Genomic DNA, 44,737 nt, shown 5'->3' with positions numbered 1-44,737 from the left:
ATCGATGAAAACGTGGCGATGGTCGAACGCCGCGACCAGGCGGATATGTTCGGAAAGGAGCATGCCATTGCCGAAGACGTCACCGCTCATATCCCCGACACCCACCACGGTGAAGTCCTGGGTCTGGGTGTCGACGCCAATCTCCCGGAAATGGCGTTTGACCGACTCCCATGCCCCGCGTGCGGTGATGCCCATAGCTTTATGGTCATAGCCGGCCGACCCGCCGGACGCGAAAGCATCGCCCAACCAGAAACCATAAAGGGCGGCAACAGAATTCGCGGTGTCGGAGAATCGTGCGGTTCCCTTGTCCGCCGCGACCACCAGGTAGGTATCGTCGCCATCGCGCCGTACCACCGATGGCGCCGGGAGTACGTCGCCGGTACGTCGATCGATATTGTCGGTCACCGACAATAGCGCGGCGATGAACTCTCGATAGCAGACAACGCCCTCGGGCGCCTGGGCCGCACCGCGCGGGCGCTTGACGACGAATCCACCTTTCGCGCCAACCGGCACGATGACGGCGTTTTTCACCGCTTGCGCTTTGACCAGACCTAGGATTTCGGTGCGGAAGTCCGCGGGTCGGTCCGACCAGCGGAGGCCACCACGCGCGACCGCACCGAATCGAAGGTGCACCCCCTCAACGCGCGGCGAGTAGACGAAGATCTCGTGCTCGGGCCGCGGCTGCGGTGTCTGTGGAATCTCCCTCGGACGCAACTTAAATGCGAGGGCACGACCGAGCGCGTCGGGATCGTCCGGCGCGTCTTCGACATAGAAGTTTGTGCGCGATGTCGCGGTCATCACCGACAACAGCGCGGAGATCACCCGGTCGGCGTCCAGGCTGATGACCTCGCGCAAAGCATCACGCACCGAGGACAGAACCTGTTGACGCAGTTCATCATTGGCCTCACCGGGCCGGAACGAAGCTTTGAAAAGATCACCGAGCAAGCCGGTGATCGCCGGATGTTCACCGAGCACGGTGGCGACATACGCTGCGCCATAGGCGAATCCACATTGCCGCAGATAGGCATGATAGGCCCGCAACATGCTCACGCCGCGCCAATTCAGTCCGCACTGCAGCACCAGTGCGTTGAATGGATCAACGCCGGCGTCACCGCGCCAGATCGCCTCGAAAGCGTCGGTAAACCGTTGGCGCACATCGTCGCTATTACGTTCGCCGATGGTCACGCCCGGCGCGAGAGTCACGCCGAATTCGTATGCCCAACACTCCTCACCATCGGGACGCACGATGTGATACGGATATTCATCGTCAACGTCGAAACCCATGCTTCCCAGCACCGGCAGCATGTCGGTGAGGCTGGCCGACTGCCCGCAGAGGTAGAGGATGAACGTCCATTGATCGTCTTCGGCGTCGGGTTCCTCCAATTCGACGGCGATATCTCCGGGCGTCAACCCCACTACATGCGCGTAGTCTTTGATCGCCTCGGTTGGCGTTCGCTGTTCTTTGTAACTTTCCGGCAGTCCCGCAAGCCACGGTTCCGGGTCGATGCGGCTCGGGACCAATTCCGCGACGCGATCGTCCCAGGTGCGCACCGCCTCCGTGAGTCGATCCTGTAGGTCACGCTGCGCTGGCTCACCGGTGGCGTATACATCCTGGTCGGCGTCACTATTCGCGCGAATCATCACCTGCAGGGCCGCAAGCGGTGACCGGGTCACCAGACCGATGTATTCCATGTCGGTGCCGGCGAATTCGTCGACGATGATTTGCTGCACCCGCAGGCGTAGCGCCGTCGTGTAGCGATCACGCGGGAGGTAGACCATCGCCGACACCATCTGCGCTGGACGATCGGCGCGTACGAATACACGCAACGAGCGCGTGGCGACGGCATCCAAGAGTCCCGCTACCCGACGCGACAGTTCGTCGGCGGGCGTCGCGAACAGTTCATCGAGGGGGTAGGTCTCCAGATGCCCCTCCATGCTGTGCCCGACATAGGAATCCAGGTCGACGCCTGCCTTGTCGAGTACCGCCGCGCCGCGACGTCGAAGTACCGGAATGTCGACCAGCGGCTGGTGCCGCGCGAAAGTCGTCAGGATGCCGACGAAACGATGTTCGCCACTGGCCAGAGCCGTCTCGGCGCCGTCTGATTGTGACCCGATCACCGGAATACGTACGAGGATCACATAATTGGAGCGTTGAATGCCGGTGTGCAGGAAGACCGTCGACACCTGGGGAAACTCCTGGTCGGCGTGTTCTGCCGCACACCGACGGGTGTACTCGCGCAGGTGATCTACCGCCTCGGTGCACCATATTCCGGAGCCGGTTCCCACCTCGTTGCCGTCCGCGTCCACTTCCAGGTGGCCCAGCGGCACGAAATTTCCATCGACAAGCCAATTGACCAGCGCGGCCGCCTCGGTACGCGCAGCATGATCGTCGCCGACACCGCGAACATCACCGCTGCCACAGCCGTCCGCCAGGTCGGCCAGCGTGGCGATGATCTGTGGAGTGTCACGGTGTACGTCGGCGACGCGGCGCACCACGGTGTCGAGTTCGTCGACGAGTTGTGTTTCCGAAAGGTTGGTCCCGCCGCGTGTGACGAGCAGCGAAATCCACGATTCGGGAGTGCCCTCATCGGAATCTGACGTCAGTACCTCCGTCAAGTCGCCGTCGGAGTCGCGTACGACATTGAGTATCGGATGGTCCACGCGAGTGACTGTCAGCCCAAGTGATTCGACGGTGGCGAGCACGGCTTCCACCAACAACGGCATGTCGTCGTTCACCAAGAAGATGCTTAGCGGTCCCCCCGGTGCGTCAACGGCGACCAAATGTTCACCCGGCACTCGCGACTGGCCAACCTCGACATGCCGGCGTACGCGCTCGACATCGGCCGGCAATTGACCGGCCGAGTCGCCGGAAATATCAACCAAGGGTGAGAAATATTTCGAAATCACCTGTGGCACAATAGAAGTCAAACCTGACACCGCCAATCACCTCGTTGTGTAGACAGCACAGACCATTAGCGGTCATCCTACGCAGCGATGGTAGTGATTACCCGTCGGTAACGAATCTTTAGCGGCGGGGTCGGCGGGTCACTCAGGGCGCGGTTGTCATCTGTCGAACATTGGACGCGGGTCGAAGGTGACCCGCACCGCGGTGATCAGGCCGTTCTCAACGTGGGTCCAGTTGGCAACCTGCATCGGCTGTTTGTCGGCGATCTGGAGTTCGGACCACGTCACGACATCGGTGTCGTCGGCTAGCCGGAGGCGCACCTCGTTGCTCGTGGTGGCAGCGAACATTCCGCCCAGCCCGTCGAGGAATTCATCGGGTCCACGCGTCGACCCCAATGCGCCGTCAAAGGTGACGTCGGGGGCAAGGTAGGGGCGCAGCGGTTCGGGATCCCCGTTTGCCCAGCTGGCGAAGTAGAGTTCGGCGATCTCGCTGGGCGCCCGGAAGGTGTTGGTTGTGTTTGTCATAACTCCATGGTCGACGTCACCGAACCATAAGTCCAACAGCTAGTTCTGATCACAGGTATCATTTTCGGTTATGGAACTGCATCAGCTCAGATACGCCCTGGAGGTCAGCCGACGCGGCTCGTTCACCGCCGCGGCCGATGCGATACATGTGAGCCAGCCAGGTGTTTCTGCCCAGGTTGCGAAGCTCGAGCGCGAGTTGGGGCTGCGACTTTTCGAGCGCGGCTCACGCACTGCGACCTTGACGTCGGAAGGGGGCGTGCTGGTGCCGCATATCGCGACGGCCCTCGCGGCCGTAGACCGGATTCGCGTGGTCGCCGACGACCTCGTCGGCATCGCCCGCGGCGAGGTCCGAATCGGAACGATCATTGGCTGCACAATCCCGGGCTACCTCGCCGCGTTCGCCGAATTTCGTCAGGCTCATCCGGGCGTCGTCGTGACAGCCAGCGAAGGCAATTCGGTAGACCTCATCGCGGCACTCGGCTCTGGATCGCTCGACGTTGCGCTGGTGGCCCACACCGAATCGCTACCGGAAGCCTTCGACGTGCACACCGTCGTCGACGAGCCACTGGCTGTCGGGGTGCCTGCTGGCCATCCGTGGGCGACGCGAGGGTCGATCATGCCGCAGGAGTTGGTCGATCACCATGTGCTGACCCTTCCGTCGGGCACCGGCGTCCGTTCCGCCCTGGAAAAGACCTGCGCCGCAATAGGAGCCGAGTTGACGCCTGCTGTGCAGGTCTATTCGCCCGACGCCGCACTCGTCTTAGCCGCGCAGGGTGCGGGAGTCGTAGTCCTCTCCGCGTCGATGATCAGCTCGCCACTGGTGACGGTCGGAATCCGCGGGTCGGAGCATACCTGTCTATCGCTGGCCACGCGGGACGAACCCGGAGCCGCCGCACGCGCCTTTGCCAAGATTCTGCGCACCCGCCTGGATGATCCGCGGTGATGCGACGGCCGGCGAGGGACAAGTCCCCTCACCGCACCTCAAACCGCAGACTTCAGCCGCGCCCAGCGGCCAAGCACTTAGTCGCGGGTCAGCTTCCGGTGCGTTACGCGATGCGGACGCGCGGCATCGGCGCCCAGGCGCTCCACCTTGTTGGCCTCGTAGGCCTCGAAGTTGCCCTCGAACCAAAACCATTGCCCCTCTTCGACATTGCCTTCCCACGCGAGAATGTGGGTACAGGTTCGGTCGAGGAACCAACGGTCGTGGCTGATCACGACGGCGCAGCCCGGGAACTGTTCGAGTGCGTTCTCCAACGAACCGAGGGTTTCGACGTCGAGGTCGTTAGTCGGCTCATCAAGCAGGATCAGGTTGCCGCCCTCTTTCAGGGTTAGCGCCAGGTTCAGGCGGTTGCGCTCACCACCGGAAAGCACCTCCGACCGCTTCTGCTGATCCGGTCCCTTGAAGCCGAATGCGCTCACATATGCGCGCGAGGGCATCTCGTTCTGCCCGACCTCGATGTAGTCGAGTCCATCGGATACGACCTCCCACACCGTCTTCTTGGGATCGATGTTGGCGCGCGACTGATCGACGTAGCTGAGCTTCACCGTCTCGCCGACCTTCACCGTGCCCGAATCCGGTTCTTCCAGACCGACGATGGTCTTGAACAGGGTCGTCTTACCGACGCCGTTTGGTCCGATGACACCGACAATTCCGTTGCGCGGCAATGTGAATGACAGATCCTTGATGAGCACGCGACCGTCGAAGCCCTTGTCGAGATTGTGTACCTCGACAACCACATCCCCCAGGCGCGGCGGCGTAGGAATCTGGATTTCCTCGAAGTCGAGCTTGCGTGTCTTCTCCGCCTCGGTGACCATCTCGTCGTAGCGGGCCAGGCGAGCCTTGTTCTTGGTCTGGCGGGCCTTGGCACCCGACCGAACCCAGGCGAGTTCTTCCTTCAACCGCTTCTGCAGCTTCTGGTCCTTCTTGCCCTGGACTTCCAGGCGCTCAGCCTTCTTCTCCAGGTAGGTCGAGTAATTGCCCTCGTAGGGGTGCAGCTTGCCGCGGTCGACTTCACAGATCCAGCCGGCGACGTGATCGAGGAAGTACCGGTCGTGGGTGACAGCCAGGACCGCACCGGGGTAGCTGGCGAGGAATTGCTCCAGCCACAGGACCGACTCGGCGTCGAGGTGGTTGGTGGGCTCGTCGAGCAGCAGGAGGTCGGGCTTTTGCAGCAGCAGCTTGCATAGCGCGACTCGGCGGCGCTCGCCACCGGACAGATGAGTGACCGGCGAGTCACCGGGCGGACAGCGAAGCGCGTCCATCGCCTGCTCGAGTTGGGAGTCGAGATCCCACGCGTCGGCGTTGTCCAGGTCCTCCTGGAGCTTGCCCATCTCCTCCATGAGTTCGTCGGAGTAGTCAGTTGCCATCAACTCGGCAACCTCGTTATAGCGATCAAGTTTGACCTTGATCTCGCCCATTCCCTCTTCGACGTTCTGCTTGACCGTCTTCTCTTCGTTAAGGGGCGGCTCCTGGAGCAAAATGCCGACGGTCGCCTGGGGGTCGAGGAAGGCTTCGCCGTTAGACGGCTGGTCGATGCCGGCCATGATCTTGAGGATCGATGACTTACCCGCGCCGTTCGGGCCAACAACACCGATCTTGGCGCCCGGGTAGAAGGACATGGTGACATCGTCGAGAATCACCTTGTCGCCGTGCGCTTTTCGCACCTTCTTCATGGTGTAAATGAACTCAGCCATATTCGACCTTCCTAACTGTGGTGTCACGGCGTGTACTGACCGGCGGCACGCACAAGGGCCGCACCCGATCGCTGGTGTCTCTACTCTATCGGCACCTCATCAGCCCAGCGCGGCCGGTCAACGGTCGATCCGCGTCTCGCCGAAAATGCCGATTGGTACAAATCTTGACCTTCATCACAGTGGGCGTGCGGATTCAGGTTCAGATAAGGCAAAGCAATTACGGTAAAGAAAGCGGTCATTCCCGACCTCAACGACGAATCCGTCGTGGATGTCGCCGCTACCTGATCGAACTCCATTGCACAACAATCTGATTCGACCACTTGAGGGGACCATGGCGACCACATCATCGCACCAAGACACACCTGGGCACACCGAGCCCGGAACGTCGCGAGAAGATAACGAGCCAAATCGCGCGCTGCGCAGCATCTTTCGCTACGACCTACCAGCGTCGATCGTCGTCTTCCTGGTGGCCTTGCCACTATCGATCGGTATCGCGATCGCGTCGGGCGCGCCAGTCATGGCCGGACTTCTTGCCGCGATCGTCGGCGGCGTCGTTGTCGGTGCGATTGGCGGCTCCCCTCTGCAGGTCAGCGGCCCGGCCGCTGGGCTGACCGTAGTCGTGGCGACCTTGATCGACCAATTCGGTTGGCAGGTAACGTGTTTCATCACCGTCGCAGCGGGCGTCCTGCAGATCCTGTTCGGCCTCAGCAGAATTGCCCGCGCCGCACTAGCCATCGCTCCCGTCGTGGTCCACGCGATGCTGGCCGGTATCGGCATCACGATCGCCCTGCAGCAGGTTCACGTATTGCTTGGCGGTACTTCGCAGAGCACCGCGTGGGAGAACATCACCGCCGTACCTAGCCAACTGGCCAACCTCCACGTGAACGATCTCCTGATCGGTGCCGCTGTCATCGCCATCCTGCTGGGCTGGAAATACCTGCCGACGTCAGTGCGCCGGATTCCCGGGCCGCTGGCCGCGATCGTCATCGCAACGGCTGCTGCCGCACTATTCGGACTGTCGGTTGAGCGCATTACGCTCGACGGTTCGCTGCTCGACGCGGTCGCACTCCCCTCGCTGCCGCAGGGCGCATGGGGTGGCGTTGCCGTCGGCATCCTGACTGTCGCGTTGATCGCCAGCGTTGAGAGTCTGCTGTCCGCCGTCGCGGTCGACAAGCTTCATACCGGCCCCCGCAGCAACTTCGATCGTGAACTCATCGGCCAAGGATCGGCCAACGTCGTATCCGGGATGATCGGTGGCCTCCCGGTTACCGGCGTCATCGTGCGAAGCTCAACCAACGTCGCCAGTGGCGCGAAAAGCCGCGCGTCGGCCATTCTGCATGGCTTCTGGATCTTGGTCTTCTCGGTGGCGCTCGTCGGTCTGGTGCAGCAGATCCCGAAGTCGGCTCTCGCGGGCCTCTTGATCGTTATCGGCATCCAATTGGTCAAACTCGCACATATCAGGACCGCGCGTCGCACCGGCGACCTCTGGGTCTACGGAGTCACCGTGGCCGCAGTCGTGTTCCTCAATCTCCTCGAAGGCGTCCTCATCGGTCTGGCGCTCGCGGTGGCAATCCTGTTGTGGCGAATCGTTCGGGTCAACGTCGATGCCCGGAACGCCGGTACCGAATCGGAGCCGCGCTGGTTCATCTCCATCACCGGCTCCAGCTCATTCCTCGCGCTGCCGCGCCTCACCAGGGCATTCGGCGAAATTCCGACCGGCTCACCCGTACGCATCGAACTCGACGCCGATTATCTCGACCACGCGTTCTCCGAGGCGATCGAAGATTGGACGAGGCAGCACCGCGCAACCGGTGGGACGGTGGAAATCGTCGAATTGGGTTCGGCGCGCATCGATGCCTCTAAAGCGCAACCACCACGCCGCAGCGCTGCCTCAGCTCACCATCTGCGCGATGCGCTGGCTCCGTGGAACCGACGGCATCGGCCTGGCTCGCAAAGCCATCCGCCCGCGTTGCGACCGTTGCTGGATGGCGTCGACGACTTCCACTCGAATCACGCCGATCTTCTGCGCCCACATCTCACGCGGCTTGCCGACAGCCAGGATCCGGACTCGTTCTTCCTGACCTGCTCGGATTCTCGCGTGGTACCCAATGTGATCACCGCGAGCGGCCCGGGTGACCTATTCACGGTGCGCAACGTGGGGAACTTGGTTCCGGTCGACAACGATGTCTCGGTGGACTCAGCACTCGCATTCGCCATTGATGAGCTCAACGTCTCGTCGGTGATCATCTGCGGACATTCCGGGTGTGGAGCGATGAACGCGTTACTGTCCAATAGTGTTGCCGCGCAACCTATTCAAGAGTGGCTAGGCCACGCTGAGCCCTCACTGTCGGCATTTCGCGCGGGGCATCCCGTCGCCAGAGCCGCGGCCACCGAAGGCTTTAGCGAAGTCGACCAGCTCGCAATGGTCAACGTCGCGATCGGATTGCAGACGCTGCAGCGGCACGCGGTCGTCGGCCGAGCGCGAGCCGAAGGTCGGGTACGCATCGCCGGGCTATTCTTCGACATCGGCACCGCACGCGTCCTGGAGGTCACTACCAGCGGGATTCGGCATCTCGCCGACGACGCCGATCTTCCCGAGTCAGAATCGACGGTCGAGGCGGCAGGCAGCGGCGGGCACTAGTTGCCAGCGATACCGGCTGAACTCTGCAACTAAGCGTCACGCAAAGGGGATACTCCCCTCGCCGGCGACCACGCTGCAGAGTTCAGCCGCCCCCAACTGGAACCGCCGGAGCCTCCTCTCTCCGATCAGCTCACGCAGCCGCCCCCTGGTCGAGTCCATCGGCGCTGCCCGCGCCCACAACCGCAGCGGGAGACGAATTTTCTTCAGCCACCGGCGCTGGCTGGACGGACGGCTCGTAGACCGGCGTCCCACGATAGGTCACCACGCAACGACTTAGATCCAGTCCGACCGAAGCCGCCGACATTTCCAAATCCTGACGCTTGGTCCCGTCCGACGCGACGTACTCATTGGTCTTGATCTGACCGTGGGCGATCACCGGGCGCCCTTTGGCAATCGCGAGCCCGACGCCGGCGATCAGTCGCCGCCAGCAACTGATCGTCAGGTACAGCGTCGGCCCGTCCGACCAGACATTGTTCTGCTTGTCGTGGCGTCGGGAATTGCACGCGACGCGAAAGGAGATGACCTCCTCGCCCGCCACGGTGCGTCGACGCCGCGGATCTGAAATGACCGTCCCGATGACGGTGGTGTATGTCTCAAACATTGATCGACTCCTCCACTGTGACAACAGTTTTGCTGGCAACCACGCCGGCGTGGTCCGTCCAGCATCACCGGCGCCACCGACGAACAGAGCCTCAGCAACGCCCCGATCAAGCGCATCTGGGGATAACCGGCATTCTGTGGACGATGGCGAGGAATCCGAGGTATTCGCCCTCGATTCGCGTGGCGACGATCCACGCAACAGGGTACGGTTCCGAGCTCTCTGGGAAGAGAACGCGGTCTCACACGCTCGCTGCGTCAACGTCTGGGCGCAACTAACCTTTGCGGTTGAGCTGCTTAAGCATTTCGTTGTAGCTATCGAGGTCGGCGTCGTGATCGCGCTCGGCATTACGGTCAAATCGCTTGGCCTGCTTGTTATCCTGCCTGCTCCACTGCACCAGCAACGAAAGCATGACAATGACTAGTGGGATTTCCCCAGCGGCCCAAGCGATTCCGCCACCGAGGCGCTGATCGTCGAACAGGCTGTATGCCCACGGCAGATTCAAATTGCGATAGTAACTCTCAGCGATTACGTCGCTGCTCATCATCAACGCGACACCGAAGAAGGCGTGAAAGGGCAAGGTGCCGAGCACCATTGCTAGTTTCGCGATCGGCGACAACTGGCGCGGCGCGGGATCGATTCCGATGACCAGCCAGTAGAAGACATAGCCACTAATCAGGAAATGCGCGTTCATCGCCAGATGCGCTGCGTGATAATCCGCCGCGAGCGCGAACAAACCGCCGAGATACAGCACATAGAAGCTGCCGACGAAAAGGACAACTGCGACAATCGGATTGGCGGCGATCTTCGCGAACTTGCTATGGATCGCCGACTGGATCCATTCACGCGGTCCGGGTGGATTGCCGCGTCCCGCAACAGGAAGAGCGCGCAGCGCGAGCGTCACCGGACCACCCAATACCAGCAGAACTGGAATCAGCATCGACAAAATCATATGGCCGATCATGTGAATGCTGAACATCGCCGGGCCGTATACCCCTAGTCCCGACGATGACGCGAATAGCAGTGCCAGACAGCCCAATACCCATGCGACCGTCCGGCCGACCGGCCAGGCGTCACCGCGTCGCCGAAGCCGGTACACACCACGCAGGTATGTCAGGCACAGCACGATTGCGGCGGTGCCAAAGATGAGGTCGAAACGCCAGTCGCCGACGATGCGTCCGAACGTCGGCGGAGCGTCAATACGGTAGCCGATCACCGTCTCCGCTGGGGTCAACTGGGATGTGTCGATGGGCGGTGGCGGTGTCTTCGAGAGCCCCGCGGCGATGCCGAAAGTGACTGCGAAAACTAAAGATTCGACGAGCGCGAAGCGGACGAACAAACCACGCCGAGGGTCGGCGTCGTCGGAGTCGAGGGATGAGATCGTGCGGCGTCGGTGCCATGCGCCCAATGCACCGAGGACCACCAGCGCAACCACTTTCGCCAAGACGATCCGGCCGTATAGATCACTGAACAGATCACCCACCGGTACGCGGATTAGTGCGTTCACGACACCGCTGATACCGACGACGATGATGCACCAGAACGCGACTCGTGAGAATCGTCGGACGGCGAGCGCGCGCCAATGACCGCCTGCGAATGCGTAGGTCGCCACAGCGAACAGGCCACCCATCCAGACCGCCGCGCCGCCGATGTGCAGGATTAGGCTGTTAGTACCGAGGTCGTGATCGCCGCCCGCCGATGAGTGCCCGGCGAGAGCGACCGGCAACAGCGATGCGGACGCCAGAATCAGCACGGCGAACACCCATCCCCATCGCAGGGTGACGCGCGCGGCAATCGCGGTTAATACCGCGAGCACCGCCGTCCAGGCCCAAGTCCGGGCGTCGGCGACCTGGCCGTAGGCGGTGATCAAATTGTGCACGTGCAGCGTCTTCGACAGTGACTGCCCACTGACGTTGGAGATCGACAACGGAATCAACAAGACGGCGCAGACAGCCCAGATGATCGAGGCCATCGACGCGATCTTGACCGCGCGATAACCGCCGATGTCGAGCAGACCATCCCGCTGCGGCGGGACGAAGAATGCGGCGAAAACCGCTGAGCCAAGCGCGATCGACGCACTGAGCTGTCCTAACGCGGTAAGCGCGGGCAGGCCGTACGTGGTGATAGGACCGGGATCGGGAACGCCTGCCAGGGCAATCGCCGACGATGCCGATAACGCGGTGACCGCGACTGCGACAATCGCGCCAACCCACCCAAGTACCCAGGTCAGCGCACCTACGACGCCGCGTTGAGAATCCATCGCGTCGCGCACGGGTGCCTCGATCGTCATGAACCCCACTGTATTCGGCGGTAGGTGTGGCCTAACTGAGAGGCTCGCCGAGCCCGGCCGAGAACCACCTGCGACGCGTTGTCGTATACTCGCCTGGCCGTACCACGCCTCCGTAGCTCAGTTGGATAGAGCAAGGGCCTTCTAATCCCTAGGTCGCAGGTTCGATTCCTGCCGGGGGCACTCTTACGCTAGACGGAGCTCCAAGATCCTCGACCGACAAGAGAACTCCTAATACTGCGCTACTTGAGAGTGGAACCCAAGCAGCGGCTCAGACGGGCAACGTGAGGGTCGGTACGACCCGACAGGAGGTGTCTTCATGATCAAGGTCTTAGCGTTCGATACATTCGGCACCGTCACCGATTGGCACACCGGTGTGAGTAATGTTCTCGCACAAAAGTTCCCGACGATCGATGGCTCGCAACTCGCGCGCGATTGGCGACAAACGTATGCCCCGGCACTGGCAGAGGTCGAGTCAGGAGTTCGGGAGTGGGCACTGCTCGACGAACTCCACCGCGAAACGCTGGATCGTCTCCTCCGCGATTCGTACGGCGTCGTAGCAACCCCAACACAACTCGACGCCGCCGTTCACGCCTGGCATGTGATCCCTGGCTGGCCAGATGCGGCCGACAGCATCCGCAGGCTCAAGTCGAAGTTCATCGTCACCGCGCTCAGCAACGGCAACGTCGCGCTGCTGACCGAAATGGCGAAGCACAACGGATTCGAGTGGGACTTCATCGGCGGCGCCGACCTCTGGCACCACTACAAACCTGCCAGCGAGGTCTATCTCGGAATCGCCGAGCTCATGCGGGTTCGCCCCGACGAGGTACTGATGGTCGCCGCGCATAGCGCCGATCTCGCGGCAGCGCGGTCATGTGGACTGCAGACCGCATACATCGAGCGCCCATACGAATGGGGTCCCGAAGCCAAGGAGGAGCTTCCAAGTCCGCTTGACGCTTTCCGGGCGACGGGAATGGACGATCTCGCAGACCAATTGGGTTGCTAGTCAACTCAGATCCGTCACACGGACTTAAGGACATAACCAACATTCGGAGCTAGAGCCGGACGTCCCGGTGCAACGTTGATGCAACCTTCCGCTAAATAGTGTCTCCACTCACAGTTGGCTGGCGAAGTGCTACTGATCACTGCCACTGACACGTCCCGGTCACACGGCCGACACAGCCAAGTGACCGCGACGGGCTTTTCTTGACACGGATGCTGATCGCACCGTGCCACGCGCGCATCACGCGCCCTAGCCGAGGAGACCCGTGACCGAGATCCATCGCGGCGGTATCGACGAGACCGTCGAGTCCGACGACTACCTGGCCAAACGCACACTGAGATCAGGGTCGGCAGGGTGGGTCCTACTGGCCGGCCTCGGCGTGAGCTATGTGATTTCCGGCGACTACGCCGGCTGGAACAACGGGTTAACCGAAGGCGGCTTTGGCGGCCTGGGGATCGCCGCGATCATCATCGCGGGCATGTATTTGGCGATGGTGCTCGGTATGGCGGAGTTGTCGTCGGCTCTTCCCGCAGCCGGCGGCGGCTACACCTTTGCCCGACGCGCGCTCGGTCCGTGGGGCGGATTCGCAACTGGCACAGCCATTCTCATCGAATACGCCATCGCCCCGGCAGCCATCGCCACTTTCATCGGCGGCTACGTGGAATCCCTCAACCTCTTCGGCATCACCGACGGATGGTGGGTGTACCTGGCGGTCTACGCGATCTTCATCGGCATCCATCTGACAGGCGCCGGCGAAGCACTCAAGGCGATGTTTGTCATTACCGCCATCGCGCTCGTCGGGTTGGTGATCTTCGCGATCGCCGCCATCGGTCATTTCGACTGGTCCAACCTCACCAACATCGCCCCGACCGACGCTGTCGGGGCCGGCGATTGGCTCCCGCACGGCTACCTCGGCATCTGGGCCGCGATTCCCTTCGCCATCTGGTTCTTCCTCGCCATCGAGGGTGTGCCACTCGCCGCCGAAGAAGCTCGTGAACCCGAGAAAAACGTCCCGCGAGGCATCATCATCGCGATGATGATGTTGATCGTCACCGGCGCGGCGGTGTTCTGGCTTGCGACCGGAGCCCTCGGCGCCAACGAAACATCAACTGCCGCAGACCCTCTCGTGCAGGCACTTGGCGACTCCGGCGTCGCCAAAGTCGTCAACTACATCGGTCTGGCCGGTCTGGTCGCCAGCTTCTTCTCCATCATGTATGCCTATTCCCGACAAACTTTCGCATTGTCGCGCGCCGGATACCTGCCAAAGGGCTTGTCGGTCACCAATTCTCGCAAGGCTCCGACGTTGGCTCTCATCGTGCCCGGCGTGGTCGGCTTCATCCTGTCACTCACCGGCGAAGGCGCGATGTTGCTGAACATGGCTGTCTTCGGCGCAGCCCTGTCCTACGTGCTCATGATGATCAGCCACATCGTGCTTCGCGTTCGCGAGCCATCGATGCCCCGCCCGTACCGCACGCCCGGCGGTATTGTCACCACCGGCTTCGCCCTGCTCATCGCAGCGGTCGCGGTCATCGCCACCTTCCTCGTCTCCCCCACCGCGGCACTCTGGACGCTCGGCGCATTCGTGGTCTTCATGCTGTACTTCGCGCTGTACAGTCGGCATCACCTGGTGGCCAACTCTCCGGATGAGGAGTTCGCCGCACTCGCCGAGGCCGAAAAGGAACTCGAATGATCCGCACCCAGAGACTCGCGGGTGTCACCTACACGTTCTCGTCAATGGTCGACCTACTCGCCAAGGCCACCCCGGCGCGTTCGGGCGATGTGCTCGCCGGATGTGCGGCAGAGTCCGACGCCGAGCGAGCGGCGGCACAATGGGCACTCGCCGATGTTCCGCTCACCGCCTTTCTCGACGAACTCGTCGTGCCCTACGAGACCGACGAGGTAACTCGCCTCATCATCGACACCCACGATCGGACCGCATTCGCACCGCTTTCGGCACTGACTGTCGGTGGTCTACGCGATCACCTACTCGCGACCGTCACCCGACCCGACGCCGCCGCCCGATTCGCGGCGATGTCACCGGGTCTCACGCCCGAGATGGTCGCCGCGGTCAGTAAATTGATGCGCAACCAAGATCTCATCGCCGTCTCGCGAGCAATAGTGGTATACAGCGCATTTCGCACCACAATCGGACAACCAGGCACTCTTGCGACGCGGCTGCAACCCAACCATCCGACCGACGATCCACTGGGAATAGCAGCCGCGACGCTCGACGGGTTACTACTCGGCTGCGGCGATGCCGTAATTGGCATCAATCCGGCCACCGACTCGCCGCGCGCGACGTCGGACCTCCTGCATCTGCTCGACGACATCCGTACCCGCTACCAGATTCCCACCCAGTCGTGCGTGCTGAGCCATGTGACCACGACGGTCGGGCTCATCGAGGCCGGCGCACCGGTCGATCTGGTATTCCAGTCGATCGCCGGCACCGAAGGCGCCAATTCCGCTTTCGGCGTTGGAGTTTCACTTCTGGACGAGGCAAACGAAGCCGGCCGCTCGCTGAAGCGAGGCACCGTCGGCGACAATGTCATGTACCTGGAGACCGGCCAGGGATCGGCACTTTCATCCGGCACTCATCTGGGCACCGGCGGTGTACCCGTCGATCAACAGACGCTCGAAACGCGCGCCTACGGCTTGGCACGCCACCTAGAGCCATTGCTGGTCAATACCGTAGTGGGTTTCATCGGCCCCGAATATCTCTACGACGGCAAGCAAATCATCCGCGCCGGACTCGAGGATCACTTCTGCGGCAAGCTACTTGGGCTGCCGATGGGCGTCGACGTCTGCTACACCAATCACGCCGAAGCCGACCAAGATGACATGGACACCCTCCTTACTCTGCTCGGTACGGCCGGTGTCGCATTCGTCATCACCGTGCCCGGCGCCGACGATGTAATGCTCGGCTATCAGTCGTTGGCTTTCCACGACGCGCTCTATGCGCGGCGCACCCTCGGCCTGCGCCCCGCACCCGAATTCGATGCCTGGCTACGCGCGCAAGGCATGACTGACGAGACCGGAGCATTGCGAAACCTATCCCTCGACTCCTCGCCGCTGCGGGCGCTGACTGAAACGATCACTCGATGACGAGTCCCGACTTCTGGTCATCACTCCGACCCGCTACTCAAGCTCGAATCGGCTTGGGTAGAGCGGGTGATTCGCTACCAACCGAGCGGGTGATCGAGTTCGCCGCCGCCCACGCCGCGGCGCGCGACGCCGTACATCTCCCCCTCGATATCAATGAATTGACCAGCGCCCTAAGCGAATTGAATCTCGGCGCCCCGCGATCGGTAACCAGCCTCGCGACCGGTCGCGGCGAATATCTGCGACGACCCGATCTCGGTCGTCAGCCCGCCGATCTCGACGTTCTGTCCAACTCCCCCGGCTACGACGTCGCAATCATCCTGGCCGACGGCCTATCACCTCGTGCGGTCGGCACCCACGGGCCGGCGATGGTTGCGGCGCTCACCACCGAATTAGCACCGGATCTCACCATCGCACCGCCTGTCATCGCCACTCAGGCTCGAGTCGCGCTAGGCGATCACATCGCTGCCGCACTGGCCGCGACGACGGCGCTTGTGCTCATCGGCGAGCGGCCCGGACTCTCCGTCGCCGACAGTCTCGGCATCTATCTGACACACCGTCCACAGCCGGGTCGCAGTGACGCGGAACGTAATTGCATCTCGAATATCCATCCGCCCGATGGACTGGGTTACACCGAGGCGGCACGCGTCGTAGCGAGTCTAGTCATCGGCGCCCGGCGACTGGGCCGCTCGGGAGTCGACCTGAAGGATTCGTCCCGCGATGCCATCGAGACGGTGACGACAACGGCACTGAACTAACCGGCACTGAACTAGAGCGCCCGGCTTCTAACCAACGATCAACTCCCACAAGCCATCCGCACCGACCCGCTCGGCTTCTTGCGCGACCACGTCATCCCAATGCTGAGTCGAGCCGAACTCCGCACACCAACTCAGTGCCGGCATTGTGTAACGGTGCAGCCGGTGCTCAACCGTGGTGCCGATCGCGCCGAGAGTTTGATGGGCGTTACGAACAACCGTCGATGCCGCGTGACCCGCGCAAGAACGGGCAACCGCGACGTCGAACCGCAGGCGCTCCAGAGCGGTAGCCCCCGCCTCATAGGCATCGGCCGTCGCCACCGCGGCGTCGACGGTTGCCGCCGTCAGTGCGGTCTGCGCCGCCGAGTCGGCCAACACCTGTTGCAGGGCCTGGAATTTCGCCAGCGGCCGGCCGAACTGGGTCCGCGTCGTCACATGCTCGGTAGTGATGTTGTTGATCTCGGCGAGTGCACCGGCGACCTGAATAGAACGGCACAGCGCACCACGCAGCATGAATAACTCGCCGGTGTGCGCGTCGACCTCCGCGTCGCCCTGGTGGGCGGCACTCACTGTCCACTCTTCGCCCAATTTCGCCAGCGTCACAACACTTTCTGCTCCGTCTACCCGCTCGACCGCGATTTCGCGCCCAGCGTCGTCGATCAACCCAGCGCCACGCAGCACCGCGTCGTCGGAAAGACCGGCACGCCGCAGTAGCCAACCGGCCAGCACATCGCTTCCCACTATTCCAGTCGTAACCGATTGTCGTGCAGCGGTTTCCAGTACGACGGCAACTTCGCGCCAGCCAGCTTCACTGCCGCCCGACGACGCCGGAGCTAACAATCGGGCAAGGCCAATGTCATCGAGCTGCTGCCATCGGTCCACCGGTGACAGGTCCGCCGATGCGGCGAGGCGTGCGAAGACGTCGCGCACCGTCGATACGAAAACCGGATCCAGGTCGTTCATCGCAGCCCCAACTCCTTGGCGATGACACCGCGCAGCACCTCATTTGTGCCGCCCCGCAACGTGAATCCGGGGCGTTGTATCACTGCGTGGTCAGCCAGCTCACGTAACGGGGCGGGCCCGTCGCGGCCGACAATGCGATCCGCCAATTCGGCGATATCGCCCTCCGCCGACGTGCCGAGTACTTTCACCACCGCGGCCGCCGAAGAAACGGAGTCACCGCGCTGCAACGCGCCCGACACCGCCGACGACATCCGGTGCAGCCCGGCGAGTCTGGCGATATGCGACCCGATGTCGCTGTGCCGCGGCACGTCCCCCGACGACGCGGCGCCAACCAGCCCGGCGAGCAGCCGGTACGTCGACAGAAAACGTTCAGGTCCACTGCGTTCATAAGACAACTCCGACGTCACCTGTGTCCACCCCTCGCCGATCGTGCCGAGCACCATGTCGTCGGGAACGAACACGTCATCAAGATGTACCTCGTTGAAATGGTGTGCGCCATCCATCGACAGAATCGGCGAGATGGTGATGCCGTCACTATCGAGCGGAACGATGAACTGGCTAAGTCCCGCATGCCGATTCGCAGGGTCAACGGGCTCGGTGCGCGCGAGCAGAAAGAATGCGTGCGCCAGATGTGCTCCCGACGTCCACACCTTGGTGCCCGACACCCGCCACCCACCGTCGGCTCGAATACCCCGGGTCCGCACCGAAGCCAAGTCGGAACCGGCGTCGGGCTCACTCATACCGATCGCCCAAAAGAGCTTTCCCGCAGCGATTTCCGGCAGATACCGTCGCTTTTGCGGCTCGGTCCCGTACCGCAACAACGACGGTGCGGCCTGACGATCAGCGATCCAATGTGCCGCGACCGGCGCACCAGCCGCGAGCAGTTCCTCGGTGACCACGAATCGTTCGGTGAACGAGCGGCCGTGACCGCCGTACTCGACTGGAATAGTCATGCCCAGCCATCCACGACCGGCAAGCGCACGAGTGAATTCCTCATCCCATCCGCGAAGCCACGTGTCGACGCCGGGAGTGAACGCTCCAGCGGCCAATTGCTCGCTAATGAACTCGCGAACCTCACGTCGAAGCTCAACCAGCGCAGCACTTTCCGGTACATAGCCGGGAACGAGGGACATCTTAGTTACCCGTGTAGTTGCCGTCACGACGCTCGATGAAAGCGCTTACCGCTTCGCGATGATCCTCGGTATGATGTGCGATCGCCTGCATCGTCGCCGACATTTCCAAGAGTTGGTCCAGACTCTGGTGCTGCGCCTCACGGAGAAGCTTCTTGGCCATCCGCACCGCGATCGGCGGATTGACCGCGATTCGACGAGCCAATTCCGTTGCCTCGGAGAGCAATTCGTCTGGCGGCACAACTCGAGAGACGATGCCCCACTCCAACGCCGTCGCCGCGTCTACTCGATCACCGGTCAAAGCCATCTCGGCCGCACGCGCAGGTCCGACGATCCGCGGCAACAGCCAGGCGCCGCCGTCGCCCGGAATGATGCCCAGCTTGACGAAGCTCTCGGCAAAGAATGCCGACGTGGACGCGATGCGCAGATCGCACATCAGCGATAGGTCGCACCCGGCTCCCACCGCCGGACCGTTTACCGCTGCGACGATCGGGACTTCGCACGTATAGAACGCGCGGGGAATGCGCTGAATACCGTCGCGATAACCGACACGCTGCTGGTGCGATGCTCCGCCGAATAGGCCGACGCCCGCTGCCATGTCTTTGACATTGCCGCCCGCCGAGAATGCCGAACCAGCGCCGGTCAACACGATGACCCGCACCGACGTATCGCGGTTGACTCGCTCGATACCTGCGACCAGCGCGTCGATCATGTCGTCACCCGATATCGCGTTGCGCGTCTCCGGCGAGTTGAGCGTCCAGATCTCGATCGCGCCATCACGCGTAACCAGGAGCGGCGAGGTGGGCTCGGGTGTGGTGTCCGTCATACCTATACGTTTACCCGGCCACCGTATTCATACTCGCCGCGCCCCCACCACGGTCGGCCGATGCCACTCAGAGCAGTTCGAGAATGGTGGCATTGGCCATGCCACCGGCTTCGCACATCGTCTGCAGCCCATAGCGAATACCGTTGTCGCGCATGTGATGGACCAATCTTGTCATCAAGATCGCGCCCGATCCGCCCAGCGGGTGACCTACCGAGATCGCGCCACCGAGCGGGTTGAGCACATCGTCACTCGCACCCATTTCGGCCTGCCAGGCAAGTGGCACGGGCGCGAAGGCTTCGTTCACTTCGAACGCGCCGACGTCGCCGATCGATAGCCCAGAACGCTTGAGCGCCTTGGCAGTTGCCGCGATCGGCGCCGAAAGCATGATGACCGGGTCGTCACCGGCGAGCACGGCCGTGTGGATGCGAGCGATCGGCGTCCACCCGTTTTGCGCGGCGAGTTCACCGGTAGTGATCAGCAGCCCACCCGAACCATCGGAGATCTGGGAGGAGTTGCCCGCGGTAATCACCCCGTCTTCGGCGAATGCCGTCCGCAATCCGGCTAGTTTCTCGGCCGTCGTGCCGCGTCGCAAACCCTCATCCTGCGCGAGGCCACCCGCAAACGGCGCCAACTGCGCATCGAATGCCCCCGAATCGATTGCCGCAGCTGTTCGTTCATGCGACCGCGCAGAGTAGTCGTCAACCTGCGCACGACTCATCGCCCACTTCTTGGCCATCAGCTCCGCGCCCAGTCCTTGATTGAACCCGTCAACGCCGTAGCGGTCCAAAACCGAAGCGGGATATGGCTTTCCGTCGCCACGTGCGGACCCCATCGGCACCCGAGTCATCGATTCGACGCCGCCGGCGATCACGTAGTCGTAATGCCCGGCGATCACTCCGGCGGCCGCGAAATGGACGGCCTGTTGGGCAGATCCACACCTGCGGTCGACGACGGTGGCCGGCACCGATTCGGGCCAGCCGGCGGCAAGTACACCGACGCGGCCGATACTGCCCGCCTGGTCGCCGACCTGGCTCACGCAACCCCAGACGACGTCATCGATCATCGCCGGCTCAAAACCGACTCGTTGCTGTAGGGCGCTGAGCACGTGTGCGGTCATATCACCCGGATGTACGTCGGCAAGGGCGCCATTACGCTTTCCAATTGGCGTACGCACGGCGTCGACGATTACGGCATCCCGCATAGTTAACCTCCAGATCAGGGACCGACCGCGGCCAGACCACCAAGCAAGCATTTGGTTGTGATCCACCATACGCCCGGCTCATGTGGCCCGGAACACTCCCCTCACGTCTCGGCCACGTCCTGACTGAGCGCGAGTTGATCTGCCGGTAACACAGGGCTGCGCATCGAGAAACACGTTTCCCGAACCATCGAGGTATGGATTTCGCGACGGTGTGCGGCTACTGCGGCGTGGGCTGCGGTATGGATCTGCGCGTCGTCGACGGCCAGGTAACCAAGAGCGTCGGGACTGCGACGCATCCAGCCAACCGTGGACGGTTATGCACCAAAGGCGCGACAACCGCCGACATGCTCAACGCTGGCGGCCGTCAGGCATACGCACAGGTCCGCTCCGATCGCACCGAGGAGGCGGTGCCTACACCGCTCGACGACGCTATCTCGACCGCTGCCGCCCGGTTGCGCGGCATCTACGACGAGCACGGCCCAGACTCGATCGCGCTCTACGTGTCCGGCCAGATGAGTCTGGAAGCCCAGTACCTGTCCAACAAGTTGACGAAGGGCTATCTGCGCACCAACCAGATCGAGTCGAATTCGCGGCTATGCATGGCTAGCGCCGGCACCGGCTACAAACAATCCCTCGGCGCCGACGGACCGCCCGGCAGCTACGACGACCTCGATCATGCCGATGTCTTCTTTGTTATCGGCGCGAATATGGCCGACTGCCACCCGATCCTGTATTTGCGAATGATGGACCGCGTCAAACAGGGCGCCAAGCTCATCGTCGTCGACCCGCGGCGCACCGCTACCGCCGCCAAAGCCGATCTCTACCTGCCCATCGCACCCGGCACCGACCTCGCATTGCTCAACGGCCTACTCAAACTCATAGTTGACGCCGGACACACCGACGATGAGTTCATCGCCGAATTCACCGACGGCTTCGACGCGATGGACCCGATGCTCGCGGACTATCCGCTCGATGCGGTGGCGGGGATAACAGGTCTCGACACCGCCGACATCGTCGCCGCAGCCGAATTGATTGGCACCGCCGACAATTGGGTGAGCCTGTGGACGATGGGACTCAACCAATCGACCCACGGCACCTGGCAGACCAATGCGCTGTGCAATCTTCATCTCGCGACCGGCGCGATTTGCCGCACCGGATCGGGACCGTTCTCGCTGACCGGCCAGCCCAACGCGATGGGCGGTCGCGAGATGGGTTACATGGGCCCCGGGTTGCCGGGACAACGGTCCGCACTAAACCCGGCCGACCGCGCGTTCGTCGAAGACCAGTGGCAATTGCCACGTGACACGATCCGCCCCGATGCCGGGGCCGGCACTATCGACATGTTCGAGCGGATGGCAGTGGGCGAGATCAAGGCCGCATGGATCATCTGCACAAATCCCGTTGCCTCGGTAGCCAATCGGCAGACCGTGATTGACGCCTTGCGGGCCGCCGAGCTAGTGATCGTGCAGGACGCCTTCACCGGAACCGAAACGGGCGAGTACGCCGACATCACCTTGCCGGCCGCGCTATGGGCCGAAAGCGAAGGGGTGATGATCAATTCCGAACGGAATCTGACGCTCACGACTCCGGCACTGGCAGCCCCTGGCGACGCGTTACCCGACTGGGCCATCATCTGCCGCGTCGCCCAGGCGATGGGATTCGCCGACGGTTTCAATTTCTCCAGCGCCGCAGAGGTTTTCGACGAGATCACGCGATTCTGGAACCCCACCACAGGCTGGGACATCCGCGGTGTCGACTACGTGCGGCTGCGCCAGGGACCCGTGCAGTGGCCCGCGGCACCGGATGGCCCCGACCGCAATCCGATCCGCTACATCAACGACGGCGTCAGCGCATCGACCTACGTCGCCGACGACGGAGACGTTCCGCGCCTTGCCTTTCCGACGCCGACCCGCCGGGCTCAATTCCTGCCCCGGCCTTATCTGCCGCGCGCCGAGCTGCCCGACGACGACTTCCCACTGACGTTGACCACCGGACGCCTCGCCCACCAATGGCACACGATGACTAAGACCGGCAAGGTGAAGAAGCTCAATAAGCTCAATCCGTCGTCGTTCCTGCAGATCCATCCAGACGACGCCGGCCCGCTCGGCATAGTCGACGGTGATGACGTTCGAGTGGCGTCGCGGCGTGGCACCGCCGTGCTGCCGGCAGCGGTGAGCACCGACATCCGTCCCGGAACCTGTTTCGCGCCAATGCATTTCAATGACGCACAGGGTCCCGATCTGGCGATCAACGCCGTGACCAACGACGCCGTCGACGCCGACTCACTTCAGCCAGAGTTCAAAGCCTGCGCGGTATCGGTACAACCGGCACCGACCGCACGCAGTACCGAGCCGACCACCGCTGCCGCTCTCACCGTTTCACATCCAGGAGTTGACGCCTTGGCACCGCTCGATGTCCTCGCCACGACGATCGCAACTTCAGGACGATTTGCCGCAGCCGAATCCATTTTCGTTGAGGGAATGCTGGTCGGGTTACGTGCACTCCCCCCATCCGACGCCATCCCCGTCGTGCCGACAACGGCACCGCTCAGTACCGACAATCGGGCCTGGCTGGACGGTGTGTTGGCGGGCCTCTTCGCTCGCATACCGGTGATTGCTGACCAAACCAGTTCTCCCGCAAAATCACTCACCGAAGATGTCGCTCCGACGGTGTCGGCGACTGTTGTTTGGGCATCGCAGACCGGAACGGCGGAGGAATTCGCGGAGACGACTCGCGACGCCCTCGCCACTGCCGGGGTCGACGTCAGACTGCGCTGCGCCGACGAAATCACCGTCGCCGATCTCAGCGGCAACGTCCTATTCCTCACCAGTACCACCGGCGACGGCGACGCACCTGACAACGGTGTCGCGTTGTGGGATGCACTCGCCGGCCTCGAACCCGGCGATCTGCACGGCGTCGGCTACTCGGTGCTCGGATTCGGTGATTCGAGCTACGCGGACTTCTGTGGATTCGGACGCAAACTCGATGCGCGCCTTCATGATCTGGGTGCCCATCGTCTCGCCGAGCGAGTGTCATGCGAGCCCGACTACGAAGAGTCCGCTCACGGCTGGCTCGATCGAGTCATCGCACATATCGACGTCGAACCCAACACCGAGCCGCGCGACACAACTCCGGCTGCCGCCGCCACCCCGGTCGCTTACTCACGAAAGAACCCGCTCTCAACGACGGTGTCGGGAAACGCCAAACTCAGCGGCGACGGCTCCGACAAGGACGTCCGCAAGGTCTCGTTCACGTTGCCGCCCGATACCGTGACCTACTCCGTCGGCGACGCGCTCGGTGTGTGGCCTCGCAATGATCCTGCACTGGTGGCCGAATGGCTCAAACACACCGACTTGGTGGGCAATGAACCGGTCGAACTATCTGGCGGCGACATCGTTCCCTTCGGGGAGGCGCTGACTGATCGTCTTGAAATCGCCCGCATTACACCGGATTTCCTGCATTTCGTCTCCGCCCGAGCGGACAGCGGCGATACCGAACTGGACGAGGTGCTGGCCGAACCAGCCGGTGTCACCAACTGGGCATGGGGTAAACAATGTGCAGATGTGTTGGCCGGCAGGTCTATTCGCGCCACGCCGCAAGAATGGGTTCGAGCGCTGCGTCCCCTCGCCCCGCGGTTGTATTCCATTTCGTCGACGCCGCGCGAAGATCCGCACACCGTCGAGATCACGATGTCGACAGTTCGCTACACCGCAACTACGCCCGATCGTGATGTGATCCGGCATGGTGTCTGTTCATCTTTCCTCGCCGACCGGGCAACCCCCGGCGACACCCCCGTGCGAGTCTTCGTTCAGCCCAACAAGCACTTTCGTCCGCCGGACGACCCCGACGCGGCGGCAATCATGATCGGTCCCGGCACCGGCATCGCGCCATTTCGAGCCTTCCTCGCCGACCGCGCGGCGCAGGGAGCGACCGGAAAGAACTGGCTGTTCTTCGGCGAACGTCGCGAGGCCACCGACTTCTACTACCGCGACGAATTGACCCGTCTTCGCGACGACGGTCTACTTACTCGCCTCGATGTGGCCTTCTCCCGTGATCAAGACGAGAAGGTCTACGTCCAGGATCGGATGCGCGAGCACGCGGCCGAACTGTGGCAGTGGCTACGTGCCGGGGCGTACGTCTACGTGTGTGGAGATGCCGGGGCGATGGCCCGCGACGTCGACGACGCCTTGCGCCAAATCGTCGCCCAGCAGGGCAGGTTGGCGCCGCACAGCGCCGATTCGTTCGTATCCGCGTTGTCGGCCGAGAAGCGCTATGTGCGAGATGTCTACTGACCTGCGCTTCCGACCCCGCGATCGGCACATTACGGTTGTCACATGGCCTACCCGATGTTCGCGATCATCCTCGCAGGTGGACGCGGCAACCGTATGGGCGGCGTCGACAAACCGTCCCTGCGCGTCGGCGGTCGGGCACTCCTCGACGTCGCCCTCGACGCGGTTTCGGATTCCGAACGAATCGTCGTTGTGGGGCCACCGCGTGAACTCGATTCGACGATCCTCCAGGTTCGCGAAGACCCACCCGGCTCCGGACCCGCACCAGCGGTTGCGGCCGGATTGGCGGCACTCGACGCCGAATGTGTCATCGGCGACGATGAGATCGCAGTTCTCGCCGCGGATGTGCCCTTCCTATCCGCCCGCGACCTCGACAAGTTGTCGCGCGCCCGCCACGCGGCGCACGCTCCGGCCGCGTTCGCGCTGGATTCCTCTGGACGGATGCAATACCTGGTCGGCGTGTGGAGTGCATCCGCGCTCCGTGAATCCCTCTCCGGCGCAACCGGCCCCGCGATGCGCGCACTAGTCCCAGCCGGGACACTCGGCGTGACACTCGATGATCGAGCGGTCTCTGACGTCGACACCGCCGCCGATCTCGATATCGCACGCCACCGCGCTAAGGCCACCACCCGGCGGCTCACCCCACCGCGCGCCGCCGCGGTCCTTCGACAAGAACTCAGCCCGCTACCGGGACACTCGATGCCGCCTACCGACGCTCTGGGTGCGGCGCTCGCCGCCGACGTGCATGCCGCACAAGCGTTCCCCGCATTTGATACCTCGGCGATGGATGGCTATGCCGTCGCCGGCCCGGGACCGTGGAAACTGTTGGCTGCCAATGTTTCCGCGGGCACCGAGATCCATCCAACACTGCTGCCCGGTCAGGCGGTGCGTATTGCCACCGGCGCCATGCTCCCTCCGGGCGCACAGCGCGTCATTCGCGACGAAGAAGTCATCATCGACGAGACCACGCTTGTCGCAACGTCTCTCGATCGCGACGATACGCGGCGCCAAGGATCGGAATGGTCGACCGGCGACGTTCTCGTCCCAGCCGGCACGCGAGTCGATGACGCCGTCATCTCGGTGACCCGTTCCGCTGGAACCGAAACGGTCGACGTGCGTGGTCCGCTGCGCGTCCTCGTTCATACGACCGGCGACGAAATCGCTGACACCGCCGAACGTCCCGGTACCATCGTCGACACCGCATCGGACGCGGTCCGTAACATGTTGCGACGCAACGGATGCCACGTGAATTCGGGCGCACATCTGAGCGATAGTCGCGCGGCTTTCGTCGCAGCACTGAGCAATGACATCGCCGACCTAGTGGTGCTGATCGGCGCGACCGGCCGAGGAGTCGCCGACTATCTGCGCACCGCGCTCGATGACGTCGACGCGAGAATCATCGTCGATGGAATCGACATACGGCCTGGCGGATCACTGTTGGTCGCAGCGGTCCCGTCTGGGCCGGTGGTTGTCGGCCTCGGCGGAAACCCACTCGCGGCCGTCGCCGGCGCTACGCTGCTCGTCGGCCCGATCACCGATAGACTCCTTGGCGCGGTAGCCCGCCAGCCTGAACTCATCGCGGTCGAACACCTCGGCGCGGCGGCCCGACCCGGCGGCTGGCGGATGGTCCCGGTCACTCCAACGGGCACCGGGCGGTGGTCGGCGCCACGCTCAATACCGACCGCGCATCTTCACGCGCTGATTGGGACTCGGGGATTCGCACTTATTCCCCCCGGCGCCCACGACGATGACCTGGTCGAATACCTCCGATAGCGACTCTCACGGCGGCCGATTGTTGGCTGTGAGAACTACGTGACGACAAGGCAACGCGAGGCGACCTTGCCGCAACACCGTTTTCCTACCGTTGCTTACATGAGTACCGAGGATTTCACCGCCAACTCCGCCGCTGGCGCACAGCGCACCGTCGTCGTTGTCGGCCACGGCATGGTCGGCCACCGCTTCATCGAGGCTCTGCGCACCCGCGACGAACTTTCACAATGGCGGATCATCGTACTGGCCGAGGAATCCGACCGCGCTTACGACCGCGTTGGACTTTCCTCGTACGTCGGCGCGTGGGACCGCTCGCAATTGGCGCTACCCGGTAACGACTACGCGGGCGATGCGAACGTGGAGTTGCATCTCGACGCGCGCGTCACCGACATCGACCGCTCCGGCCACCGAGTAACGACGGCAGATGGTCGGCAATTCGACTACGACACACTCGTATTGGCCACTGGCTCATACGCTTTCGTTCCTCCGGTACCCGGCCACGACAGCAAGGGCTGCCACGTCTACCGCACCCTCGACGACCTCGACGATATCCGCGCCGACGCCGAAAAGGCTCTCAAGACCAACTCCGAAGCGACCGGCGTCGTAGTCGGCGGTGGTCTACTCGGCCTGGAGGCCGCCAACGCTCTGCGCAGTCTTGGACTGAAAGCCCATGTGGTGGAGGTCAATCCGCGCCTGATGCCTCAGCAGATCGACGAAGGCGGCGGTGAACACCTGGCTCGCATGATTGGCGCGCTCGGCATCGACATCTCACTGGCCTCGGGCACCACCTCGATCGAGCGGGACGGTGACGGGCTCAAGGTCACTCTCAAGGACGAAACGGTCATCGACGCCGCCTTGCTAGTGTTCTCCGCCGGCGTCCGCCCGCGCGACGAATTGGCTCGGGCCGCTGGCCTCGATCTCGCTGAGCGCGGCGGTGTCCTGACCGACATCAATTGCCGCACATCCGATCCCGATGTCTTCGCCATCGGCGAGGTCGCCGCGATCGAAGGACGCTGCTACGGTCTGGTCGGCCCCGGCTACGCGACCGCCGAGGTCGTCGTCGACCAAATACTCGATGGCGACGCCGTGTTTCCGGGTGCCGATATGTCTACCAAGCTCAAACTTCTCGGCGTCGATGTCGCGAGCTTCGGTGATGCGCTCGGCACCACCCCGGGCGCCCTCGACGTTGTCGTCAGTGACCCGATAAACGGTACGTACGCGAAACTCGTTCTCTCCGATGACGCTTCGACCCTGCTCGGCGGTGTGCTCGTCGGTGATGCCAGCTCCTACGGCATCCTTCGCCCGCTGGTCGGATCGACAATTCCCGGTGATCCGGTGTCGTTGATCGCCCCGTCGAGTTCGGATACTCCCGCACTCGGCATTGGAGCCCTGCCCGACGCCGCACAAGTGTGCTCCTGCAACGACGTCTCCAAAGGCACTCTGTGTGCGGCGATCGAGAACGGCGCATGCGATGTCGCCGCGCTCAAAGGATGTACCAACGCCGGAACATCGTGCGGCTCGTGTGTCCCGCTGCTCTCACAACTGCTCGCCGCGGAGGGCGTCGAAGTCTCCAAGTCACTGTGTGAACACTTCAGTCAATCGCGTGCCGAACTCTTCGAACTGGTACAGGCCAGCGGCATTCGCACCTTCACCGGCCTGATCGAGCGGTTCGGCACCGGCACCGGCTGCGACCTATGCAAACCGACGGTCGCCTCAATTCTGGCGTCGACGAGTTCTGATCACATCCACGACGGCGAGCAGGCGTCGCTGCAGGACAGCAACGATCACTTCCTCGCCAATATTCAGCGCAACGGCACCTACTCGGTGGTCCCCCGCGTTCCCGGCGGCGACATCACTCCCGAACATCTCATCCTGATCGGTGAAATCGCCCGGGACTATGGGCTTTACACCAAGATCACCGGTGGCCAACGCATCGATATGTTCGGTGCGACCGTCGATCAATTGCCCGAGATCTGGGGCCGTCTGGTAGCCGGTGGCATGGAATCCGGGCAGGCGTACGGCAAGTCATTGCGCACGGTGAAGAGTTGCGTGGGAACCGACTGGTGCCGGTACGGACAGCAGGATTCGGTGCAGATGGCGATCGACCTCGAACTGCGTTACCGCGGCCTGCGATCGCCGCACAAGATCAAGATGGGTGTCTCGGGCTGCGCACGCGAATGTGCGGAGGCTCGCGGCAAGGATGTCGGCGTAATCGCAACGGAAAAGGGGTGGAACCTGTACGTTGCCGGCAATGGCGGGATGACTCCCAAACACGCGCTGCTGCTCGCGTCGGATCTCGACGGCGAGACGCTCGTCCGCTACATCGACCGGTTCCTCATGTACTACATCCGCACCGCCGACCGGCTGCAACGTACCGCGCCGTGGCTGGAAAGCCTCGAGGGCGGTCTCGATCACCTGAAATCGGTTGTGGTGGACGACAGTTTGGGGCTGGCCGACGACTTCGAGGCGGCAATGGCCCGCCACGTCGACGGCTATGCGTGCGAATGGAAGGGCGTTCTCGATGATCCCGAGAAACTTTCTCGCTTCGTCTCCTTCGTCAACGCACCCGGTGCTCCGGACCCGACCGTCGAGTTCGGCGAGAAGAACGGCCGCAAGGTACCGGTGCTGATCGGTACGCCCGCATTCGGCCGCCCGTGAGTGTCACCCCACCGCACAACTGACTCCCGCACAGAAGGACCCGACACCCATGAGCATCAACTTCGATCTACACCGCTGGACCCGCGACTGGACGCCGGCCTGCCCGGCATCGCGCTTAGAACCGTTGCGAGGGGTAGCGGTTCTGCTGCCCGACGGCGCCCAGGTTGCCCTGTTTCGGCTAGCCGATGACAGCATCAAAGCTGTCGGCAACATCGACCCGATTGGTCGGGCAGCGGTGCTCTCGCGCGGCATCGTCGGCGACCGGGGCGGCTTTCCAGTAGTGCAATCGCCGCTGAAGAAGCAGGCCTTCAGCCTGCTCGACGGCCGGTGCCTCGATGCCGAAGGTGTGTCGATTCCGGTGTACGCCACCAGGATCGGACTCGACGGGACGGTATTCGTCGCGAATACGCCCGACATCCGGTTCGGCTACCGGCCGCGCTCGGGTGCGGTCGCCGGACTGGCACCGAAGAGCGCGTAGGCGTCTTGCCATGACCGACCTATCCCCCGCCACCCTCTTGGTGGCACACGGAACCCGCAATCCGCACGGCGTCGCGATGATCGGCGATTTGGCACAACAGGTTTCGGAAGTCCTGACTGAAGAGGTCCGCGTCGCATTCGTCGACGTACTGGGGCCGACTCCATCGGAGGTGCTGGCAACTCTCGGCGGTCGTTCAGTCACTCTGATTCCCGCGTTTCTGTCCAGCGGCTATCACGTCCGGGTCGATATTCCCGAACATGTTGCGGCCGCGGCACATCCGGATGTGCGCGTTACCGGCGCGCTGGGACCGTCCCCGCAACTGGCTCGAGTCATGCTGGACCGGCTCATCGACGCCGGCTGGCGGCCTGGTGACCGGGTAGTGCTTGCCGCCGCCGGTTCATCGGATCCGCGCGCGCAGGGTGAGATCCGTACGACGGCAACACTGTTGTCGTCGCTAGTCGGATCCAGGGTGCGGATCGGCTTCGCCGCGCCGCCGAGTTCGGGCGGATACCCGGCCGTTCACGAAGTGGTGTCATCGGTGCGTGAGGACTCCGGACGTCGGGTAGCCGTAGCGTCGTATCTGTTGGCCGACGGTCTCTTTCAGCATCGTCTCTACGACAGCGGAGCCGACGTAGTCAGCGAACCACTCGGACTGCATCCCAGTGTGGTCAAGCTGGTGTGCGCGCGGCATCGGGCCGCCGTTCTGGTTTGACGCTCCACACCAGATCAGTCGACCGCCAAGCGGTACCCTCGCTTCACCACTGTCGCCACAACCTCCTTCGCGCCCAGGCTCGCTCGCAATCGTGCGATGGCAGCCTCCACCGCGTGGGTGTCATCACCAGCCGCGGGCAGGACCGCCAAGAGCTCCTCGCGCGAGCAGACATCTCCGGGCTTGCGCGCCAACATCTTCAGCAATGACAGCGCCGAGGGCGAGAGGTCCCGGACCTCGCCGTCGATGACCGCGGCCGACGCACGTATACCGAGATCGTGACCGGCTACCCGCAGCGTCGGCCTGCGCCGCGGGAGATCGTCGGCGACCAGACGGGCGAGAGCGCCGAGTCGCATCCGTTCCGGCTCAACGCTTTCCACACCAATACGAGCCAGCGGACCGGCCGTAACCGGTCCAACACAGTACGGCACCACCGGGCCGGACAATGCGCGACGCACGCCTTCGAGCAGTCCCAATTCATCGGCGCGCATCAACGTCGAGGCCACTGCCGGCGCCGATGTGAACGTCACCGCGTCGACCTGAGCGAGTGCGAGCACCTCGATCAACGAATCGAAAGCCGTTGTGTCCGTTGGCGGTTCCCATCGGTAGACGGGCACACCGACCACCCCGGCCCCTCGCGCGGCGAGGTCGGCCAAGAAGCCCGGCACCGGGTCCCAATCGTCGGTCGCGCCATGTAGTTGCACGGCAACCCGTTTGCCGGCCAGATCCTGTTCGGTCAAATGGCTGAGCACTTCAACCGACGATTCCGATGCCGGCGACCATTCCTCGCGCAGACCAGCCGCACGCAGTGCACCGGTCGCCTTGGGACCACGGGAAATAACGCGACCGCTCCCGAGCGCATCGAGCAACGATTCGGCCAACCCCCATCCATCGGCGGCTTCGATCCAACCGCGAAAGCCGATGCCGGTAGTGGCGATTAGCAGGTCCGGTGGCGTAGCGATCAACTCGTCGGTGATCTCTCGCAGCCGATCGTCGTCGGCGAGTGGAACCATCGAAATCGCGGCGGCGGAGACCACCGAGGCCCCACGCCGCCGCAACAACGTTTCGAATTCGTCGGCGCGGCGCGCCGCGGTAAGTGCCACCGTGAACCCCGCCAGCGGAGTCTTCGAAGCCAGAATATCGCTTCGATCCGCCGCTGCGGAGGTTGTCGCGTCACCGGGCTCTGATCCGCCGCCCATCAACCCGCTTTCGTTCGATCTCTTATTCACACCGTTGACTTGATTGTCCCACGAGCGGGTTTGTCCGTGCCGACCGATTCCTCGGCGACTTTGTCGTCGATCGAGATATGCGGCACGGCAACGTACACGCGCCAGGTGATGATCGCGGCGATCACGTAGAAGACTCCGAAAACCCAGAACGCCGCGGTTGCGGTGCCCTGAGTGAGATATGACTGACGCAGAACCAGGTTGATTCCGACGCCGCCCAGACCGCCAATCGCTCCGGCGATTCCGATAACCGCCCCCGACATCGACCGCGAGTAATGCGCTCGAGTCGCCTCGTCGGCGTCGAGCGAGCGCGACGCGGCGTCGAAGATCGACGGAATCATCTTGTAGACCGAGCCATTTCCGGTGCCCGACAACAGGAACAGTGCGATGAATCCGACGATGTAGCCGGCCATCGCGGCTCCGCTCGCGGCGCCCGAACCCGTGCTGGTTGACGCCGCGATCAAGACGCCGGCGAAGAGCGCCATACCCACAAAGGTGCACAAGGTCACCTTGCCGCCACCGATTCGATCGGAGAGCTTGCCGCCGTAGACCCGGGCGATCGACCCGAGCAGCGGGCCGATGAACGCGATCTGAGCCGCGTGCAACGTCGCATCGGCGACCGACTGGCCGTTGGCCTTGAAGGTGATTTGCAGAACCTGGCCGAACGCGAAGGAGAACCCGATGAACGAACCGAAAGTGCCGATGTAGAGCAGCGAGATCACCCAGGTATTGCGATTACGCAGAGCTGCGCGCATCGCAGTCATGTCGACACTCGGCGTCGCGAGGTTGTCCATAAACAGCGCGGCACCAATGCCGGCGACTACCAGGAAGACGAGGTAGAGCGCGCAGACCCAATACGGCTCGCGGTTACCCGCGACGGCGATGACAAGTAGGCCGATCAACTGTACGGCGGGCACACCCAGATTGCCGCCGCCGGCGTTGAGTCCCAGTGCCCACCCTTTGAGCCGTTGCGGGTAGAAGGCGTTGATGTTGGTCATCGACGAAGCGAAGTTGCCCCCGCCGAGCCCGGTCATGGCAGCGCATAGCAAATACATCCAGAGTGGCTGGCCAGGATTGATCAGAATGAGGATGGTCGCCGTCACTGGAATCAGCAGCACAAAAGCCGAGAAAATGGTCCAGTTGCGACCGCCGAAGCGGGCGGTCGCCATCGTGTACGGGAATCGCAATAGCGCTCCGGTCAGCGTCGCGGTTGCGCCGATGAGAAATTTGTCGCCAGCCGACAGTCCGTAGACATCGGTCGGCATGAACAGCACCATCACTGACCACAGCGACCACACCGAGAAGCCGACATGCTCCGCGGCAACCGACCAGATCAGGTTGCGCCGGGCGATCTGCTTGCCACCGGCTTCCCATGCCTCGACGTCTTCGGGGTCCCAATCGGTGATGGTGTGTGAGCGACTCATCAACCTCCGCCTTTCCAAGCTTCAGGTACGGCACTATGCCGACCACAGCGACGTTAGGAATGATTTGTTGCTTTACGGCGTCCCGCCGTGTCCGATGGGTAACCGGGTTCTCACCGCCGCGCCCCCGGCACCGTGAGACGCCGACGGACAATAGGTGACCTGCGGTTTTGTCAGCCGCCGGCAAACGGCGGTAATAAGTCCACCTCGCCCCCGACGGCTGCGTCGGCGTCGCGCAACATTTCGTCACCGCTCAGAACCGAGCACAACTGGGCCAAATCACCGGCCCGCGAACCGTGCCGGTCGCCGATCGCAGTCCGAAGACCACCGACCGTCGCGGACGCGACGTCGAGTGTTTCGGTCCGGCAACCGGTTGCGTCGGCGATCGCCGCGAAGTACCTGACATTGATCGGGATCGGCCGGGGCGTTGCCGTTGATTCGTCAGCCACCGATAGCCCCCATGGTCCGACGAGGATGGGTCAGCACGCCTAACGCCGCGTGCCCGGCGGATTTCCGCGCGGTGACCCGTTGCCAGAGTTCGGCGACCTCGGCATCGGATGCGCCGCTACGCATGGCCGTACGAAGGTCGATCTCGTCGTCCGAGAAAAGACATGGCCGCACTCGGCCTTCGGCAGTAATCCGGGTGCGATCACAGGTGCGGCAGAACGGCCGGGTCATCGAGGCGATGATGCCCACGGTCGCTGGTCCGTCGTCGACCAGCCAGCGTTCAGCCGGTGCACCCGGATCGACACGGCCAATCGGTGATAGCCGATGATGGCGCGACAGTTCTTCTAGCACGTCGGCCGCCGTGATCAGGTCCGATGCCGTCCACGTGGCGTCGGCGTCGAGCGGCATATTTTCGATAAACCGCAGTTCCAGTCCGCGGGCGATACACCAGTTGAGTAGTTCGGAGGCCGACGACACCGTAGATCGTAGCGCGACCGCGTTTACCTTGATCGGTGCGAATCCCGCGTCACGTGCGGCGTCTATTCCGGCGACAACGTCGGCGAGCCGGTCGCGTCTGGTCACCTGGGCGAATAGCTCGGCATCGACGGTATCGAGGGAGATATTGAGTCGGGTGACACCCGCGGCTCGCAAGTCGTGTGCACGGCGGGCAAGCCCAACCGCATTGGTAGTCAAGGCAATTGGCAGGTCAGCGTGGCGGGAACGCACCGTAGCGACAAGCTTCTCCAGATCACGTCGCACCAGTGGTTCGCCCCCGGTCAGCCGCACTTCGTCGATACCCAGATCGCTGACGCCGATGTCGATCAGACGAGCGACCTCGTCGATCGAGAGTAATTCCTCGCGCGGCAGCAGCGGCAGACCTTCTGCGGGCATGCAGTATCGGCACCGGAGGGTGCACGCCTGAGTCAGCGAAATCCGCAGATCTCGTGCTCGACGCCCGAAGGAGTCTTGCAGGGACATAATGATCAACGCTACCTGGCGAACGGTTGAGGCACCGCTGGAGCATCACCGGTAGTCCTGGGCCTAAACTCGCAACGGTGAGCCGCAGGGACGTTTCCGCACACCGCGCCGCGATCGCGCATGCCCTGAGCGGACTCGGCGGAAGCGAGCTGGTTCCGCTGCACAGCGCACACGGACGAGTGGTTGTCGCCGATGTCGGTGCGCTAGCTCCGATGCCGGCGTTCGACAATTCGGCGATGGACGGCTTCGCGGTACGGGCCGCCGACGTCATTGTCGATGAACCGCTGCCGGTGGCCGCACGGGTCTACGCGGGTGACACCGCGCCGCCCACATTGCCTTCTGGCGCCGCGGCGGCGATCATGACCGGCGCCCCACTCCCCTCGGGTGCCGACGCGGTGGTTCCGGTCGAGCAGTCCCGGGAGCAGGCTGGCGCCGTAAGTTTTCGCTCGGCGCCCGACGTCGGAGCATTCGTGCGCCGCACCGCGGCAGATGTTGCGGCGGGAGCGGTCGTGGTTGCCGGTGGATCGGTACTCACGCCGCGCCATCTTGCCGCGCTCGCCGCAACCGGCACCGGTACGGTCGAGGTGTTCCGCCGCCCCCGCGTCGCGGTGATCTCCACCGGCAGTGAGCTGGTGGCTCCGGGTGATCCGTTGGGCTTTGGGCAAGTGTACGAATCGAATTCGGTGATCCTGAGCGCGCTGTGCGCCGCACATGGAGCTGATCTGACCTACACCGGCCGGGCGGGCGACGACGGTGACTTCGAACAAAAGCTCGCCGCCGCCGCGGCATCAGCTGATGTCGTGCTGACCTCCGGCGGTGTATCGATGGGCGAGCGAGAACCCGTGCGGGACTTGCTCTCCGGTGTCGGATGGTTTGGTCCGATCGCAATGCAGCCCGGCGGTCCGCAAGGTTTGACATTTTGGCAAGACACGCCAGTGATCAGTTTGCCGGGCAATCCGGTGAGCGTCATGGTGTCGTTCGAAGTGTTGGTGCGCAACGCGTTACGCGCGGCGAGTGGCCTCCCGGCGGTCGAGCCCACGTCAGCGAGGCTAGCCGCCGACGTCACGTCGGTGGTGGGTAAAGCCCAGTTCCTACGTGGGCGACTGCAGACGGACGGAACTGTCGAGGTGATCGGCGGACCCGGCAGTCATCTCGTCGCGACGGCCGCGAACGCCACCGTCTTGATTGAAATCGATTCCGCGGCAGAATATCTGGCCGCGGGCCAGGAGGTGCCAACGTGGCCGCTGACCCCATAGGTTCGGGAGAATCCGCACTCAGTCATGTCGCCGCCGACGGCAGCGCGCATATGGTCGATGTGTCGCACAAGGACGTAACCAGCAGAACCGCGACGGCGCGCGGCATCTTTTGCACTACGCCGCAGGTGATCTCGTTGATCAGTAGCGGCGATGCCCCGAAAGGTGATGTTCTCGCCGTCGCTCGCGTGGCGGGCATTATGGGAGCCAAGCGCACCTCGGATCTCATTCCGCTATGTCACCAATTGCCGTTGAACTCAGTGAATGTGGACTTCGAACTCACTGACAATGCCGTGGTGGTGACTGCGACGGCATCGACCACCGGGCGTACCGGCGTCGAGATGGAGGCCCTGACCGCGGTCAGCATTACCGGCCTGACCCTGCACGACATGGTCAAAGCGGTTGACCCATCGGCGTCGATGACCGATATCGCGCTGATGGCCAAAGATGGTGGACGACACGGATGTTGGCGTCGTGACGAAACGCCCGCCACCGCACCGTCGCGAACCGTTGCTCCCGGCACGGTCGACGTCTATCCGGGACGACGCGCGACGGTGGTGGTGTCATCCACGCGGATCGCAGGCGGGGAACGAACCGATGCCACCGGGCCCGTTATTCGAGAGTGGTTATCGGGCAAAGGATTCGACGTCGGTGACCCTATTGTCGCCGCCGATGCCGACATTGCCGACGCCATCCGCGACGCTCTCGCACAGCACCCCGCGTTGCTGATAACCACCGGCGGCACCGGACCAACCTCCGACGACCACACCCCCGAAGCGACGGCGCCACACCTGACCACCACTTTGCCCGGTATCGCCGAGGCCATGCGCGAAACAGGTCGGGCGGCAACACCGTACTCGTCGCTCAGTCGCGGACTCGCCGGCTTCGCCGGGCGTACGCTGGTCGTGAATCTGCCGGGATCGAAGGGCGGCGTGAAGGACGGTATCGCGGTGCTCGATCCCCTTGTCTCGCATCTGTTCCACCTTGCCGATGGCGGTGGTCACTGATGGTTTCCCATCTCCCCGGGATCGTCGACGAACCGCTAGACCCGCGCGGTTGCGAGGGTGCGGTACGCACCGACGCGGACGGCGCGGTAGTTACCTTCACCGGCGTCGTGCGCGATCATCACGACGGTCGCTCGGTGACAGCCTTGCGATATGACGCCCATCCGCGGGCCGCGGAGTTTCTGGCGCACGTCTGCGCGAAGTACCGAACCGGCGATATCCGGGTAGCAGCACAGCATCGGATCGGTGACCTGCGCATCGGCGACGTCGCCGTCGTCGTAGCGGTGGCCACGCCCCACCGAGCCGAAGCATTTACCTTGTGCGCCAAAGTGATTGACGAGATCAAGACTCAGGTTCCGATCTGGAAGTTCGAGACGTACGCCGACGGTGCATCGGACTGGCAGACTGGGCAGTGTTGATGACCGGGTAGATAGGTAGACGTTGAGGTAGACTTCTACCCATGGGGCTAAATATCAAGAACGAGCGGGTCTGCGCATTGGCAAAACAGGCCGCCGCGATTACCGGCCGCACTCAGACCAGTGTCATCGAATTGGCACTGGAGCGACTCCTCGCTGAACACGAGACAGCGAATACGGCAAATGCACAGGCCAAAGCCCAACGGATCGACGCCATCATTCAAGACTTGCAACGCGCCTGGGCAGACACCGATTCGCATCGGCTACCGACGGAAGGCGATCTCTACGACGAAAATGGGCTCCCAGCATGATTGTGGACACGTCGGCGCTGATAGCCGTGGCCAACAATGAGTCATCGGCCAATGCGCTGTCGCGGGTTTTGAGGTCCGATGGCCCGTTTGCCATGTCAGCAGCCACCCACCTGGAGACCTTGCTAGTCAGCGACAGGCATCCAAACCCGACAGTCTCGCGATATGTCGAAGCCCTAATTCGCGAGTCAGAGATTGTCGTTGAGGAATTCTCCGAGCAACAGTCCGGAATCGCCCGACGCGCGTATCAGCTATTCGGCAAAGGATCGGGACACCCTGCGAAACTGAACTTCGGGGATTGTTTTTCGTACGCACTAGCGATCGATACCAACCGCCCGCTGCTCTTTGTGGGCAACGACTTCAGCCACACCGATGTTCGAGTTGCCGAATACTAAGAATTGTCACTGGACAATTGCTCAATGCACCACTCCCACACCGCATTCGTATCTGAGGGTCCGGCTTCACTCCAGGTGTAGCCGGAATGCTTGCGAAGCGCCTGCCCACCGCCAAACGGGTCACCCACCGGATCGAGAAGCCAGACCTCGATAGGAAGGGTGGTTGTTTTCACTTTGGCCGTTCCCACGTATCGACCGAAAGCGTTCTGGCCGAACGGAATTGACTCGCCCACGATCAGCGGTCCTTGATTCGCTCCGACCCATGACGGTTCGCCGTTCAACGTCCCGATCACGAACCACTCCTCATCCGCCTGCTCTCGACTAAGTACGCTATCCCCGATGTAGTCGGTATACCTGGTCATATTGATCCAGCGACTATCGATGTGGTCGAGAAGCTCGACATGCGTATTCAGGTTGAGATAAGCCGGGAAGGCCCGCCCGTAGGCCCAGCGCAATTGCGATCCGTAGGTGAAAAGCGATACCTCACATTTCTTTTCGGTCCACTCCAAGATTCGGTGCGCCGCCGCGTACATAAGGACCGAGCCTTGACTGTGACCACACAGCACCACCCGCGACACGTCGCGGGAGTTCACGTACCGGCTGATATCGCGCAACGCTCGAGGTGCATAGCTCGGTGGAACCACCGGATGCGCTTCGCGTGGCCAAAACGACGCGAGATCCCAGAGGACACCCAAACTGCGTCGTCCCACAGCGTTTCCCGGAAAGGCCGAACGCACAACGGTCCAGCACAAGGTGACGAATGCGATGACGACTGCGACCTGCCCAATATTGGCGAGCAAGTCTAATAGGCTCGCAAGACAGCTAGGCATAGTCATCGAGTTCACAGACAAAAAGATGACGCCAGTCAGGACGGCAACTACTACAACCAGAAGGATCGCCGAGGGGATCAGTAGCTTCGCACCCGCCCGCTTCCATGACGACCGAAGCGCCTTATCCATCGCTGTCGGAGTCTCGTCCTCTGTGGCAGGAGCCCAAACTGGCAGACCTTCCGCTTGCAGACGCGCCGCCGACGCCAGCCGATCGCGCACAGACCACCGAGCGGCGGTGAGATACCAAGTGAGTGCGACGAGAACAACGACGACGACTGTCACCCCCCACATTCTTGCGACTGGTTCGTACACCCAGGGCAACTGAAACTTGCTGCCGCCGTTGACAAGAAGGGTCGCCCAGGCCTTGGCGCTCCACACCGAATCCCACTTGAATGCCGGCGTCAGCATTGTCTGCACGACGATGCTGATCGCGATGCCCGCGGTAAACCCGATCAATCCGGCAAGAGTGGCAACGCACGCGCTGTGCATGCCACGAAGCCACGGACGGTAGCCATCAACATTGACGGCCGGCCCACCCTGGCAGAGCCCCAGCAGTATTGCGGCGCAAAGCAATACGACACCGTAGGCGGCACCCGCTACCAGGACGGTCCACGACGACACCTCGGTAAGCCGATTGGTCTCCTGCGTCGTCGGCAATATCCATATCGCGGTCGCAATGAAGACCAAAGCACTCGCCGCTACCCACGCGAAGCCAGCCCAACCGGCGAAAACACCACTGATCGCGACGCCTATCCCCCGACCACGCGGATTGTGGGTGAAAGCCGCCAGTAGCGCCGCACCAACAGCGATGACCCAACCGACGAGACCTAAAACCACGTCCCATGGGGTGGTCTGACTGTCGACGAACGGCCATCCAGAGCAGTAAGCGGTCGCCACACCGAACACCATCAACCCATGTGCGGTCTGCAGTGCGGGCGCCGAACTGTCCGTGCAAAACATGAACTCATCGCGGGCCAAACCACATGACGAGCCATCCGCAGCCGGCACGCCTACGTCCGAAGGTTCGTCCACGTCGTCACCGTCGGTGTTGATCTGCGAGAGGCGATGAAAGAGCGACGCGGCTCCGATAACTATCGCGATGGCGATTACCGAGAGGAGCCAGGCATCGGAAAGCCAGTCCGGCGTTGTCCTGTGCCGTAAGTACTGGTCGAAAACCAAATCAACAACGATAACCATCGTCTGCAGAGTGACGATGGCCGTAAGAAATACACCGAGTGCGCGGTACAGAGCTTTCAATACTTTGATCCGGCCGGGACCGACCTCGTCCGACGGCAGCATCCACCAGGCGACGTTGATCAGCGCAAATGGGAGCAGCGTTATCCACAACAACTGCCGCAACGTCCCCGCGGTCATCGACGACCAGCGATAGCCGACACGTTCCGGCGGCGCAGTCCCCTTCAGATCGTCGCTCGATGCACTGAAAGTTCCCGAATACTTGCCGCCGTAGGTCTCGATGCTGCGCACCTTCGGTTCCGCGATACCCAGCATCGTGGCGGCCGGCGTCCCACTGACTCCATGGGTGATTAATTTCAGCACCGTTTCCATGTCACACCTCCACGAATTTGGATCCGGCGCATATCGCCCTCCATTTCCCACATGTGACTGGTTCTTCCATGGTCGCCCCTGGTCAAGCCTCGATGTGGAGGTATGTCGATTCTTGGATCGTTTAGGGGGCACGGACAATTGGGACAATCACCCAGTCGGCACGCTGACAGTCGATTGACAGCGGCGCGGCAGGGCATTCGATATTCGGTCACCTACCTTCGTCTGTGTTCGACATACGTTGTCGCACAACAGAAAATCCCAATCAAGGAGATCGAAGATGCCTCAGCCTTACCGTCCCGGACAGCCGCCCCGTCACCAGGAGCGTCGTCGCCAGCGGCGCCGCGTGTGGGACCGCCGTCGCCGTCAGTGGACTTGGGAATGGCGCTGATTCTGCGCGGCCCCGCGCACTAGCCCTCAGTCGAAACCCCCGCTCGGACCCACGTCCGGGCGGGGTTTCGCATCTTCGACAGATTCTTCGACCGCTATGCGCGTCGTTGCATAGTGCGAAGTTGCACTGCTACCTTGTTCACATGGCTCTCGAACACGCGATCATGGTGTCGCTAGCCGAGCGACCCGGCACCGGTTACGAACTCGGGCGCCAATTCGAACGTTCTATCGGCCATTTCTGGTCCGCAACACATCAGCAGATCTATCGGACGCTCAAAAAGCTCCACTCCGACGGCCTGGTCAGTTTTGAACCGGTGGCTCAAGATGGCCGACCGGACAAGAAGGTCTACACGCTGTCCGACGCTGGGCGTCAGGCGCTGCGCGAATGGGTGGCGACCCGCACCCCGGTACAGCACCTGCGCAACGAACTCGGCGTAAAGCTCCGTGCCGCCGAACACGGCAACATCGACGACACGATCGCCGATATGCGACATCAGCGTGACCTGCACTCTGCTCAGCTCGACCTCTACACAAGATTTCAAAAGGACGACTACCCAAATCCGGGTGCGTTGTCCGGCCGCAAACTGCACCAATATCTGGTGCTGCGCGGCGGAATTCGCGCCGAAGAGGGCTTCATCGATTGGTGCGATGAAGTCATCGACGCGCTGACTCGCCAGCACACCGACACCTAAACCCTGCGATCGCCGGACAGCCCCCGGCCGATCACCGTTTCACGAAGGAGCGCAATGTCGACCGCACCAAACCCCCACTACCCCAGACTCTTCGAGCCACTGCGAATCGGTGGCATCACGCTACGAAACCGTGCGGTGATGGGGTCCATGCATACCGGCCTCGAAGACCGCTACTGGGATACCGACAAGTTGGCCGCGTACTACGCCGAGCGCGCACGTGGCGGAGTCGGCCTCATCATCACCGGTGGATTCGCCCCAACACGTACCGGCCTGCTGCTCCCGTTCGCGGGTAAGCTGACCAACTCGGTCGACGTCCATCGACACAGCCGACTGACCAAAGCGGTCCACAAAGAGGGCGGCAAGATCGCTATCCAGCTGATTCACGCTGGGCGTTACGGATACACCCCGCTCAAGGTGGCCGCCGGCTCCGAACCGTCACCGATCCATCCGTTCAAGCATTTCAAGATGACCGAGCAGATGATTTGGCATGTCATCCGCTCCTTCGGGCAGGGCGCCAAACTCGCCCGAAAGTCGGGCTACGATGCTATCGAGTTGATGGGCGGCGAGGGCTACCTGATCAACCAATTCCTCTGTCCACACACCAATGACCGCACCGACAAGTGGGGCGGCTCTACCGAAAATCGGCAACGGTTCCTCGTCGAGATCATCAAAGAGGTCCGCAAACAGGTCCCCCGCGACTTCCCCGTCATCTTGCGCCAATCCATCGCCGACTTCGTTCGCAAGGGCCAGACCTGGGATGAGATCGCACTGATGGCCCGCAAGGCCGAAGAGTTCGGCGTCGATGCCATTAACACCGACATCGGTTGGCACGAAGCGGGAATCCCGACCATCGTCACGTCGGTGCCGCGTGCCGCATTCGTGAAATTCACCGAGCGTCTGCGCGACGAAGTGTCGATTCCGTTGATCGCCTCCAACCGCATCAACACTCCCGAAGTCGCCGAGGAAATCCTTGAGCGCGGGCGCGTCGACGCGGTGTCGATGGCTCGACCACTTCTCGCCGACCCGGAGTTCGTCAACAAGGCGATGACCGGCCGAGGCGACGAGATCAACACATGCATCGGCTGCAACCAGGCGTGTCTGGACCACGCCTTCGTCGGCAAGAAGGTCTCCTGCCTGCTCAATGCGCGCGCCGGTCGCGAGACGGTACTGACCCTCGGCGCGACTCGACGAGCCAAGCACATCGCCGTCATCGGCGCGGGCCCGGCCGGCTTGGCCGCGGCGGTCTCCACTGCCCAGCGCGGTCACCGCGTCGAACTATTCGAGGGTAGCGAGAAGATCGGTGGACAGTTCTCCATCGCCGCACGCATCCCGGGCAAAGAAGAGTTCAACGAGACGGTCCGCTACTTCACCCGCCAGCTCGAAATCAACAATGTCACAGTGCATTTGAACAAGAGAGTCACCGCCGAGGAGCTGATCGAGGGCACCGACGGCGGCAAGTTCGACGAGGTGATCGTCGCCACCGGCGTGACCCCACGCGTCCCCAAGATCGACGGCGTCGATCACCCGATGGTGATGTCCTACGCCGATGCGGTACTCGGCCACCGAGAAATCGGTAAGCGGGTCGCGGTAATCGGTGCCGGCGGCATCGGCTTTGACGTCACCGAATTCCTTACCGTCGACGAGTCGCCAACTCTGAATCTTAAAGAGTGGGAACAGGAATGGGGCGTCAGCGAGGATCTGACCAAACCCGGCTTCGTGACCAAGCCGCGCCCCTTGCCCGCGACCCGCACCGTCTACCTGGTGCAGCGCAAGCCGGGACGTCAGGGCAAGACCCTCGGTAAGACCACCGGTTGGGTACATCGCGCGACGGTGAAAATGAAAGGCGTGGAACAGATTTCGGGCGCCCGCTACGACAAGATCGACGACGCCGGTCTGCACCTGTCTTTCGATGATCCTGATACTCCGTCGCGAATCCTCGAGGTCGACAACGTGGTGATCTGCGCCGGACAGGAATCAGTACGAGACCTGGTCGACCCGTTGACCGTCGCCGGTGTAACCACCCACGTGATTGGTGGAGCCGACTTGGCCGCCGAACTCGATGCCAAGCGTGCGATCCGGCAGGGCACCGAGGTCGCCGCGAGTATCAACTAAAACTGCGGCATCGACGCGTCATAGACTGACGGAATGGCAGTCCCCATTCCGTCAGTCGACGGTCGAGCAGTAGTCACCGGCGCATCGTCGGGTATCGGTATGGCGCTCGCGCGCGTTCTCGCCTCGCGCGGGTATTCACTGATCATCGTCGCCCGCCGTGGCGAAATCTTGGAAGACCTAGCCACCGAGTTGCGCAATGAATACGACGTGACCGTCGAAGTTCGCGCCGTCGACCTATCTGATCCAGCCGCGGTCGAGGTCCTGTCGGCGGAACTGGCCGGACGCGAGATTTCGATTCTGTGCAACAACGCGGGTATCGCGACCTTCGGCCGGCTGTACGAACTCGACGCCGAATACGAGCGCGCGCAGACACGTCTCAACGTCAATGCCGTCCACGACCTCACGCTTGCCGTGTTGCCGCGAATGGTGTCGCGCCGATCCGGTGGCATTCTCATGGTCGGGTCGGCGGCCGGCAATATGCCCATCCCGAATAACGCGACATACGCGGCATCGAAGGCGTTCGTAAACACGTTTAGTGAATCGCTGCGCGGCGAGGTCGCCGATCAAGGTGTCCACGTAACCCTGCTCGCGCCGGGGCCGGTGCGGACCGAGACTCCCACTGCCGACGAGGCCAGCAACGTCGACGCGGCGGTGCCGGATTTCCTCTGGCATTCCTCTGACAAGGTCGCCGAGATGAGCCTAGATGCGTTGGGACGCAACAAGATGCGGGTTGTCCCCGGAGCTCTCTCCAAGGCGATGTCGGTGGCCGGCGGCTATTCACCGCGCAAGATCGTGGCGCCGATCGTCGGGACCTTCTACCGCAAGATGGCCGACTGAGCCGCTGGGCTACCGCTTAACGGCGACGTTTAGCCGTACCGAAGATCGAGCGGCTGATCTCACGGCCTGCCGCGCTTGCCGCCGATCGTAAGAAGCTCTTCATCGCCGGGCTGTTCAGAACTTCGGTGATCATGCCGGGCTCTTCTTTGGTCGGGGCAGGCGCTGCAGATTCTGGCGGAGCCACTTCTCCCGATGCTCCGAGCCCCTCTTCCTGTGCTGGTGGCGGTGCGACCTTTGCGGTCAGCAACTCGTAGGCGGATTCACGGTCGATCGCGGTGCCGTATTTGGCGAAGAGCGGGCTAGCGGTCGCAGCGGCCTTGATGCCCTCCGCGCCC

General features: G+C 62.8%; 34 protein-coding genes and 1 tRNA gene. 20 read left to right on the top strand and 15 right to left on the bottom strand.

The window, feature by feature from the left end; translation table 11 throughout:
• The coding region (locus GOEFS_RS07945) for an NAD-glutamate dehydrogenase domain-containing protein (RefSeq protein ID WP_138917936.1) at positions 1–2,907 on the bottom strand (2,907 nt) is incomplete at its 3' end.
• 156 nt (positions 2,908–3,063) lie between these two features.
• Positions 3,064–3,429, bottom strand: coding sequence for a nuclear transport factor 2 family protein (locus GOEFS_RS07940; protein WP_007317380.1), 366 nt, complete (start codon positions 3,427–3,429; stop codon positions 3,064–3,066).
• Between the two features lie 70 nt (positions 3,430–3,499).
• Between GOEFS_RS07940 and GOEFS_RS07935 the strand changes: the two genes are divergently transcribed.
• A complete protein-coding gene (locus tag GOEFS_RS07935; RefSeq protein WP_007317379.1) occupies positions 3,500–4,372 on the top strand; it encodes a LysR family transcriptional regulator in 873 nt (290 codons plus the stop codon).
• 77 nt (positions 4,373–4,449) lie between these two features.
• Here the strand turns inward: GOEFS_RS07935 and ettA are convergent, their stop codons facing one another.
• Positions 4,450–6,123, bottom strand: coding sequence for an energy-dependent translational throttle protein EttA (gene ettA / locus GOEFS_RS07930; protein WP_007317378.1), 1,674 nt, complete (start codon positions 6,121–6,123; stop codon positions 4,450–4,452).
• Positions 6,124–6,454: 331 nt separating this feature from the next.
• Between ettA and GOEFS_RS07920 the strand changes: the two genes are divergently transcribed.
• Positions 6,455–8,764: a SulP family inorganic anion transporter gene (locus GOEFS_RS07920; protein WP_007317377.1), complete on the top strand. Its 2,310-nt coding sequence runs from the start codon at positions 6,455–6,457 to the stop codon at positions 8,762–8,764.
• 130 nt (positions 8,765–8,894) lie between these two features.
• Here GOEFS_RS07920 and GOEFS_RS07915 read toward each other — a convergent pair whose 3' ends face one another.
• On the bottom strand, positions 8,895–9,365 hold the full coding sequence (locus tag GOEFS_RS07915) for a single-stranded DNA-binding protein (RefSeq protein WP_007317376.1): 471 nt from the start codon (positions 9,363–9,365) through the stop codon (positions 8,895–8,897).
• Between the two features lie 271 nt (positions 9,366–9,636).
• Positions 9,637–11,652, bottom strand: coding sequence for a bifunctional copper resistance protein CopD/cytochrome c oxidase assembly protein (locus GOEFS_RS07910; protein ID WP_007317375.1), 2,016 nt, complete (start codon positions 11,650–11,652; stop codon positions 9,637–9,639).
• Positions 11,653–11,758: 106 nt separating this feature from the next.
• Here GOEFS_RS07910 and GOEFS_RS07905 point away from each other — a divergent pair.
• From GOEFS_RS07905 to eutC, 5 genes are all read left to right on the top strand, one after another.
• Positions 11,759–11,832, top strand: a tRNA-Arg gene (locus GOEFS_RS07905).
• 136 nt (positions 11,833–11,968) lie between these two features.
• A complete protein-coding gene (locus GOEFS_RS07900) occupies positions 11,969–12,655 on the top strand; it encodes a haloacid dehalogenase type II (protein ID WP_007317374.1) in 687 nt (228 codons plus the stop codon).
• 262 nt (positions 12,656–12,917) lie between these two features.
• Positions 12,918–14,342, top strand: coding sequence for an ethanolamine permease (gene eat, locus GOEFS_RS07895; RefSeq protein ID WP_007317373.1), 1,425 nt, complete (start codon positions 12,918–12,920; stop codon positions 14,340–14,342).
• Entirely contained in the window at positions 14,339–15,754 is a 1,416-nt protein-coding gene (locus GOEFS_RS07890) for an ethanolamine ammonia-lyase subunit EutB (RefSeq protein ID WP_007317372.1), read from the top strand. Before eat ends, GOEFS_RS07890 begins: the two co-directional genes overlap by 4 nt.
• Complete coding sequence (gene eutC, locus GOEFS_RS07885) at positions 15,751–16,509, top strand: ethanolamine ammonia-lyase subunit EutC (protein ID WP_007317371.1); 759 nt, start codon at positions 15,751–15,753, stop codon at positions 16,507–16,509. The genes GOEFS_RS07890 and eutC overlap by 4 nt, the downstream gene beginning before the upstream one ends.
• A 27-nt stretch (positions 16,510–16,536) precedes the next feature.
• On the opposite strand, the gene GOEFS_RS07880 is transcribed toward eutC, so the two are convergent.
• The 4 genes from GOEFS_RS07880 to GOEFS_RS07865 all read right to left on the bottom strand — a co-directional run bounded on the left by GOEFS_RS07880 (position 16,537) and on the right by GOEFS_RS07865 (position 20,626).
• The gene (locus GOEFS_RS07880; protein WP_007317370.1) at positions 16,537–17,469 is read right to left on the bottom strand and encodes an acyl-CoA dehydrogenase family protein; all 933 of its coding nucleotides are present in this window, start codon (positions 17,467–17,469) and stop codon (positions 16,537–16,539) included.
• Positions 17,466–18,602 (bottom strand): acyl-CoA dehydrogenase family protein, encoded by a 1,137-nt coding sequence (locus GOEFS_RS07875; RefSeq protein WP_007317369.1) that lies wholly within the window; start codon positions 18,600–18,602, stop codon positions 17,466–17,468. Before GOEFS_RS07875 ends, GOEFS_RS07880 begins: the two co-directional genes overlap by 4 nt.
• Position 18,603: 1 nt before the next feature.
• Positions 18,604–19,425, bottom strand: a complete 822-nt coding sequence (locus GOEFS_RS07870; protein ID WP_007317368.1) for a crotonase/enoyl-CoA hydratase family protein — start codon at positions 19,423–19,425, stop codon at positions 18,604–18,606.
• Positions 19,426–19,492: 67 nt separating this feature from the next.
• A complete protein-coding gene (locus tag GOEFS_RS07865) occupies positions 19,493–20,626 on the bottom strand; it encodes a thiolase family protein (protein WP_007317367.1) in 1,134 nt (377 codons plus the stop codon).
• A gap of 194 nt (positions 20,627–20,820) precedes the next feature.
• On the opposite strand from GOEFS_RS07865, the gene GOEFS_RS07860 reads away from it, so the two are divergent.
• The 5 genes from GOEFS_RS07860 (at position 20,821) to GOEFS_RS07840 (ending at position 30,533) form a co-directional block, all read left to right on the top strand.
• Positions 20,821–24,918, top strand: coding sequence for a bifunctional nitrate reductase/sulfite reductase flavoprotein subunit alpha (locus GOEFS_RS07860; RefSeq protein ID WP_007317366.1), 4,098 nt, complete (start codon positions 20,821–20,823; stop codon positions 24,916–24,918).
• 42 nt (positions 24,919–24,960) lie between these two features.
• Positions 24,961–26,688, top strand: coding sequence for an NTP transferase domain-containing protein (locus GOEFS_RS07855; protein ID WP_007317365.1), 1,728 nt, complete (start codon positions 24,961–24,963; stop codon positions 26,686–26,688).
• 99 nt (positions 26,689–26,787) lie between these two features.
• The gene (gene nirB, locus GOEFS_RS07850) at positions 26,788–29,343 is read left to right on the top strand and encodes a nitrite reductase large subunit NirB (RefSeq protein WP_007317364.1); all 2,556 of its coding nucleotides are present in this window, start codon (positions 26,788–26,790) and stop codon (positions 29,341–29,343) included.
• A gap of 49 nt (positions 29,344–29,392) precedes the next feature.
• Positions 29,393–29,821, top strand: a complete 429-nt coding sequence (gene nirD, locus GOEFS_RS07845; protein WP_007317363.1) for a nitrite reductase small subunit NirD — start codon at positions 29,393–29,395, stop codon at positions 29,819–29,821.
• 10 nt (positions 29,822–29,831) lie between these two features.
• Positions 29,832–30,533, top strand: coding sequence for a sirohydrochlorin chelatase (locus GOEFS_RS07840; protein ID WP_007317362.1), 702 nt, complete (start codon positions 29,832–29,834; stop codon positions 30,531–30,533).
• A gap of 14 nt (positions 30,534–30,547) precedes the next feature.
• On the opposite strand, the gene GOEFS_RS07835 is transcribed toward GOEFS_RS07840, so the two are convergent.
• From GOEFS_RS07835 to moaA, 4 genes are all read right to left on the bottom strand, one after another.
• Positions 30,548–31,729: a uroporphyrinogen-III synthase gene (locus tag GOEFS_RS07835; protein WP_007317361.1), complete on the bottom strand. Its 1,182-nt coding sequence runs from the start codon at positions 31,727–31,729 to the stop codon at positions 30,548–30,550.
• 26 nt (positions 31,730–31,755) lie between these two features.
• Entirely contained in the window at positions 31,756–33,180 is a 1,425-nt protein-coding gene (locus GOEFS_RS07830) for an MFS transporter (protein ID WP_007317360.1), read from the bottom strand.
• A 170-nt stretch (positions 33,181–33,350) separates the two neighbouring features.
• The gene (locus GOEFS_RS07825; RefSeq protein WP_007317359.1) at positions 33,351–33,626 is read right to left on the bottom strand and encodes a MoaD/ThiS family protein; all 276 of its coding nucleotides are present in this window, start codon (positions 33,624–33,626) and stop codon (positions 33,351–33,353) included.
• Positions 33,619–34,602, bottom strand: coding sequence for a GTP 3',8-cyclase MoaA (gene moaA, locus GOEFS_RS07820; RefSeq protein WP_040524740.1), 984 nt, complete (start codon positions 34,600–34,602; stop codon positions 33,619–33,621). The genes GOEFS_RS07825 and moaA overlap by 8 nt, the downstream gene beginning before the upstream one ends.
• A gap of 77 nt (positions 34,603–34,679) precedes the next feature.
• On the opposite strand from moaA, the gene GOEFS_RS07815 reads away from it, so the two are divergent.
• From GOEFS_RS07815 to GOEFS_RS07795, 5 genes are read left to right on the top strand one after another with little or no spacing between them, the layout of a single operon-like run.
• On the top strand, positions 34,680–35,858 hold the full coding sequence (locus tag GOEFS_RS07815) for a molybdopterin molybdotransferase MoeA (RefSeq protein ID WP_007317357.1): 1,179 nt from the start codon (positions 34,680–34,682) through the stop codon (positions 35,856–35,858).
• Positions 35,840–36,862, top strand: coding sequence for a bifunctional molybdenum cofactor biosynthesis protein MoaC/MoaB (gene moaCB, locus GOEFS_RS07810; RefSeq protein WP_007317356.1), 1,023 nt, complete (start codon positions 35,840–35,842; stop codon positions 36,860–36,862). The genes GOEFS_RS07815 and moaCB overlap by 19 nt, the downstream gene beginning before the upstream one ends.
• Entirely contained in the window at positions 36,862–37,278 is a 417-nt protein-coding gene (locus GOEFS_RS07805) for a molybdenum cofactor biosynthesis protein MoaE (RefSeq protein WP_007317355.1), read from the top strand. Before moaCB ends, GOEFS_RS07805 begins: the two co-directional genes overlap by 1 nt.
• Positions 37,279–37,319: 41 nt before the next feature.
• Positions 37,320–37,586, top strand: a complete 267-nt coding sequence (locus GOEFS_RS07800) for a type II toxin-antitoxin system VapB family antitoxin (protein WP_007317354.1) — start codon at positions 37,320–37,322, stop codon at positions 37,584–37,586.
• The gene (locus tag GOEFS_RS07795) at positions 37,583–37,978 is read left to right on the top strand and encodes a type II toxin-antitoxin system VapC family toxin (RefSeq protein ID WP_007317353.1); all 396 of its coding nucleotides are present in this window, start codon (positions 37,583–37,585) and stop codon (positions 37,976–37,978) included. Before GOEFS_RS07800 ends, GOEFS_RS07795 begins: the two co-directional genes overlap by 4 nt.
• Here GOEFS_RS07795 and GOEFS_RS07790 read toward each other — a convergent pair.
• The gene (locus GOEFS_RS07790; protein ID WP_007317352.1) at positions 37,975–40,374 is read right to left on the bottom strand and encodes a hypothetical protein; all 2,400 of its coding nucleotides are present in this window, start codon (positions 40,372–40,374) and stop codon (positions 37,975–37,977) included. The two genes, GOEFS_RS07795 and GOEFS_RS07790, sit on opposite strands and share 4 nt — an antisense overlap.
• 530 nt (positions 40,375–40,904) lie before the next feature.
• Here GOEFS_RS07790 and GOEFS_RS07785 point away from each other — a divergent pair.
• Genes GOEFS_RS07785 through cmrA form a run of 3 tightly spaced genes read left to right on the top strand, consistent with a single transcriptional unit; the run spans position 40,905 to position 44,402 of the window.
• Positions 40,905–41,453, top strand: a complete 549-nt coding sequence (locus GOEFS_RS07785; protein ID WP_007317351.1) for a PadR family transcriptional regulator — start codon at positions 40,905–40,907, stop codon at positions 41,451–41,453.
• A gap of 54 nt (positions 41,454–41,507) precedes the next feature.
• Positions 41,508–43,565, top strand: coding sequence for an NADPH-dependent 2,4-dienoyl-CoA reductase (locus tag GOEFS_RS07780; protein ID WP_007317350.1), 2,058 nt, complete (start codon positions 41,508–41,510; stop codon positions 43,563–43,565).
• A gap of 33 nt (positions 43,566–43,598) precedes the next feature.
• A complete protein-coding gene (gene cmrA, locus GOEFS_RS07775) occupies positions 43,599–44,402 on the top strand; it encodes a mycolate reductase (protein ID WP_007317349.1) in 804 nt (267 codons plus the stop codon).
• Positions 44,403–44,418: 16 nt separating this feature from the next.
• Here cmrA and GOEFS_RS07770 read toward each other — a convergent pair.
• The coding region (locus GOEFS_RS07770; RefSeq protein WP_007317348.1) for a helicase HerA-like domain-containing protein at positions 44,419–44,737 on the bottom strand (319 nt) is incomplete at its 5' end.

It is taken from the genome of Gordonia effusa NBRC 100432, from assembly GCF_000241305.1.
Classification (GTDB): domain Bacteria; phylum Actinomycetota; class Actinomycetes; order Mycobacteriales; family Mycobacteriaceae; genus Gordonia; species Gordonia effusa.
The sequence above is the reverse complement of the archived record's forward strand: the minus strand, read 5'-3'. Positions and strand labels throughout refer to the sequence as shown.

Coding starts and splice junctions, on each gene's coding strand:
- GOEFS_RS07910 (WP_007317375.1), bottom strand. CDS start 11,652: ATGACGATCGAGGCACCCGTGCGCGACGCGATGGATTCTCAACGCGGC.
- nirD (WP_007317363.1), top strand. CDS start 29,393: ATGAGCATCAACTTCGATCTACACCGCTGGACCCGCGACTGGACGCCG.
- GOEFS_RS07835 (WP_007317361.1), bottom strand. CDS start 31,729: ATGGGCGGCGGATCAGAGCCCGGTGACGCGACAACCTCCGCAGCGGCG.
- GOEFS_RS07790 (WP_007317352.1), bottom strand. CDS start 40,374: ATGGAAACGGTGCTGAAATTAATCACCCATGGAGTCAGTGGGACGCCG.
- cmrA (WP_007317349.1), top strand. CDS start 43,599: ATGGCAGTCCCCATTCCGTCAGTCGACGGTCGAGCAGTAGTCACCGGC.
- GOEFS_RS07840 (WP_007317362.1), top strand. CDS start 29,832: ATGACCGACCTATCCCCCGCCACCCTCTTGGTGGCACACGGAACCCGC.
- GOEFS_RS07800 (WP_007317354.1), top strand. CDS start 37,320: ATGGGGCTAAATATCAAGAACGAGCGGGTCTGCGCATTGGCAAAACAG.
- GOEFS_RS07940 (WP_007317380.1), bottom strand. CDS start 3,429: ATGACAAACACAACCAACACCTTCCGGGCGCCCAGCGAGATCGCCGAA.
- GOEFS_RS07880 (WP_007317370.1), bottom strand. CDS start 17,469: ATGAACGACCTGGATCCGGTTTTCGTATCGACGGTGCGCGACGTCTTC.
- GOEFS_RS07875 (WP_007317369.1), bottom strand. CDS start 18,602: ATGTCCCTCGTTCCCGGCTATGTACCGGAAAGTGCTGCGCTGGTTGAG.
- moaA (WP_040524740.1), bottom strand. CDS start 34,602: ATGTCCCTGCAAGACTCCTTCGGGCGTCGAGCACGAGATCTGCGGATT.
- GOEFS_RS07830 (WP_007317360.1), bottom strand. CDS start 33,180: ATGAGTCGCTCACACACCATCACCGATTGGGACCCCGAAGACGTCGAG.
- GOEFS_RS07805 (WP_007317355.1), top strand. CDS start 36,862: ATGGTTTCCCATCTCCCCGGGATCGTCGACGAACCGCTAGACCCGCGC.
- GOEFS_RS07865 (WP_007317367.1), bottom strand. CDS start 20,626: ATGCGGGATGCCGTAATCGTCGACGCCGTGCGTACGCCAATTGGAAAG.
- GOEFS_RS07890 (WP_007317372.1), top strand. CDS start 14,339: ATGATCCGCACCCAGAGACTCGCGGGTGTCACCTACACGTTCTCGTCA.
- GOEFS_RS07780 (WP_007317350.1), top strand. CDS start 41,508: ATGTCGACCGCACCAAACCCCCACTACCCCAGACTCTTCGAGCCACTG.
- GOEFS_RS07870 (WP_007317368.1), bottom strand. CDS start 19,425: ATGACGGACACCACACCCGAGCCCACCTCGCCGCTCCTGGTTACGCGT.
- eutC (WP_007317371.1), top strand. CDS start 15,751: ATGACGAGTCCCGACTTCTGGTCATCACTCCGACCCGCTACTCAAGCT.
- nirB (WP_007317364.1), top strand. CDS start 26,788: ATGAGTACCGAGGATTTCACCGCCAACTCCGCCGCTGGCGCACAGCGC.
- GOEFS_RS07915 (WP_007317376.1), bottom strand. CDS start 9,365: ATGTTTGAGACATACACCACCGTCATCGGGACGGTCATTTCAGATCCG.
- GOEFS_RS07795 (WP_007317353.1), top strand. CDS start 37,583: ATGATTGTGGACACGTCGGCGCTGATAGCCGTGGCCAACAATGAGTCA.
- GOEFS_RS07785 (WP_007317351.1), top strand. CDS start 40,905: ATGGCTCTCGAACACGCGATCATGGTGTCGCTAGCCGAGCGACCCGGC.
- GOEFS_RS07935 (WP_007317379.1), top strand. CDS start 3,500: ATGGAACTGCATCAGCTCAGATACGCCCTGGAGGTCAGCCGACGCGGC.
- GOEFS_RS07855 (WP_007317365.1), top strand. CDS start 24,961: ATGGCCTACCCGATGTTCGCGATCATCCTCGCAGGTGGACGCGGCAAC.
- ettA (WP_007317378.1), bottom strand. CDS start 6,123: ATGGCTGAGTTCATTTACACCATGAAGAAGGTGCGAAAAGCGCACGGC.
- GOEFS_RS07900 (WP_007317374.1), top strand. CDS start 11,969: ATGATCAAGGTCTTAGCGTTCGATACATTCGGCACCGTCACCGATTGG.
- GOEFS_RS07860 (WP_007317366.1), top strand. CDS start 20,821: ATGGATTTCGCGACGGTGTGCGGCTACTGCGGCGTGGGCTGCGGTATG.
- GOEFS_RS07920 (WP_007317377.1), top strand. CDS start 6,455: ATGGCGACCACATCATCGCACCAAGACACACCTGGGCACACCGAGCCC.